This window comes from Streptomyces sp. NPDC033177, assembly GCF_055577715.1.
Genome location: NZ_JBVIPS010000003.1, coordinates 229,920 through 284,324, shown reverse-complemented (window position 1 = coordinate 284,324; position 54,405 = coordinate 229,920). Strand labels below are relative to the sequence as shown.

The window sequence follows — 54,405 nt, the reverse complement described above, 5'->3', positions numbered from 1 at the left end:
CCGCGGCAGCACGGGCCACCGTGTACGGCTACCCCCGCCAGGGCCCCGACCGGGAACTGAAAAAGTCCGTCGAGGGCTATTGGAAGGGCCGCGTCAGCGCCGACGCCCTGCGGGAGACCGCGGCGCACCTGCGCCGGTCCACCTGGCGGCACCTGACCGAAGCCGGCATCCACGAAGTGCCGACCGGCGACTTCTCGTACTACGACCATGTCCTGGACACCAGCGTCATGGTCGGCGCCATCCCCCTGCGGCACCGCGAGGCCGTCGACACCGACCCCCTCGACGGCTACTTCGCGATGGCCCGCGGCACCCAGGACGTGGCGCCGCTGGAGATGACCAAGTGGTTTGACACCAACTACCACTACTTGGTGCCGGAGTTGGGCCCCGACACCGTCTTCGCCGCCGACTCCGCCAAGCAGGTGGCCGAGCTCAAGGAGGCCGTCGCGCTCGGCCTCGCCGCACGCCCGGTCCTTGTCGGCCCGGTGACCTATCTGCTGCTCGCCAAGCCCGCGCCCGGCGTGGCCGCCGACTTCGAGCCGCTCACACTCCTCGACCGGCTGCTGCCCGTCTACGCGGAAGTCCTCGCCGACCTGCGCGCCGCGGGCGCCGAATGGGTGCAGCTCGACGAGCCCGCCCTGGTCCAGGACCGCAGCCCGGCGGAGCTCAACGCCGCCGCTCGCGCTTACCGCGACCTGGGCGCCCTCACCGATCGTCCGCGGCTCCTCGTCGCCTCTTACTTCGGCAGGCTCGGCGAGGCGCTGCCCGTGCTGGCCAAGGCGCCGGTCGAGGGGCTCGCCCTGGACTTCACGGAAGCCGCCGCCGGCCAGTTGCAGGACCTCGCCGCCGTCGGCGGACTGCCCGGCAAGCGCCTTGTCGCGGGTGTCGTCAACGGCCGCAACATCTGGATCAACGACCTGGAGAAGTCCCTCTCCACCCTGGGCACGCTCCTCGGTCTCGCCGACCGGGTCGACGTCTCCGCGTCCTGCTCCCTGCTGCACGTCCCGCTGGACGCCGGTGCCGAACGGGACATCGACCCGCAGGTGGCCCGCTGGCTGGCCTTCGCCCATCAGAAGGCCACCGAGATCGCCACGCTGGCGCGCGCCCTGGCCCAGGGGACGGACACCGTCACGGCCGAACTGGCCGCCAACCGCGCCGGCCTGGCGTCCCGCTCGGGTTCGACCCTCACCCACGACCCGGCGGTACGCTCCCGTGCCGCCGCCGTCACGGAAGCCGACGCCCGCCGCGTCCACGCCTATCCGGAGCGCGCGGCGGCCCAGCGATCCCGACTCGGCCTGCCACAACTGCCCACGACGACCATTGGTTCGTTCCCGCAGACCACCGAACTGCGCACCGCACGCGCCGACTTGCGCGCGGGCCGCATCGACACGGACGGCTACGAGGAACGCATCCGCTCCGAGATCCGCGACGTCCTCGCCTTCCAGGAGAAGGCGGGCATCGACGTCCTGGTGCACGGCGAGCCCGAACGCAACGACATGGTGCAGTACTTCGCCGAACAGCTCACCGGCTATCTCGCCACACAGCACGGCTGGGTCCAGTCGTACGGCACCCGCTACGTACGCCCGCCGGTCCTCGCGGGCGACATCTCACGGCCCGAGCCGATGACGGTGCGCTGGACGTCGTACGCCAACTCCCTCACGGACCGTCCCGTGAAGGGGATGCTCACGGGCCCTGTCACCATGCTGGCCTGGTCCTTCGTCCGCGACGACCAGCCCCTTGGCGACACCGCGCGCCAGGTCGCCCTGGCCCTGCGCGACGAGGTCGACGACCTGGAGGCCGCGGGCACTTCGGTCATCCAGGTGGACGAGCCCGCGCTGCGCGAGACGCTGCCGCTGCGCGCCGCCGAGCACGCCGCGTACCTGGAGTGGGCCACGGAATCCTTCCGCCTCACCACCAGCGGCGTGCGACCGGACACGCAGATCCATACGCACATGTGCTACGCCGAGTTCGGTGACATCGTCCAGGCCATCGACGACCTCGACGCCGACGTCATCAGCCTGGAGGCGGCCCGCTCACACATGCAGGTGGCACGCGAACTGGCCGAGCACGGCTACCCGCGTGAGGCGGGGCCCGGCGTCTACGACATCCACTCCCCCCGCGTGCCGAGCACCGAGGAGGCGGCAGCCCTGCTGCGCAAGGGACTTGAGGCCATCCCCGCCGACCGCCTGTGGGTGAACCCGGACTGCGGCCTCAAGACCCGAGGCTGGCCCGAGACCAAGGCATCCCTGGAGAACCTGGTCGCGGCGGCACGCGAGGTGAGGACGGAGCTGCCCTCGGGCTCCTGACCCGAACCAGCCGAACGAACCGAACGAACCGGACGCTTACCGGCGCATACGGGGGGTCAGGCCTTGCCCCCCGTATGCGCCACCCGCGAAAGCAGCACATGCAACATCTCCCGCTCCTCCGAGCCGAGCGGGGCCAGAAGCTCATCGGTGACCCCCCGCGCCACCTCATCGGAGTCCCGCAGGAAGTCGTGGCCCGCGGGGGCCAGAGCCACGATGCGGCGGCGGCGATCGTCGGGAGCCGGGCGGCGTTCGACGAAGCCGAGGCGTTCCAGGTCGTCGACGAGACCGACGATCGCGCTGGGGTCGTACCCCAGCTCCTGGCTCAGCTCGCGCTGCGCCGCGCCCTCCACGGTGGCCAGGTAGCGCAGCAGCGCGTAGTGGCGCAGGCGTAGGCCGGATCTCTGGAGCGCCGCGTTGAAGAGCTGACCCGAGCGCAGGCCGAGGCGGTAGAGCAGATAGCCCGCATCCGCATGGAGGCCCCGCATCCAGGGCGCACCCTCGTCGACGGACCCTTCCTCCACGGGATCGGCGGTGGTCTTCCGGCTGGTCATGAGGGCGCTCCTCCTGGTCGGTGGTTCGCGGACGGACGGCGGCCGTCGTTGCCAATGTCCAGCGTGCCGAATTATTGATGTTGGAAACAATCATTTACGACAACAATCGTTTGTCTTAGCTTCCTTTCTGCGAGCCGATGCCGACCGGAGTCGTGTTCCCCCGACCTGCCAAACCATCTCTTGCCACCGCCTGTTGGAGGGGTTTTCCATGCTGGGCTCATACGCCGTGGATCTGCGCGGCAAGGTCGCTGTCGTCACGGGACCCAGGGCGCGGCCTCGGCCTCACGTATGCCACTGCCGACCGCGCCGTCAGGGCCATCACCGAAGCGGGCGGGCGCGCCGTCGCGGAGGTGGCCGCGGTCGGCGGCAGCGAGGCGTTGGGCCGGGTGGGTCGCTGGGTGTGGTCCGTTGTGCCGAACCGGGGGCGTGGGGGAATTTTCTGAGTGTGCGTCGGCAAGGGCTAGGTTCCGAGGTTTTTCCGCCTCCACCCCGTCGAACCGGATCTTCCGAGGATGAGGAATCACTCATGGCTGACCGACACGCCGACCGACCCGGCCAACCCGCCCATCCCCTCCGCCTTGCCCGCCCGGCCCGACTCGCCGGCTTCGCGGCGAGTGTGCTCGGCGCCTTCGCCTTGACGGGGTTGCCGGTGGCCGCCGCTGTCGCGCCGCCGCCTCCGCCGGTACCCGCGCCGCAGTCCTCCACGGGGCCGGCGCTCCCGTCGGCCGCGCAGACCCTCGCTGCCGACAAACCGTCAAAGGCGTTGCTGCAGGGTCTCCAGCGTGATCTGGGGCTGTCGGGTGCGCAGGCGCGCATGCGGTTGGTGAACGAGGCGGAGGCCGGGACGCGGGCGGGTCGGCTTCAGACCGCGCTGGGCAAGGACTTCGCCGGAGCCTGGGTGCAGGGCGCGACCTCAGCCCGTCTGGTGGTGGCGACCACGGACGCCGCGGACGTGGCGGCCATCAAGGCGGAGGGGGCGCAGGCCAAGGTCGTCACGCATGCGCTGGGAGAGTTGGAGGCGCTCACGAAGAAGCTGAATGCCTCCGCCGTGGCGGGAGGGGGACTGGATACGCCGGTGCGCTACGTCGATGTGCGGGCCAACAAGGCGGCCGTCCAGGCGACGAGCGCCGCTGCCGCCGACAAGCTGATCGCGGCCGCCGGGGTCGACCGGCGACTCCTGGACGTCAAGGTGTCGGCCGAGCGTCCGCGCGCGCTGCACGACGTCCGCGGGGGCGACGCGTACTACATCGACGAGAAGGCTCGATGTTCGGTGGGGTTCTCGGTGACCAAGGGCGCCCAGCAGGGGTTCGCCAGCGCCGGGCACTGCGGCAAGCCGGGCGCCAAGACCACCGGCTTCAACAAGGTCGCCCAAGGTGCCTTCGAGGCGTCCGTCTTCCCGGCCAAGGACATGTCCTGGGTCGGCGTGAACGATCAGTGGACCGCCACGCCCCGGGTGAAGGGCGAAAAGGAGGCGGACGTGCAGGTCGCCGGGTCTGTGCAGGCCCTGGTCGGCGCGGCGGTCTGCCGGTCGGGCTCCACCACCGGCTGGCACTGCGGGACCGTCGAGCAGCACGGCACCAGCGTGAGCTACGCGGAGGGCGTCATCGAAGGGGTCACCCGCACCACGGTATGTGCGGAGCCGGGTGACTCCGGCGGCTCCTACATCTCCGGCACCCAGGCCCAGGGAGTGACCTCCGGCGGCAGCGGTGACTGCAAGAGCGGCGGAATCACTTTCCACCAGCCGTTGAACCCGCTGCTCGACGAGTTCGGGCTCACGTTGAAGACGGCCCCCGCCCAGCGCCAACCCAGTACGCAGGAAGCGTCGGGCAGTTGGGGCGCGGGCAAGATCTATGAGACCGGGACACGGGTGACCTTCAACGGCATCACCTACGTGTGCCTGCAGTCGCACCAGGCGCAGGGCGTGTGGCAGCCCGCCCGCACGCCGGCCCTGTGGCAGCGCGTCTGACGAACCGTCCGGTCGACATGACCCTGGCCCCAACTCTCGGGCTCAGGTCTGTGCCAGCAGCGCGTACGCCGTTGCCACGAACGTTTCGCGGGCGTGGTAGCGGCGGGTGCAGACGGCGGCCAGGGCCGTCGCGGTGTCGGGCCTGAAGCCCAGGAAGGCCTGTTGGCCCAGGGTGGCTCCGCAGTGGAAGTAGAGCGGGCCGTGCTGGGCAGGGTGCTGGAACCAGCCGATGGTGTGCGTGTGCCGGTGCCCCCAGCCGCGCCGGATGACCGGGCGGGCCGTTGCCCGCAGGGCCGCGGCCAGCGGGCTGCCCGTCGGCTCCAGGTGGGCTTCGAGGAAGGTCAGCAGGTCGTGCGGGGTGGCACGGACCGCGCCCGCCGCCTCGAAGCCGCCGATGGTCAGCGGGGGCGTGGGCGTGGTGCCGTCCTTGCGGTGACCGGTGGCATCGGTGTCCGGTCCTGCGGGGCGCAGGGCCGTGCCGCCCAGTTGCAGGGGGCGCAACACCTGTCCGGTGAGCAGATCGTCCCAGGGGGTGGCGGTGGCGGCGGCCAGGGCGTGACCGAGCACGGCGACACCGAAGTTGGAGTAGTGCCAGCGGGATCCCGGCCGCCGGGGTGGACGGCGGCGTACGAAGGCGTCGATGACGTGGTGGTCCTGGAAACCGGCGTAGGGGTTGGTGCGCCAGGTGGGCAGGGCCCGGGGGTAGAAGTCGGCGGGCAGGGCGGGCAGTCCGGAGGTGTGGGTGATGAGGTGGGCGAGGGTGACGGGGTCCGCGCCGGTACGCCGTTCCGGGGCGAGGAGGGAAAGGGCCGGCTCGCCCGCGGAGAGGATGCCGGATTGTGTCAGGTGGGCAAGCAGCAGGGCGGTGAACGTCTTGGAGGCCGAGCCGATCTCGTAACGCAGCTGGTCACGGGGTACGGGCGGTGGTGGCCCTGTGCCGCCGCAGCGCACCGTGCGCCGGCCGGCGCGGGACAGCGCGAGGACGACGTCGGGCGCCCGCACCGCCGTGATGGCGTCATCCAGCCGTCGGCGCACCGTCCCGTCGTCGTCCTCCGGGCGGGCCTCCGCCGGGGGGTGACCGGACGGGTCTTCGATGGTGTCGCGTGACTCGCCCGGCCAGGGCGTATGTGGGCGTGTCATGTGGGCGTGGCGTGGCTGAGTTGCGTCAGGGCCCGGGAGGTGGCCATGACGGAGGCGAAGGCTGCGACGAGCGTGGGGTGGTAGATGAGGTCGAAGAGCTCTTCGGGCTCGCCCTGGGGGATGGTGCGTACGGCGGGCATGGCGCCGTCGGGCTGCTGGGCGGCGGCGAAGCCCTCCCAGGCACGCTCGTCGAGAGTGGGGAGGGGCAGACAGGCGTCGACGACGAGGAGTTCGCCCAGCAGGTCCCAGCGCTCCAGGTCGAGCCAGTCGTCCAGCCAGGCGGGCAGCCAGGCGGCCAGGTAGTCGGCGATCGGGGGCGGGATGTTGTCCGGGCTCTTGCCCCAGTCGGTGAGGTGGAAGACGGTGTGGGTGATGTCGTAGGCCGTGTGTCCTTCCACGGTCCAGGGTTCGGGGGTACGCCCCAGCCACGTCCGGCCGATGACCTCGGCTTCCGGCGGTCGGGGCTCGAGCCCGCCGCGGCGTTGGAACGCGGAGAGCCCGAGGCGGCGCACGGGTGGCATCTCGTGGGCGGCGAAACTCTCCAGGCTCTGGTTGTGCCGGACCATGTCCTCGAGGACAGGGTGGCTGTAGCCCAACTCCTTGAAGGGGAGGTAGACCTCGAAGGGGATGGGGGAAAGCAGCTCGATGCGCTGGGCGCGCACCAGCATCTGGCCACCGTCCAGGGTGTCGCGCCAGGCGTGGTCGAGCAGTTGCCGTGCCAGCTGCGCCTGCCGGGATCCGGCGACCCCTTCGCGGAACAGCACCGCGCAGATGAGGGCCAGTTCGCCGACCGGTTTGAAGCGCTCCAGGAAGCCCACTTCCGGGTCGACGTCCGGTTCCAGGCGAAACCCGTCGCGGTGGGCGTGCAGCCATTCCAGGGCGCGGCTGCCGACGGTGTGCATGAGGCGGGTGCTGGTCATCTCGACACTCCTCGTTCCCGCTGTACGCCCTCGTGCAGTGCGCCGGCGGTCAGTACGGCGGCGAAGGCCGTCATCAGGGTCGAGTGGTAGCAACTGATGAAGTCGTCCGCGATCGCCCGGCCGCCCCGCCCGGAACCGATCTCCGGAACGGCGCCGGACACGGCCTGCGCTCGGGCGAGTCTCGTCCAGGAGTCCCGCAGCATCGTGCGGTCGGGCGGGCCAGGAAGGCTGCCCGCCACGGCAAGGAGCTCGCAGCTCAGGTCCCACCGCTCGTCCTCCAGGCAGGTGTCGAGCCACGGCGGAAGCCACTGGGACAAGTAGGCGGCGACCTGGGGAGGCACATGGTGCGGGTCCGCGCCCCAGTCGGTGAGGTGGAAGATCACATGAGTGAGTGTGTAACCGGCGTCCCCTTCGAACATCCAGGGTTCCGGCAGGCCGCCGAGCCAGGTGCGCTTCAGCGCGTGTTCCATGCCCTGGTGCGGCCGCATGCCGCTGTGGCGTTCGGAGTTGAGGATGCCGAGGCGCCTGTTGGGCTGCTGCTCGGTCACCTGCCAGGAACGGGTGCGGGCCACCGTCGCGGCTGCCTTTTCGAAGGCCTCGTGGCGAAGACCGGCCGAGGCGAACGCGGCGTAGATCTCCAACGGGTACGTCGCGAAGGGCTCCAGGCGCTGCAACTGGCACAGGAGGTCGCCCTGCCCGGTCTGCCGCCAGGCGAAGGTCAGCAGCTCATGTGCTTGCTCGTGCAGCGGCGTGGACACCTCGCTGTGCCTGCGAACGGTGACGCACACGTGCGCCAGTTCTCCCAGCGGTTTCCAGGTGAAGTTCACGTTGCCGCTCTCGGCCAGCGCGTCGTCCCCGAGCGCGAAGTCGTCACGGTGCTCGGACACCCAGGCCAGCGCCGACTCGGCGACCCCCCGGACATCGTGCGCCCTCACCCCGGCACTCCGGACCGCAGCAGCTGCGCCGCCTCCACCTGCAGCACCACGCGGGGATCCGCGGAGCCCATGTGTGCCACGAACTCCAGCCCGGCCTCAAGGCCGAGTGTCTGTGGCACTCCGTCGAGCAGGACCAGCCAGCGGCCCGCTCCGGCGGCTTGCAGCCAGTCACGGCGGCGGACCGCACGGACGAAGCCGCGGGCGACGTCCACGGGCCGTGTGCGGGCCACCCGGGCCACCGCGCAGTCGGCCCCGGGCATCGCGAGGGGTGCGAGCACGGCGAGTTGATGGGTCAGCACCTGCCACGGAGCGTCCTCCAGCCAGGCTGCCTGGGGTGATGACGCGAGTTCGCTCGCGTCGTCGAAGGAGGCGTCGAAGGACGTGTCAAGTCCCGCCAGTGCGCGTCGCATGGCCCAGTGGCTCCACAGTGACGTGGGCGAGGCATCGGCGGGGGGCGGATAGGCCTGCACGGCCTTGCCGAACAGGGCGAGATCGTCGGGTTCGAGCGGTGTGCGGCGCAGGACACCCGGCAGCACGGCGTCGGCACCCACCACACGCACGGCGGCGAGGGCGAGCCCGTCGGCGGCCGCTCCTTCGGGCCCGGTCACGCTGCCGGTCAACCGGAACCGGCCCCCGCTCCGAAGAGCGGAGACCAGTTCCGATGTGAGGCCCTGCACCGCGCCCGCCAGAGGCGTCGTAGTGCCTGAGTCCTCCATACCGTTGCCCGTCAAGCCTTCTTGGGCCGCGGTGTCGGAGGCGACAACAGCAGGGAGGTCGTCCCGCTCGTCAGGGCCAGTGCCGCACATTCGCGGCTGTCGCGGTAGGAGCCGTCGGCCTCGGCCGGGTCGAGAGCCGCCTCAACGTCCAGCGTCTCGGCTACGTCCTGATCTGTGAATTCGGTGGAAGCCATGCTTCTACCTCTTCCATCGTAGAACGCCGGGTAGCCCACGTAATGCCAGCGCGTTTCCTGCACGTACTGCCAGTCGTGGAAACTCGGCGCATGGATTTCCTTTACCTCACACGCATTTGGGGAAATGCGCGCACAGGCAAGGCCTTACATGCCGCACGCCTCTGAACTGTGCTCTTCGAGGCGCCTCTATAAGCCTAGACGAACAAGCACGGAGCAGCATCCGGAGACAATATTTGGCAAATCAACTATCGCGGCTCGCACGGGCATTGGGCGTGGCGAAGCCATCGGAAGCGGGCATTCGCCACTGGTCTGGAATATGCCAGACCATGGAGCCAGCCTCGGCATCGGCGATCCGAAACCATAAACCCCCTCACGATGCTCGACCTCATGAGCCGACGCCTCGCGCCTCGCCCGCGAAGCCGGTGGACGCCACTCTCGGAGGAAGTGACGGGGTTCGACGGCGCGCGCGGTGGCTCGAGCGGGCGGTGGCGCGGTCTGCGTCCGGAGCGGTCCGGCGTGCGACCCGCCCCGCTCCCCCTCGGTTTGGTACCTTTCACTGGACACGTAAATCGATCGGATGTTCGTTTTTTGGATCTCCGAGACGTCCGTTGTCGGCAGTAGACGCTCACGTTCTCCGACGTGCGGCGTGCCACACAATCGGACCGGGTGAAAACTCATGGCAGGAACCGACCACGAAAAGGCGCTGGACACGGCGCTCGCACAGATCGAGCGGAAATTTGGCAGGGGTGCGGTCATGCGCCTCGGCGAGCGGCCCAATGAGCCCATCGAGGTGATCCCCACCGGATCGACCGCGCTGGACGTGGCGCTGGGTGTGGGCGGCCTGCCCCGCGGCCGTGTGGTGGAGGTGTACGGGCCGGAGTCCTCCGGCAAGACGACGCTGACGTTGCACGCGGTGGCGAACGCGCAGAAGGCCGGCGGCTCGGTGGCGTTCATCGACGCCGAGCACGCACTGGACCCGGAGTACGCCAAGAAGCTCGGCGTCGACACCGACAATCTCATCCTGTCCCAGCCGGACAACGGCGAGCAGGCTCTGGAGATCGCCGACATCCTGATCCGCTCCGGCGCCATCGACTTGATCGTGATCGACTCCGTCGCGGCCCTGGTGCCACGCGCCGAGATCGAGGGCGAGATGGGCGACTCCCACATGGGTCTGCAGGCCCGCCTGATGAGCCAGGCCCTCCGGAAGATCACCAGCGCGCTCAGCCAGACGAGGACGACGGTCATCTTCATCAACCAGCTCCGCGAGAAGATCGGCGTGATGTTCGGCTCGCCGGAGACCACGACCGGTGGCCGCGCCCTGAAGTTCTACGCCTCCGTGCGCCTCGACATCCGGCGCATCGAGACCCTGAAGGACGGTGCCGACGCGGTCGGCAACCGCACCCGCGTCAAGGTTGTCAAGAACAAGGTCGCACCGCCCTTCAAGCAGGCCGAGTTCGACATCCTCTACGGCCAGGGCATCAGCCGCGAGGGCGGCCTGATCGACATGGGCGTCGATAACGGCTTCGTCCGCAAGGCCGGCGCCTGGTACACGTACGAGGGCGACCAACTCGGCCAGGGCAAGGAGAACGCCCGCAGCTTCCTCAAGGACAACCCCGGCCTCGCCGACCAGATCGAGACGAAGATCCTCGAAAAGCTCGGAATCGGGGTGCCGGAGAAGGTCGCAGTCGCCAAGGCCCCAGGCGCCGTCCCGGTCCCTGATGCCGCACGGACCTCGGCGGGAAACGCCGCCTGACGGGCAAAGGTGCGCGCGGCCCGGCCGGGGCCAGGCTTCCAACATGTTCAGCATCTCGGCGTGCTCCACGGCCCAGATCTGCTCGTGTTCCTGTTCCTTGCCGAGAACCTGCTCCTGCACGTCCGGGCGATACCAACCCTTACGCGAGGCCCAGAGGACACCGCCCTCGGCGAGGAATCGACTACCGCGTCAAGATCCGGCTGGGAGCGGCCGGATACGTCGGGGAAGCCGTGCACGGGGAGTTACGCATCCCGGTCAGCGCACCCGCCCCCGCGGTTTCAGCGGCACGGGCGGCAAGGCGGGCGCGGGGATGCGGTCGCCGTCGTAGCCCTTCACCTCGCCGAAGCGCGCGCTGTCCGTCCAGTCCGAACGGGCCTGTGCGATCTCCTCGTTGGACCGCCCGATGAAGTTCCACCACATGATGAGTTCCTCGTCGAACGGCTCGCCGCCGAGGAGCATCAGGTCCGCGTCCGACTCGGCGTGCAGCGGCAGTTCGGTGCGGCCGCAGCCCAGGTACAGCATCGAGCCGGGCAGCACGGGGACGCCGTCCACCCGGGTCTCACCGGACATGCACAGGACGGCGTACTCGAAGTCGGGGTTCAGCGGCAGGCGTACGTCCGCGTCGCGGGCCAGGGCGAGGTCGGCGCCGACGATCGGGGTGTAGGTCGTGCCGGGCGACGTGGTGCCGTCGATCGTGCCGAGGATGAGGGTCGCCGTCAGGCCGGGGGCCGTGACCAGGGGCAGCTCCGCGTGGTGCTCGAAGCGCGGGTCGGTGTTGCGGTGGGTGTCGGGCAGGGCCACCCACAGCTGGGCGCCGTGCAGGAAGCGGGCGTGCGACCTGGGGCTCTCCTCGGAGTGCGAGATCGCCCGGCCCGAGGTCATCAGGCCGAGCTCGCGGGGGCGGATCGTCTGGAGGCTGCCGGTGGAGTCGCGGTGCAGGACCTCGCCCTCGTGCAGCCAGCTGACCGTCTGCAGGCCCATGTGCGGGTGGGGGCCCACCTGCATGCCGGGCTCCTCGGCGATGTCGTCGGGTCCGTAGTGGTCCACGAAGCACCAGGCGCCGACCATGCGGCGGCCCAGGTTGGGCAGCAGGCGGCGGACCTCGGTGGACTCGCCGAGCTTGACCTGTCGGGGGCTGAGGAGTTCACGGACCGGTTCGGCGACGACGAACCCGCGACCGCCGCACAGGGACGGGACCGCCTCGCGATCAAGATTGCTCATGTCGCACAACCTAGACCCGTGGGGCACCGGGCGTCAGGCACGCACGTCGGTCATTCCGGCGGAACCCCCGTCAGCGCCGCCGTCCCGGCGGATTCGATTAGTGGAATTTTTAACTAACCCTGACCGTTGGAGCGCTCGAAGGAGGCAACAGTGGACACGATGTACTACGACCACGGAACCGCGGCGGAGCGCTGGGAGCGCGCGCGGCAGTTCTTCGACGCCAAGGAGTACGCCACCGCGGCGCGCATCCTCGGCACCCTGGCCGACGAGGTACCCGGGCAGGTAGCCCCGCGTCTGCTGCTGGCCCGCGCCTACTACCACTCGGCGCAACTGCTGCGCGCGGAGGCCGAGTTGCGTACGGTCATCGCTCTCGACCCCGTCGAGCAGTACGCCAGGCTGCTCCTCGGCCGCACGCTGGAGCGGCAGGGACGGGACGCGGACGCGGCCCCGCACCTGCGGATGGCGGCGGCCCTCTCCGGGGACTTCACCGAGGTCTGACCCCGGGAGCGAGCCGAGGCCCGGTCCCGGGAGCGAGAGGTCCGGTCCCGGGAGCGAGAGGTCCGGTCCCGGGCGTGACGCGAGCTCACGCCCAGAACGCATCCGCCACCGCGACGCCCACGAAGACCGCGCCGAGCGCCGCGACCACGCCGGCCACGACGTTGACGGCCGCGTAGAACTTGGCGTCGCCCTCGGTGAGCCGCAGCGTCTCGTACGAGAAGGTCGAATACGTCGTCAGGGCGCCGCACAGGCCCGTGCCGAGGAACAGCTGCGCGTGGGACGAGGCGGCGCCCGCGACCGTCGCGCCGGTGAGCACGCCGAGGATCAGGCTGCCCGCCACGTTGACGGTGAGCGTCCCCCAGGGGAAGACCGTGTCGTGCCTGGCCTGCACGGCTCGGTCGGTGAGGAACCGCAGCGGGGCGCCGATCATCGCCCCGGCCACCACACAGAGCCAGTTCACCGGATCACCCCGGTCCCGGTCATGCCCGCCTCCGTACGACCATCGGTACGACCAGACGGCGGGTCGCCCACGCCGCGCCCCACACCGCCGCGAGGGCCGCGAGCAGCGTCAGCCCGAGATAAGCCAGGCCCGTGCCGGCGTGGCCGCCCTCCACCAGGCGCTCGATGTCCACCGCGTAGGTCGAGAAGGTGGTGAAGCCGCCGAGCACGCCGGTGCCGAAGAAGGGCCGCAGCAGCCGGTGCGGGGCCCGCATCTCGGCGAGGATCGCCATGAAGGCGCCCATGACCGCGCATCCGATGACGTTCACCAGGAGCGTCGTCGTGGGGAAGGTGCCGGGGGCGGTCGGCCAGATCAGGGACGCGCCATAGCGTGCCGACGCGCCGATCGCGCCGCCGGCGGCCACGACCGCCACCACGGGCCACACGCCGTATGTCTGTCCCACTTGTACGGATGCCTCACCTGTGCGGAAGATCGTCCTCAGGCTAGCCGCCCTGCGGGGTGTCCCGCAGACCGAGGCGCAGGTGCTCGACGTGGAAGAGCGCCTGGTCGAGGAGTTCGGCCACGTGGTGGTCGTAGAGGGCGTAGATGACGGAACGGCCGTGCCGTTCGCCCGTGATGAGGCCGAGGTTGCGCAGCAGGCGCAGCTGATGCGAGCAGGCCGACTGCTCCATGCCGACCGCTTCGGCCAGATCGCCGGCGGCGCAGGGGCCCTCCTGCAGACGGGCGAGGATCAGCAGCCGCGAGGGCGTCGCCAGGGCCTGGAGCGTGGCGGCGACGTCGGCGGCCCCCACGGTGTCCAGGCGTTCGCGCGTGGTGGCGTTGCTCTTGTCGTCGACTCCGTGGCCCATGGCGCCATCCTATCGATGACACATGTACGCATGAAGAGCTGTTCATTCATTCCTGTACGGTGTGGGCGTTGCCGTTCTCCAGCCCGTGAAGGGTTACCTCGCCATGCCCACTGCCCTGATCCCCCGCCCCGACCAGGGAGCCCCCGCCGGTGCAGCGGCGCCTCCACGCCGCCGCACCCGCGTCCTCGCGCTGGCCGAGGCCCGCTGGGCGGCCGCGGCCATGGCCGCGTTCCTGATCGCGCTGCCGCTCCAACTGGCCGGGGCGCCCTCCTGGCTGTGGGGCACGCTGTACGCCGTCGCGTACGTCGCCGGGGGCTGGGGCCCCGCGCTCGCCGGCCTGCGGGCGCTGCGCGAGAAGACCCTGGACGTGGATCTGCTGATGATCGTCGCGGCCCTCGGTGCCGCCTCGATCGGACAGGTGATGGACGGTGCGCTGCTCATCGTCATCTTCGCCACGTCGGGTGCCCTGGAGGCTCTTGCCACCGCTCGTACCGCCGATTCGGTGCGCAGCCTGCTCGACCTCGCGCCGGCCACGGCCACGCGGGTGGGTGACGGAGGCGGCGAAGAGACCGTCGACACGGCCGAGTTGAAGGTCGGTGACGTCATCCTCGTACGGCCCGGTGAGCGGGTCGGTGCGGACGGCGACGTGCTCGAAGGCGAGAGCGACGTCGATCAGGCGACGATCACCGGGGAGCCGCTGCCGATCGCCAAGGGTGCCGGGGACGAGGTGTTCGCGGGCACCCTGAACGGGGCCGGGGCGCTGCGGGTGCGGGTCGGTCGTGACGCGTCGGACTCGGTGATCGCGCGGATCGTGGCGATGGTCGAGGAGGCTTCGGAGACCAAGGCGCCGACGCAGCTGTTCATCGAGAAGGTCGAGCAGCGGTACTCGCTCGGCATGGTCGTGGCCACGCTCGCCGTGTTCGCCGTGCCGCTGGCGTTCGGCGACGACCTGACCGGGGCGCTGCTGCGGGCCATGACGTTCATGATCGTGGCCTCGCCGTGCGCGGTGGTCCTCGCCACGATGCCGCCGCTGCTCTCGGCGATCGCGAACGCGGGGCGGCACGGCGTCCTGGTGAAGTCGGCCGTCGTGATGGAGCGTCTGGGGCAGGTCGACGCGGTGGCCCTCGACAAGACGGGCACCCTGACCGAGGGAACGCCCCGGGTGACCGCCGTCCACGCGCTTCCCGGCAGCGGCCTGACCGACGACACCCTCCTCGCGCTCGCGGCGGCGGCCGAGCACCGCAGCGAACACCCCCTGGCTCGCGCCGTGGTGAGTGCCGCGCGCGCTCGCGGCCTGGACGTTCCGCCGGTAGCGGACTTCGCGTCGGCGCCGGGGGTCGGGGTCAGCGCCACGGTCGGGGGTGCGGACGTCCAGGTGGGCGCTCCGGCACGGCTGCTCGAAGCCGGGCCGAGCGGCGGGGCCGCGGACGCGGTGGTCGGCGAAGTCCAAGCCCTCGCACAGCAGTTGGGTGAGGACGGCCAGACAGCCGTCCTCGTGCTCCGCGACGGCATCCCCGTGGGTGTGCTCGGCATCGCCGACCGCCTGCGCCCGGACGCCGCGACCACCGTCGCCACCCTGCGGTCCCTCACCGGCACGCCCCCCATGCTGCTCACCGGAGACAACGCGCAGGCCGCGGCCCGCGTCGCGGCCGAGGTCGGCATCGAGGACGTACGGGCCGGGCTGCTCCCGCAGGACAAGGTCGCGGCGGTACGCGAGGCGGCGAGTGCTGGACGCAAGATCCTCGTCATCGGCGACGGCGTCAACGACGCGCCCGCTCTCGCCGCGGCCCATACCGGCATCGCGATGGGCCGGGCCGGTTCCGACCTCGCCCTGGAGACCGCCGACGCGGTCATCGTGCGCGACGAACTCGCCACCGTGCCGAGGGTGATCGCCCTGTCCCGGCGCGCCCGCGGCCTTGTGGTGCAGAACCTGGTGATCGCCGGCACGTTCATCGCCGTACTGGTCACGTGGGACCTGGTCGGCAACCTGCCGCTCCCCCTCGGCGTACTGGGCCACGAGGGCTCCACCGTGATCGTGGGCCTCAACGGGCTGCGACTGCTGCGGGAGGCGGCGTGGCGGGACGCGGGGGAATGAGGCCCCCAGAGGCGTACCTCCGCGCTCAGACGCTCTCAGCGCGCGAGTCGGTCCAGCCATTCGGTGAGGAGGATCGCCTCCGCGGAAGTGAGCGCCTGCGGCTGTTCCGCTGCCAGCGTCGCGCTCAACCTGGATGCGATGGCGGGCAGTTGGACCTCTCCCTGCCCAGCATCCCGCGGCACTTCGGAGCGGCTTTCGATGACTTCCGGGGTGAAAATGGCGGCGTGGACCGCGTCCCGTACGCGCCGCGACAAGTCGGGGTCGGCGAACGTCGCCGTACGGGAGACGAGCATGAGCGCCACGCCCACGTTGGCCGACATCACCATCTGGGCGGCCAGTTCGGGAGCCAGCCGCAACTGGCCCTGTGCAGCGGCCCGTTCCAGGTCCCGTGTGAGGATCTGATGGGACTCCAGGGCCGCGGCGGGCGGGGTCCGCATCGCGGGCGAGTTCATGAGCCGGTACAGGTTCGGGTTTCGCAGCGCGAAGTCCACGTGGCCGTCCCAGCCGTCGCGCAGGTCGTCGACCGGGTCCGCGGTGGCCTCTCGCTGTCGCTTGGTCGCCAAGTACGCGTTGAAGCCGTGGTCGACGACGGCCGCGAGCAGCCCCTGCTTGTCCCCGAAGTGCCGGTACAGCGCCGGGGCGCCCACCTGCGCGGCCTCACACACGGCCCGCGTGGAGACGTCTCCGTCGTCCGACTCCGCGACGAGGCGTGCCGCCACCTCCAGGATGCGTTCTCGCGTGCTCACCCGGGGGGCGCCGGACGATGGAGCGGTCATACGATGCCGCCGTTGGCACGCAGGACCTGGCCGTTGACCCAGCGGGCAGGGCCCGCGAGGAAGGAGACGACCTCGCTGATGTCCTGGGGGGTGCCGAGCCGCTCCAGGGGCGGCTGGGCGGCCATCCTGGCGATGGTCTCCTCGTCCTTGCCGTCCAGGAACAGGGCGGTGGCCGTCGGCCCGGGGGCGACCGCGTTCACCGTGATGTCGCGGCCGCGCAGTTCCCTGGCCAGGATCAGCGTCATGGCCTCGACGGCGCCCTTGGTGGCCGCGTAGGCGCTGTAGCCGGGGATGGCGAGACCCACGACGGAGCTGGAGAAGTTGATGATCGCGCCACCGGCGCGCAGTCGGCGCGCGGCCTGCTGGTCGACGACGAACGTGCCGCGGATGTTGGTGCGGTGCATGCGGTCGAGGGCGTCCAGATCGGTCTCGGCCAGCGGGGCGAGGGTCATGACGCCCGCCGCGTGGACAACCACGTCGATGCCGCCGAAGGTTTCCTCGGCGGCATCGAAGAGGGCGGACACCGCGTTCTCGTCGGCCACATCGGCGCGGTGCGCGATCGCCGCTCCGCCGGCGTCGGTGATCGCGGCCACCGCCGCGTCGGCCTCGGTCTCGTTGCCCGCGTAGTTGACGACGACGGCGAACCCGTCCGCGGCCAGACGCTCGGCGCTCTCCCGGCCGATGCCGCGCGAACCGCCGGTTACCAGGGCCACCCGGCGGGACGCACTCGACTGCTGCTCACTCATGGCGTTGCTCCCTGTTCCGAGGTCCGAGGGACGGGTGGCGGCAATCCAACACTCGATGAGAGCAACGCTAACACGTAAACGTTAGCATCGCTACCAACGCTGGTGGCGATGCTACGCCGAAAGCGCGTACCACCTGCGGAGCTAGCCGCGATACGTCTCCAGCAGACGCAGCCACACCTCACTGACCGTGGGATACGCCGGAACCGCGTGCCACAGGCGGTCGATCGGCACCTCCCCCGCGATCGCCACCGTGGCCGAGTGGATGAGTTCACCGACGCCGGGGCCCACGAACGTCACGCCGAGCAGGACCTCCCGGTCGAGGTCGACGATCATGCGGGCCCGGCCTTCGTAGCCGTCCGCGTAGAGGCCGGCCCCCGCCACGCCCGCCATGTCGTAGTCCACGGCGCGCACGCGATGACCCGCCGATTCCGCCTCCGCGAGGGTGAGGCCCGCCGAAGCCGCCTCAGGGTCGGTGAAGACCACCTGGGGTACGGCGGCGTGGTCGGCGGTGGCCGAGTGCGCGCCCCAGGCGTCGCTCTCCAGGAGAGGCACGCCCTGGACGCGGGCGGTGATCGCGGCCCCGGCGATGCGGGCCTGGTACTTGCCCTGGTGGGTGAGGAGCGCGCGGTGGTTGGCGTCGCCCACCGCGTAGAGCCAGTCGCTGCCCTGCACCCGCAGGCTCTCGTCGACCGGCAGCCAGGAGCCGGGGTCCATGCCGATCGTCTCCAGGCCGAGGTCGTCGGTGCGCGGGGCGCGGCCCGTGGCGAAGAGGATCTCGTCGGCTTCGAGGGTGCCGCCGTCGCTCAGGGTCGCGGTGACCGTGCCCTTCTCCCGCCGCACGGCGGTCACGGAGACGCCCGTACGGACTTCGGCGCCCGCCTCGGTCAGTGCCTTGGTGACCAGTTCCCCGGCGAACGGCTCCATGCGCGGGAGCAGGCCGTCGTCCCCGCGGACGAGCATCGTGACCTGCGAGCCGAGCGCCTGCCAGGCCGTGGCCATCTCCACGGCGACCACACCGCCGCCGACCACCGCGAGGCGGCCGGGCACGTGATCCGCGCTGGTGGCCTCGCGGCTCGTCCACGGCTTCACGTCGGCCAGACCCGGCAGGTCGGGCAGCGCGGCCCGGGTGCCGGTGCACACCGCCACCGCGTGGCGGGCCGTGAGGACCTGTTCGGTGGTGTCGGAGCCCGTGACGGTCACCTGGCGGGTGCCCGCGATGCGGCCGTGGCCGCGGTAGAGGTCGATGCCGATCGACTCCAGCCAGCCGACCTGGCCGTCGTCCTTCCAGTGGGAGGTGTAGTAGTCCCGGTGCGCCAGGACCGCCGACGCGTCCAGGGGCCCCTGCACCGACTGGCGCAGTCCTGGCACCCTGCGGGCGTCCGCGCGGGCGATCACCGGGCGCAGCAGCGCCTTGCTCGGCATGCAGGCCCAGTACGAGCACTCACCCCCGACGAGTTCGCTCTCCACGATCGCCACGCTCAGGCCGCCCGCACGGGCCCGGTCCGCGACGTTCTCCCCCACCGGACCAGCGCCAAGGACCACTACGTCGTACGTCTTCGAATCCGTCATGGAAGCCAGTGTGGTCGTAGGTGTGCGCCGTGGCCACATGGGTACGCGCGCGTCAGCGGGCACGGGTGAGCGCGTGGAATACGTCTGCCGCCCGAGCCGTTGTGCACTACGGCTTCGACTGACAGCAGGAAGAGGGAAACACCATGAGCACGACTGTGGAGCTCACCAAGGAGAACTTCGACCAGACGGTCACGGACAACGAGTTCGTCCTGATCGACTTCTGGGCGGACTGGTGCGGTCCGTGCAAGTCGTTCGCGCCCGTCTACGACAAGGCCGCCGAAGCCAACCCCGACATGGTCTTCGGCAAGGTGGACACGGAGTCGCAGCCCGAGCTCGCCCAGGCCTTCGGCATCCAGTCGATCCCGACGCTGATGATCGTCCGCGACCAGGTGGCCGTGTTCGCGCAGCCCGGCGCCCTGCCGGAGGCCGCGCTCCAGGACGTCATCGGACAGGCCAGGCAGCTGGACATGGACGAGGTCCGCAAGTCCGTCGCCGAGGAGCAGGCCAAGGCCGAGGCGCAGGAGCAGTAAGCGAGAGCAGCAAGACCCGCAAGCAGACGGGTCAGCTCGACTCGCGGTGCACTGCCGTCGCACCGAGCACGTCGTGCACCTCGGGCTCCGTGCCCGGGTCGCGCACGACCCGGTCGACGAGTTCCGCGAGCTTCTGACCCGACGGCAGCTCGATGCGGACCGTGCTGAGGCGCGGCCGCAGGAGCCTGCCGAGCATCAAGTCGTCGGCGCCGATCATCGCCGTCTCCTCGGGGACGGCGATGCCTTCGTCCTGCAGCGCCCGCATCAGCAGCATCGCGAACTCGTCGTTGTACGTGAACACTCCGTCGACGCCAAGGGTGCGCCAGCGCGCCGCGAGCCGCGCCGCCGACTCCTCGTCGTAGGCGAGAGGCAGCTCGGTCATCGTGGCGTCCGTGCCGTGCTGCGCCAGGGTGCGGCGGATGCCGTCGGCGCGCGGACGCGCGAAGGCTTCCAGACCCCTCTCCTCGGGGATCACGACGCCGATGTGCCGGCTGCCGCGCTCCAGAAGATGGGTGGCGGCGCACTGTCCCACCAGACGCTGGTCCATGAGCAGGGCGTGGGCGCCATCCGCCCGCTGCGGGCCGATCGTGAAGACGGCCTTGGCGCCCGACCGCTTCAGGACGTTCACACCGCGCGCGCCGAGCCCCGACGCGGCGGGGGCGAGGACCGCCACCGGGCGCAGCTCCGCCCAGGCACGGGCCGCCTCCTCGCCGGTCAGGCCGAGGCTGCCGTACTGCACGACCGTGTAGTCGAAGCGGCTGAGCGCCCACTGCAGCTCGTTGAAGAACTCGCTGAAGAGGGGGCCCGCCGGGATCTGCGGGGTGGGCATCAGGACCACCCGGGTGTGCCCGGCGCGCAGGCTACGGGCCGCGGCGTGCGGGACGTAGCCCAGTTCCTTCGCGGCCTCGTGGACACGGCGGCGGGTGGGCTCGCTGATACGGACGGCGCTCGTGTTGTTCAGGACGTACGAGACGGTCGCGCGCGAGACCCCCGCCAGGCGCGCCACATCGGCGCTCGTCGGCACGGAGTACTGCGCGGATTGTTGTGCGGACTGCCCCGGGGACTGCTGCGCGGACTGCTGTGCGGTCTTGTTCGGTATCTGCACCATGACGGGCTCATCCTCCCAGACGGCGCGTGAGCGCTCCCAGGCGGGCGCCGACGCGCCCCCGGCCTGCGTCGGCGCGCCCCCGGCCGCCTACGCGGCGTGAACTTCCCTGCCCACGTACCGCGTTCCCGACCGGCCGGTTAGCGTGCCTGCACCTGCCCGTCGATCAAAGGTGCCCCCACATGACTGTCGACCGTGCCGATGGACTCGCGCGCACCGCCCGCGCGCTGGCCGACGGAGAGGTGTCCGCACGTGAGCTGACGGAACGGACGCTGGCGCGGATCGAGGCCTCGCAGCCCACGCTCAACGCGTTCAAGCTGGTGCGGGCCGAGGCCGCGCTCGCCGAAGCGGAAGCCGCCGACCGGGAGTTGGCGTCCGGCGGGACGGGGCGTCCGCTGCTCGGCGTGCCGCTCGCCGTCAAGGACGACACCGACATCGCGGGCGAGCCGACCGCGTTCGGCTGCCGGGGCGACTTCCCCCCGAAGAAGGAGGACGCCGAATCGGTGCGTCGGCTGCGAGCGGCCGGGGCGGTGATCGTCGGCAAGACCAACACGTGCGAGCTCGGGCAGTGGCCCTTCACGGAGGGGCCCGGCTTCGGCGACACCCGCAACCCCTGGCACACCGACCACACCCCCGGTGGTTCGTCGGGCGGCTCGGCGGCCGCGGTCGCCGCGGGCCTGGTGCCCGCCGCGCTCGGCTCGGACGGCGCGGGCTCGGTTCGTATCCCCGCCGCCTGGACCCATCTCGTCGGGATCAAGCCGCAGCGCGGCCGCATATCGACGTGGCCCTGGCCCGAGGCCTTCAACGGCATCACCGTCAACGGCCCCCTCGCCAGGACCGTCGCCGACGCGGCCCTGCTGCTCGACGCGGCGAGCGGCAACCACAGCGGTGACCTGCACAAGCCGACCGCCATCAGTGCCACGGACGCGGCGACCCGCGAGCCGGGGCGGTTGCGGATCGCCCTCTCCCTGCGCATGCCGTTCACCGCGACCCCCAAGCGGCTGCACCCCGTGGTGCGGCGCAAGATCATGGTCCTCGCCGACCGCCTTGCCGCCCTCGGGCACGACGTCGTGGAGGACGACCCGCGCTACGGCCAGATCGGCCTGGGGTTCGTCCCCCGCGGCACGGCGGGCATCGCTGACTGGGCCCGCGAGGTGCCGGACCCGAGCCTGCTCGACCCGCGGACCAAGGAGGCGGCCCGCCTCGGGCGCCTGCTCGGCGGCGCCCCGCTGCGCCTGGCCCGCCGCGCCGAGGGCGCCCTGCACCGCAGGGTCGGCGCGATCTTCTCGGCGTACGACGTCGTCCTCACGCCCACCACCGCCACTCCCCCGCCGCGCATGGGCACCATGGCCGCCCTCAGCGGCTGGCGCACCGATCAGGCCATGATCGCCGCCTGTCCCTACGCGTGGACGTGGAACGTCCTTGGCTGGCCCGGCGTCAACGTGCCCGCGGGCAGGGTGGGCGACGGCCTTCCGGTCGGCGCGCAACTGCTCGGGCCCGCGGACAGCGAGCCGCTCCTGATCTCGCTCGCCGCACAACTGGAGGCCGATCAGCGGTGGTACGAGCAGTGGCCCGGGATCTACGGTGGCCCGCGTGACAGCCAACACCGATGACCCGCAGATGTCCGCGCACCCGGGCCGCACGGGCCGCACCGCGACCACCGAGGCCGAGCCCCGCGAGGTCGGCCAGGTACAGACGACGTACGCCCCCGCCCATGACGGCGATCCCGACCCCGGCGAGATCGTCTGGACGTGGGTGCCCTACGAGGAGAACGACGGGCGCGGCAAGGACCGTCCCGTCCTGGTCGTCGCCCGCGAGGCGCGCGGCACGCTGCTCGCCGTGCAGCTCTCCAGCAAGCAGCACGCCAACGACAAAGAGTGGGTGCCGATCGGCAGCGGGCCGTGGGACCGCGAGGGGCGCGAATCGTGGGTGGACATCGACCGGGTGCTGCGGGTGCACGACGCGGGTATGCGGCGTGAGGCGTGCGCGCTCGACCGGATGCGGTTCAACCTGGTCGTGCGGCGGCTCCAGGAGCGCTACGGCTGGCGCTGAACGCTTCGTTGGAACGCATTCTCGAAGGCGGCCCGCGTCACCGCGCCGCGCGTACGGTCGAGCACCCCGAACACGACGTGCCCGAAGTACCCGTGGAACCGGCCGCCTTCGTCGAGCAGCACCCGGAACGCGTCCGCCACCTGGGCGGGGTCGTTCTGGAAGACCCCGCAGCCCCACGCGCCGAGCACGAGCCGCCGATAGCCGCAGGCGACGGCGGTCTCCAGGACCCGCTCCGCGCGCCGGGCCAGGGCGGCCGGCAGGTCCTTCGCGCGCTCGGGGGCCTGGCGCAGCACGACGCCCGCGTTGGGCGCCGCCGAGGTCAGGAAGCCGACTTCGTAAGCGTGGTCCAGCAGCCGTCCCTTGTCGTCGCGGAAGACCGGAACACCCGGGGAGTGGATCACGCGGTCGGTGTAGAAGGGGTCGCGGTGGGCCCGGTGGTAATCGTAGAAATCCCGGACCGAGCGCACGCACGTGTAGAGCGCCGAGGCCCGGCAGAGCGCCTCTTCCTGCGCCTGCGCACCGTTCAGATAGCCGCCGCCGGGATTGCGCGCGGAGGAGAAGTTCAGGACGGCCACAGGGCCCCCGTCCGCGGCGGTCAGGCGCCGCGCGGCCTCCAAGCTGCTCTCTCCGGTGACCTCGATTACCGTGGAGATCAGCTCGGGTGGCGTCTCGGGAGTCATGGAAGTCTCGTCAGTCACATCCAGGGCCGCCGGACCGAACATCCGCGTGCCGGAGCGCGCGGCGTCCACGGCATCCGCGATCACCACCTCGCGGCCACCCGGAGCGACGTATCGCCCTGCCGCCACGATCTCCTCGGTCTGCTGCGCGATTCCACGCAGTCGCGCACTCATGCTCGCTCCCCCGACCCGGACGCTTTCGCGTCCCCCGTCTCACACATGAACGCATCGTGAGCTTTCGCCGACGTCCGCCGCAACAGAATTCCCTGGCACCGGCTTGGCTCCAGGGGCACTCTTGTGCGAACGGCCGCCAGGGTCTTGGGTGGTACGAGCGCTGCCGACCCCGACCGGCCCGGACCACCCCGAGCGAGTCGGCCGGGAGGTCCACAACCGCTGGACCAGGCAGGACTTGAACAGGAGGACCTCAGCATGCCCGAGGGTGACTGTACGACGTACCGCGCGAAGTACGGCACCGCGGTATCCGAGTCCGAGGCGGAGGCGCTGGTCGCCGGCATCTGCTTCAAGACCGGACCACCGCGCATCACCGGTGTCGAACTTGAATGGCTGATCCACGAGCCGCACCGGCTCAATCTGCCCGTGTCCCCCGCCCGCCTCGAAGCGGCCTATGCCGCACTGCGGGCCCTGCCCCTGCACTCCCTGATCACCGTCGAACCAGGCGGCCAGCTGGAGCTCAGCTCGCTCCCCGCCGCCTCGCTCATGGAGTGCGTGACCGCCGTGTCGGCGGATCTCTCCCTCGTACGCGATCGACTCGCCGCCCTGGATCTGACGCTCACCGGGCTCGGTGCCGATCCCTTGCGCCCGCCTTCCCGCATCCTGCACCGGCCGCGCTACGACGCGATGGAGTGCTACCTCGACCGCACGGGCCCCGCGGGCCGACGCATGATGTGCTCCACGGCGTCCGTGCAGATCTGCCTGGACGCGGGGCACGAGGAGCCCGGCCCGCTCGGCTACGGACGCCGCTGGCGGCTCGCGCACCTGCTGGGACCCGTACTGGTCGCCGCCTTCGCCAACTCACCGTTTCAGAACGGGCGTTACACCGGCTGGCGTTCCACGCGGCAGGCCGTGTGGGCGTCCGTCGCGCCGGGCACGTCGGGCGCGCCGCCGCTGGACGCGGAGCCGCGGACGGCCTGGACACGGCACGCCCTGGACGCGCCGGTGATGTTCGTCAGATCGCAGGACGGCGACGACGCACCCTGGGACGTCCCGGAGGGGCTGACGTTTCGCACCTGGGCCCGCTCAGGGGCGCCGCGCCCGCCCACGCGCGACGACCTCGACTACCACCTGACCACGCTCTTCCCGCCCGTACGCCCGCGCGGTCACCTGGAGCTGCGGATGGTCGACGCCCAGCCGGGACAGTACGGCTGGGTCGTGCCGCTCGCCGTGACGAGCGCGCTGTTCGACGACCCGCAGGCCGCCGAGACCGCCTACCGCACCGTGAAGCCGCTGGCCGAGCGCGCGTGCCCGCCGGGCGCGCCCGCGGCGCCGCGCAGCCCGCTTTGGCTGGACGCGGCGCGGGACGGACTGACCGATCCGGAGCTGCGCGAGGCCGCGGGCGCGTGTTTCGCGGCGGCCTCCGACGCGCTGCCCCGCCTCGGTGCGAGCGCCGAGGTGTGCGAAGCCGTCGCCGCGTACGCCGAGCGGTATGTCGCGCGGGGCCGCTGCCCCGCGGACGACCTGATCGACGGCAAGCCGCGGGGCAGCCACCACCACGAACACGAGCACGAGAAGGGCATCCTCCGATGACCGGAACCGTCAGCGACCCCGATGCGCTTCGCCGACGCGCCCAGGCGGCGCTGCTGGCCGCCAGGGACCGCACCTCGCTCCTCACCTCGTGCGTCGAGGAGCCCGAACTGACCGCACAGCACTCGCCGTTGATGTCGCCCCTGGTCTGGGACCTCGCACACATCGGCAACCAGGAGGAGATGTGGCTGCTGCGGGCGGTGGCGGGCCGTGACGCCATGCGGCCCGAGATCGACGGCCTGTACGACGCCTTCGAGCACCCACGTTCCGAGCGGCCGAGCCTGCCGCTGCTCGCGCCCGCCGAGGCCCGCCGCTACGCGGCCGACGTGCGCGGGCGTGCGCTCGACGTCCTGGAGAGCACGCCCTTCCGCGGTTCGCCGCTGACGGACGCGGGCTTCGCCTTCGGCATGATCGCGCAGCATGAACAGCAGCACGACGAAACGATGCTGATCACCCATCAGCTGCGCTCGGGCCCGACAGCACTCACGGCACCCGACCCCGCGCCCGCGCCGCCGTTCAGCGGGCCCGCCGAAGTCCTCGTGCCGGGCGGTCCGTTCACCATGGGCACCTCCACCGAGCCGTGGGCGCTGGACAACGAACGCCCGGCGCACCACCGCCTGGTCCCCGCGTTCTTCATCGACACGACGCCGGTGACCAACGCCGATTTCCAGCGCTTCATCGCCGACGGCGGCTATGAGGAGCAGCGGTGGTGGGCTCCGGCGGGCTGGGACATGGTCCGTGTCAACGGGCTTTCGGCGCCGCTGTTCTGGCGCCGCGAGGGCGGCCAGTGGCTGCGCCGCCACTTCGGGACCGTGGAGGCCGTGCCGCCCGACGAGCCGGTGCTGCACGTCAGTTGGTACGAGGCGGACGCGTACGCGCGGTGGGCGGGCCGGCGTCTGCCCAGCGAGGAGGAGTGGGAGAAGGCCGCCCGGCACGACCCGGCGACCGACCGCTCGACGCGCTACCCGTGGGGCGACGCCGACCCCACACCCGAGCACGCGAACCTGGGTCAGCGCCACCTCCGCCCCGCCCCGGCCGGCAGCTATCCCGCCGGTGAATCCCCACTCGGCGTACGCCAGTTGATCGGCGACGTGTGGGAGTGGACCTCCAGCGACTTCCTGCCCTACCCGGGGTTCGCCCCCTTCCCCTACCGCGAGTACTCGGACGTCTTCTTCGGCGGCGACTACAAGGTGCTTCGCGGTGGGGCGTTCTCCGTGGACGAGGTGGCCTGCCGGGGCACGTTCCGCAACTGGGACCACCCGATCCGGCGGCAGATCTTCTCCGGGTTCCGCACCGCGCGCGACGCGAGCCCGACGGAGGCCCGCTGATGTGCCGTCACCTGGCCTTCCTCGGACCGGAGGAGCCGCTGGGCAAGCTCCTCGTGGACCCCCTGCACAGCCTGCTGCGCCAGTCGTGGGCGCCGCGCCACCAGCGCCACGGCACGGTCAACGCCGATGGCTTCGGGGTGGGCTGGTACGCCGACGGCGACCCGGTGCCCGCCCGCTACCGCCGCTCCGGGCCCATCTGGGGCGACCAGTCCTTCGCCGACCTCGCCCGGGTCGTCCGGTCGGGGGCCGTGCTCGCCGCGGTGCGCGACGCCACCGAGGCAGGCGCGGACGGTGAGGCAGCGGCGGCGCCCTTCGCCGCCGGGACCTGGCTGTTCAGCCACAACGGCGCGGTCACGGGCTGGCCCCACTCGCTGGCCCAGGTGTCCCGCCTCCTGCCGCCCGCGGACCTGCTCTCCATGGAGGCACGCTGCGACTCCGCGCTGGTGTGGGCCATGGTCCTGCGCCGACTGCGCAGCGGGGACGACGAGGGCCAGGCCCTCGCGGACACCGTGACCGAGGTCGCGGAGGCGGCCCCCGGCTCACGCCTCAACCTGCTGCTCACCAACGGCGAGACAATCGCCGCGACCGCCTGGGGCGACAGCCTCTGGTACCTCGCCGAACCGGGCCGCCGCACCGTCGTGGCCTCCGAGCCCTACGACGACGACCCGCACTGGCGCCAGGTCCCCGACCGCACCCTGCTCGCCGCGAGCCGCAACGATGTCCTGCTGACCCCGCTCAAGGAGCCCACCGCGTGAGCCCATTCCAGCTGACCCGCACCCTGCCCGTGGACGCCACGGACGCCGCTCTGCGCGCCGACGTCCTGCAAGGCCTCACCCGTACCCCCAAGACGCTGCCGCCCAAGTGGTTCTACGACGCGCGGGGCAGCGCCCTCTTCGACGAGATCACCACGCTGCCCGAGTACTACCCCACGCGTGCCGAGCGCGAGATCCTGCAGACCCGTGCCGCGGAGATCGCCGCGGCGACGGGCGCGCGCACGCTCATCGAGCTGGGCTCGGGCTCCTCGGAGAAGACCCGTCATCTGATCGACGCGCTCGCGGACCTGCACACGTACGTACCCGTGGACGTGAGCGAGAGCGCCCTCACCGGCGCCGCGAACACCCTGATCGCCTCGCGCCCCTCCCTGAACGTGCACGCCCTGATCGCCGACTTCACCGGCGGTCTCGCCCTGCCGGGCACGCCGGGGCCGCGGCTGGTCGCCTTCCTCGGCGGCACCATCGGCAACCTGCTGCCCACGGAGCGCTCGGCGTTCCTGTCGTCGGTGCGCACCCTGCTCTCCCCCGGTGACGCGCTGCTGCTGGGCACGGACCTGGTGAAGGACGAGTCGGTGCTCGTCTCGGCGTACGACGACGGGTCGGGCGTCACCGCCTCCTTCAACAAGAACGTCCTGACCGTGATCAACCGCGAGCTCGGCGCGGACTTCGACCCCGACGCGTTCTCGCACGTGGCCGTCTGGGACCGCGAGCACGAGTGGATCGAGATGCGTCTGCGCTCCCTGGCCGCCCAGACGGTGAAGATCCCGGCACTCGATCTCGCGGTCGACTTCGACCGCCACGAGGAGATGCGCACCGAGATCTCGGCCAAGTTCCGCGAGGAGAGCGTACGGTCCGAGCTGTCCGCCGCCGACCTGAAGCTCACGCACTGGTGGACGGACGAGAGGGCACGCTTCGCGCTGTCGCTCAGCGTGGCGCGCTGAAGCCATGCGGCGGGCCGGCGTCCCTCACGGCCCGTTGACGTCCAGCTCCCGGGTGATCCGGCGCGAGGCGGCCTTCGCCTCCGTCGCCGGGTCACCCCCGGCGAGGGCCTTGGACATGTACGCCTTGATGGGGTTGTCCGCCTCCACCGCGGCCCACTTCGGTGAGGCCGGTGTCGCCCGGCCGCGCGCGGCGCCGGCGGCCATCGCGGCGACCCCCTCCTCGCCCGAGACGGCGGAGGCGAGTGTCGTCTTGTTCGGCACGTAGTTCATCGTCCGGGCCAGGTCGGTCTGCCACTTCTTGCCCGCGAGCGCCTTGATCACGGCGACCGCGCCCGCACGGTCCTCGGTCTTCCCGCGCACCACGAGGTCGGATCCGCCGGTGAAGACGGCACCCGGCTTCGCCGCCGTCTTGCCGGGGATCGGGAAGTAGCCGAGCTTCCCCTTCAGTTCGGGGTTCGCCTCCTCGATGGCGCGCGCCGTCCCGGGCACGGCGACGATCTGCGCCACGTCCCCCTTGGCGAACACCCCGGCCTGCGGCGGATGCTCCTCGTCCGCGTCGCGCGGGCCTTCGCCCAACGCCTGCAGCTGCCGGTAGAAGTCCATGCCGCGTAGCGCCGCGGGCATGTGCAGGCTGCCCTCCCACACGCCGCGTGACCCTTTGGCCTCCGTGGCGAGTTCGCCGCCCTCGTCCCAGATGAACCCGGCCAGGGTGTACCAGTCCTGGCCGGCCAGGTAGATCCCCTGGTCGCCCCCGGAGTTGAGGCGCTCCGTGTCGGCGATCCACTGCGCGCGCGTCTTGGGCGGCTGTTCGATCCCGGCCCGCGCGAAGAGATCCTTGTTGTAGACGACGACGCGGTTCGCGGCGTACCAGGGGATGCCGTACTGGCTGCCGTTGTAGCGCCCTGGCTCGGCGAGACCCGGCAGCCAGTCCTTCATGCCGAGGTCGCGCGCGGACTCCAGGGTGAGGTCGTAGAGCCCGCCCTCGTCGACGTACTGGGCGACCTGGGTGTTGCCGACCTCGATGACGTCGGGCCCCTCCTCGGCCTTGAGCGCGGCCTTGACCTTGCCGCCGATGCCGGTCCACTCCTGGAGGCGTATCTCCAGGTCGAGGTCGCCGTTGCGCTTCTCGAAGTCCGTGGTGAACCGCTTGATGAACTCGGCCGACGCACTGCCCCGCATGAGCCACACGGTGACGGTCCGCCTGTCTTCTCCGCCGCCCGGCAGGACGCCGCAGCCGGGGAGCAGCGTGGTGGCGGCGAGGACGAGGGTCAGGGACATGGCGACGCGGCGGTGCGGTTTCACGTGGGTCACTTTCTGCCTGCGGACAGGGAGGGGCGGCCCGACGCGGGGGGTGAGCTGATGGCTCGAACGGGTATGGCTGGAGTTTGGTATGTACCAATGGGTCGGCCAAGGGGCGACGGCACCGAAATCCGAGATTCCGGCGCGGTTCCCAACGGATCACCACAGACACCGTCTCGCGCACGGCCGCGCGGTGGGGCACGGTGGAGTGACGTCACCGCACAGCTGTGACGTCACCACACGGCGGAGAGGAACTGCCTCATGTCCGACCACACCTACCGGGTCACCGAGATCGTCGGCACCTCGCACGAGGGCGTCGACCAGGCCATTCGCAACGGCATCGCGCGCGCCTCGCAGACGCTGCGCTCGCTGGACTGGTTCGAGGTCACCCAGGTGCGCGGCCACATCGAGAACGGCGAGATCGAGCACTACCAGGTGGGCCTGAAGGTCGGGTTCCGCCTTGAGGACGGCGACAGCGCCTGACTTTCACCGAGGGCGGGCGCCTGAGCGGTCACGTCCGCCCTTGGCGCTCCTGAGCGTCCTTCAATGCGGCTGACGTGCTCGCCCAGCGTGCCCGTACGACCTTGAAGCCCGCCCGTTCGGCCTCGTCGCACACCAGCTCGTCGTCGTCCACCAGCATCCGGACCTCGCGAGCCCTGGAGATCCTCCGCAGAATCTCCAGCTTGGTCCGGCGGGCGGGCCTCCGGTCGTCGTTGCGGCGCATCCAGACGCGCCCCTCCGGGAGCCCCTGGGCCGCCAGCCACGCCACGGTGTCCTCGCGGCACCGCTCGGGCCTGCCCGTGAGGTAGACGACCTCGCACTCGCGCGCGCTCTCCAGGGCGAGGGCCACCCCCTCGGCCAGCGGCGGGTCGTCGGGAGCCGCCGCGAAGAAGGCGGCCCAGTCCCGCGGCGTGCGCTCCAGGAAGCGCTGGCGGTGTGCGGTGTCCGCGAGGGTGTTGTCCAGGTCGAATACGGCCAGCGGCCTGCTGTCGTCGCTCACGCGCCCAGCCTAGGCAGTCCCGCAACGGCCTCACCCCGGGCCCGGGGTCGGGGTCGGGAATCCTGGCGCCGCTGAGGCGTTGAACCTGTCGTGACCTCAGTGATCGGATCAACCCGCTTCTCCGTCCTCGACCGCTCCCGCACCCGCGAGGGGCACGAAGGACCCGAGGCCCTGCGCGACACCGTGCGCCTGGCGCAGGAGCTCGAAGGGCTCGGATATCACCGTCTCTGGGTGTCGGAACACCACGCGGTGCCGGGCGTCGCGGGCTCCGCGCCGACCGTCCTCGCCGCCGCGGTCGCCGCCGCGACGCGCACCATCCGGGTCGGCACGGGCGGCGTGATGCTGCCGAACCATCAACCCCTGGTCGTCGCCGAGCAGTTCGGGGTCCTCGAAGCCCTCTTCCCCGGGCGCGTCGACATGGGGCTCGGCCGCTCGGTGGGGTTCACCGACGGGGTGCGCAAGGCGCTCGGCCGGGACAAGCACGACGCCGAGGACTTCGCCGCGCAGCTCACCGAGCTCCTTGGCTGGTTCCGCGGCACGTCGGACACCGGAGCGCACGCACGCCCCAGCGAGGGCATGACCGTCCCGCCGTTCGTCCTGGCCATCGGCGAGGGGGCCACCGTCGCGGCCCGAGCCGGGCTTCCGATGGTCATCGGCGACATCCGAAGCCGCGAGAAGATGCTCCGCGGCATCGATCACTACCGCGCCGCCTTCCGCCCGTCGGAGTGGTCGAGCGAACCGTACGTGGTCATCTCGGGCACGGTCGCCGTCGCCGCGACCCCCGAGGAGGCCCGCCGCCTGCTGATACCGGAAGCGTGGTCGATGGCGTACTCACGCACCCACGGCACCTTCCCGCCCCTGCCCCCGGCCGAGCGCGTCGAGTCGCCGCGGATGACGATGACCGAGAAGGAGCGCGGCTTCTACGAGTCCGGTCTCGTCGGCCACATCGCCGGCACTGAGGAGCAGGTGGCCGACGAACTCGAAATGCTGATCAAGGAGAGCGGGGCACAGGAAGTGCTGGTCACGACCAGTACGTACGACCGTGCGGCCCTCCTCGACTCCTTCCGGCGCCTGGCCCGGGTCGCGGGTCTGGCCGGGACCTAGAATCGTGGGGTTTGCCCCCTAGCCGCCCCCGGAGTCCCCATGCACAGCGCCCATGATCCGTTCGTACGTGTCCGGGGTGCCCGCGAGCACAACCTCCGCGACGTCGACGTGGACATCCCGCGTGACGTCCTCGCGGTCTTCACGGGGGTCTCCGGCTCGGGCAAGTCGTCGCTCGCCTTCGGGACGGTCTACGCGGAGGCCCAGCGCCGCTACTTCGAGTCCGTTGCCCCGTACGCGAGGCGGCTGATCCACCAGGTGGGGGCGCCGAAGGTCGGGGAGATCACCGGGCTTCCGCCGGCGGTCTCGCTCCAGCAGCGCCGGTCCGCGCCCACGTCCCGCTCCTCGGTGGGCACGGTCACGAACCTCTCGAACTCGCTGCGCATGCTGTTCTCGCGCGCCGGCACCTATCCCGAGGGCGCCGAGCGGCTCGATTCGGACGCCTTCTCGCCGAACACGGCCGCCGGGGCCTGCCCTCAGTGCCACGGCATGGGCAGGGTGCACGGCACGACCGAGGAACTCCTGGTCCCCGATCCGTCCCTCTCCATCCGCGAGGGCGCCATCGCGGCCTGGCCCGGCGCCTGGCAGGGCAAGAACCTCCGCGACGTCCTCGACGCCCTGGGGCACGACGTCGACCGCCCCTGGCGCGAGCTGCCGCAGGCGGACCGGGACTGGATCCTGTTCACGGACGAGCAGCCCGTGGTCACGGTGCATCCCGTGCGGGACGCGGACCGCATCCAACGCCCGTACCAGGGCACGTACATGAGTGCCCGGCGCTATGTGATGAAGACGTTCGCGGACTCCAAGAGCCAGACACTGCGCACCAAGGCCGAGCGGTTCCTTGCGAGTTCCGACTGCCCCGCGTGCGGCGGCAGCAGGCTGCGCCCGGAGGCGATGGCAGTCACCTTCGCCGGGCGCACGATCGCCGATCTCGCCGCGCTGCCCCTGTCGGAGCTCGCCAAGTCCCTTCAGGGCGCGGCGGGTTCGGAGGCGGCCCGGGTCCTGGCCGCGGACCTCCTCGCCCGCATCGACACGATCACGGAGCTGGGCCTCGGCTATCTGAGCCCGGACCGCGCCACGCCCACCCTCTCCGCCGGCGAACTGCAACGGCTGCGCCTGGCGACCCAGCTCCGCTCGGGGCTCTTCGGCGTCGTATACGTCCTGGACGAGCCGTCGGCCGGTCTGCACCCGGCGGACACGGAGTCCCTGCTCACCGTCCTCGACCGGCTCAAGGCCGCGGGGAACTCGGTCTTCGTCGTGGAGCACCACCTCGATGTCATGCGCCACGCGGACTGGCTCGTCGACGTGGGTCCCGACGCGGGCGAGCACGGCGGGCAGGTGCTGCACAGCGGCCCGGTGGCGGATCTGGAGGGCGTCACGGAGTCCGCGACGGCCCGTTTCCTCTTCGATCGCGAGCCCGCGCCGCCGCGCGAGGTGCGTGACCCGCGCGGCTGGCTGAAGGTCGGCCCCGTCAGCCGGCACAACCTGCGCGACGTGACGGCCGAGTTCCCGCTCGGCGTGTTCACCGCGGTCACCGGCGTCTCCGGCTCGGGCAAGTCCACGCTCATCGGCGAGGTCACCGAGGACCTCGACGGCGTGGGACGCCTGGTGTGCGTCGACCAGAAGCCGATCGGCCGCACGCCCCGCTCCAACCTGGCCACCTACACGGGTCTTTTCGACGTCGTGCGCAAGGTCTTCGCGGCCACGGACGCGGCACGGACACGGGGTTACGGAGTCGGCCGGTTCTCCTTCAACGTGGCGGGCGGGCGGTGCGAGACCTGCCAGGGCGAGGGGTTCGTGAGCGTGGAGCTGCTCTTCCTGCCCAGCACGTACGCGCCCTGCCCGGACTGCGGGGGTGCCCGCTACAACCCCGAGACCCTCGAAGTGACGTACCAGGGACGGAACATCGCGGAGGTGCTCGACCTGACGGTGGAGGCGGCCGCGGAGTTCTTCGCGGACACCCCGGCCGTGGCTCGCAGCCTGCGCACGCTCCTCGACGTGGGGCTCGGCTACCTGCGCCTCGGGCAGCCCGCGACGGAGCTGTCGGGCGGCGAGGCCCAGCGGATCAAGCTGGCGAGCGAATTGCAGCGGGTCAGGCGCGGCCACACGCTCTACCTCCTGGACGAGCCGACGGCCGGACTCCACCCGGCCGACGTCGAGGTCCTGATGCGCCAGTTGCACGGCCTGGTCGGCGCGGGCCACTCGGTGGTGGTCGTCGAGCACGACATGGCGGTGGTGGCGGGCGCGGACTGGGTGATCGACCTGGGCCCCGGAGGCGGCGACCAGGGCGGACATGTGGTCGCCGCGGGCCCGCCCGGGGTGGTGGCGAAGGCCCCGGGGAGCCGGACAGCGCCGTATCTGTCGCGGGCGACGGCCGAGGGCCGCTGAGGTTGGTACACACCAACTCCTTGACGGCGCACCGGAGTCTGCCTTAAATCAAGTACTGAACAAAGCGGCGGGGTTGATCACTCGCCGCGTTCAGTTCTCGACATCGAGTTGTCATGCGCATGCCTTGACAGCCTGCTCGTACGCCTCAGCACTCAGCACCCCCCCCCCACTCTCTCGCCACCCCCACGTGAAGCGATGTGATGACAGTGCATACCTCTTGGCGCCGCCGTGCGGCGCTCACCACAGCCGCCCTGGCCTGCTGCGCCACGGCCCTGACCGGTCTCCCCTCCGGAGCGTCCGCGGCCCCCTCCGCCGACTCCGCCACCGGCTCCGCCGCGGCCGCCACCTTCACCGACGACTTCAACGGGCCCGCGGGCTCGGCGGTCGACGGCGGCAAGTGGCAGATCGAGACGGGCGACAACGTCAACAACCACGAGCGGCAGTTCTACACCTCGGGCAACAAGAACGCGGCCCTCGACGGCCAGGGCAATCTGGTCATCACCGCCCGCAAGGAGAACCCCGAGAACTACCAGTGCTGGTACGGCCGTTGCGAATACACCTCGGCCCGGCTCAACACCTCCGGCAAGTTCACACAGACGTACGGACATGTCGAGGCCCGGATGAAGGTGCCGAAGGGGCAGGGCATGTGGCCCGCGTTCTGGATGCTCGGCGCTGACATCGGCAGCGTCGGATGGCCCCAGAGCGGCGAGATCGACATCATGGAGAACGTCGGTTTCGAGCCCGGCACCGTCCACGGCACCCTGCACGGCCCCGGCTACTCAGGGTCGGGCGCCATCGGCGCCGGCTACACCCTGCCCGGCGGCGAGGCGTTCGGGGACAAGTTCCACACCTTCGCGGTGGACTGGTCGCCGAACAAGGTCACGTGGTCCGTGGACGGCAACGTCTACCAGACCCGCACCCCCGCCGACCTCGGCGGCAAGCAGTGGGTCTTCGACAAGCCCTTCTTCCTGATCCTCAACCTCGCGGTCGGCGGCTACTGGCCCGGCGACCCCGACGGCAGCACGACCTTCCCGCAGCAACTGGTCGTCGACTATGTCCGCGTGACGACCAACTAGGCGTCACGGACAAGGGAGTTGAGACGGCTTGGCTACGGGACGATCGCGTCCACGTAGCCGCCGTCCACCCGCAGTGCGCCGCCCGTCGTGGCCGAGGCCAGTGGGGAGCTGAGGTAGACCACCATGTGTGCGATCTCCTCCGGCTCGATGAGCCGCTGGATCAGGGACTGCGGGCGGTGCTTGACCATGAACTCCCGCTGGGCCTCGTCCCAGGGCAGGGCGGGGTCGACCAACTCGTACACGAAGTCCTCCACACCGCCGGTGTGCGTGGGGCCCGCGATCACGGAGTTGACGGTCACGCCCGATCCGGCGGCCTCCTTCGCGAACCCCCGGGAGACCGCGAGGAGCGCCGTCTTCGACGTGCCGTAGTGGATCATCTCGGCGGGGGTGACGAGCGCGGAGTCGCTGGCGATGTTCTGGATCCGCCCCCAGGCCCGGTCCTTCATCCCCGGCAGATAGTGGCGGATCATGCGGACGGCGGTCAGTACGTTGACCTCGAAGTAGCGGCGCCATGCGTCGTCGCTGATCTCGAGGGCGGGCTCCGCACCGAAGATGCCCAGGTTGTTGATGAGGATGTCTGCCTGGGGAACGGCCGCGAAGACCTGCGCGGCGCCATCATCGGTGGAGATGTCGCCGGGCGCCGGGAAGAACTCGGCGGCGCCGTGCTCCCCCTTCATCCGGTCGATGGCCTTGCCGACGGAAGCGGCGGAGCGGCCGTTGACGGCCACCCGGGCGCCCGCCTTGGCCAGGCCGACCGCGATGGCCGCCCCGATCCCCTGGGTCGATCCGGTGACGAGAGCAGTCTTGCCGGAGAGATCGACGAGCATGCTGTGTTACCTCCTGCTGCGTGCGGTGTGACTGGCGGCCCCGAGCGTGGCCTCCGTCCTGTCCCCGATGTCCAGTAGATCATTCAGGCGGTTTCGGTGGCTTTGCGTGGAGCTTTCTGTAGGCGGTGGGGGTTACTCCCACCTCCCTTCGGAAGAGCGTCCGGAAATTGGCGGCCGACCCGAATCCCGTCGTCCCGGCGATCCTCTCCACGGACCAGTCCGAGGCCTCCAGAAGCCGGCGCGCGTCGAGAACCCGCTGGAGGGTGACCCACTGCATGGGTGGCAGACCCGTCTCGCGCACGAAACGACGGACGAGGGTCCGCCGCGACAGCAGGCTGTGGTCGGCGAGCCGCTGCACGGTGATCGCGGCCCCCAGGTTGTCGAGCACCCACTCCCGCGTCGCCCGGAGGCTGTCGCGCGGTGGGGTGGGTACGTCCCTGTACTGCGGTTCGTTGGCGCCGCGGGTGGAGGAGAAGACGAGGTCCTTCGCCACGCCGTCCGAGGCGGTCGCGCCGAAATCCCGCTCGACGACATGGAGGCACGCGTCGATTCCCGCGCCTCCGCCCGCGCACGTGAGGATGGCCCCGTCCTCGGTGAACACCCGGTTCTCGACGACGTCCACGCGGGGATACGCCAGACGGAGTTCCTCGGTATGGCGCCAGTGCGTCGTGGCCGACTTGCCGTCCAGGATTCCGCAGGCCGCGAGCGCGAACACCCCTGTGCAGATGGCCACGACACGGGCACCCCGTTCGACGGCGATGCGCAGCGCCTTCAGGTAATCCTCCGGGACCGGGACGTGCGGTTGCTCATAGCCGGGCACGACGACGATGTCGGCGGATTCGACGTCGGCGAGCGACGCCCCGCCGCTCATGTCTCCCCTCACCTCTCCGCTCACGTCCCCGCGCACGAGGACCCGATAGCCCGGATGCCGCCCGAAGACGTGCTCGGGGATGCTGACGTCGAGCGCGAACACGCGCGGCATCACCAGGATCGCGACCACCGTCCGGCCATCTGCGCCTTCCGCGCCTTCTGCGGATCCCAACTGCTCCCCCTCGTACCCACGCGGACCTGATGCCGGACCAGCTGCCGGCACTGGCACGATCCTTGCCGTAAGTGGCACAGCCGAGCCTGGTCCGCCCCTGAACCGCCTCATACCGTCGACCTCATGAGTAGCGCACAGCAGGTCGAGAGTTTCGGCGTCCCGTGGGAAAAGACCTACGGGTACGCACAGGCGGTCAGACGCGGCGACACCATCTACCTGTCCGGCCAGGTGTCCCACAGCGGTACGGAAGTGATCGCTCCCGCTCCCGTCGATGATGCCGGACGCGTCACCGACTTCTCCCGCACGGGCGAGCAATTGCGCCAGTGCTACGCCAACGCGGCGGAACTGCTCGGGCGCTTCGGCGCATCGCTCGACGACGTCGTCGAGGAAGTCATCTACGCCCTGAACGTCGAGGCGACGGACGCCGCGGCGGGGCCGGTGCGCAAGGAGGCCTACGGGCGGCCGGACCCCCAGGTCGCAAGCACCATGGTCGGCACTCCACGCCTGGCTTTCCCGGAGCTCCTGGTCGAGGTCAAGTTCACCGCCCGCCTCTGACGGGCGGCCGCTGCCTCAGGGGCGCGGGTCTGCTTTTGGTCAGGCGGTGGGCACCGGCGCGTCCTCGGAGATCAGCTGCTCCGCGCGCAGGTCCGTCCAGAACGCTGTGGGGATCTTCTCGCCGAGCGCGGCGATGTCCTCGGCGATGCGGCTGGGCCTGGTGGCTCCGGGGATCGCCGCCACCGTTGCCGGGTGGGCCAGGGAGAACTGCAGGGCGGCGGACTTGATGCCGACGCCGTGCCGCTCGGCGAGCGCCTTGATGCGCTCCACCTTGGCGACGATCTGCGCGGGCGCCTTCTGGTACTCGAAGTGCTGACCGCCGGCGAGGATCCCCGAGCTGTAGGGGCCGCCCACGACGATGTCGACGTTCTGGGCGGCGGCTGCCGGGAGCAGGCGCTGAAGGGCGCGATCGTGGTCCAGGAGGGTGTAGCGGCCCGCGAGGAGGAAGGCGTCGGGCTTCGGCTCGTCCAGGTCCAGGGTGAGTTCGAGCGGCTCCACGCGGTTGACGCCAAGGCCCCAGGCCTTGATGACACCCTCGTCGCGCAGCCGGTCCAGGGTGCGGAAAGCTCCCGTACGGGCCTGCTCGTAGGCGGCCAGCCACGCGTCGCCGTAGAAGTCCTGCGCGACGTCGTGCACCCACACGATGTCGAGCCGGTCTGTCTTGAGCCGCTTCAGGCTGTCCTCGATGGAGCGGAGGGTGGCATCGGCCGTGTAGTCGTTGACCATCTTGTTCGGGCGGCCGTGCTCGAAGAGGCCGCCCTTCTCGCCGAGGTCGCGGGCGGCGGGGTCCTCGACCTCGTCCAGGATGACGCGGCCGACCTTCGTGCTCAGTACGTAGTCGTCGCGGGGGTGGCCCGCGAGGACGTCGCCGAGCCGGATCTCGGAGAGTCCCGCGCCGTAGAAGGGGGCGGTGTCGAAGTAGCGGATGCCCTGGTCCCAGGCGGCCTCGACGGTGGCCGCGGCCTCCGCGTCGGGGATGGCGCGGAACATGTTGCCGAGCGGGGCGGTGCCGAAGCCGAGCGCTCCGGGGAGGAGGTGCTTGATGCTCATGGGGGTGTTTCCTCGCGGTGGTGGATTTGCGATGGTTCCCGTGGGGTCGGGTGAGGGTTCGGGGGATCCGTCGGCCTTGCGAGTTCGAGGTTAGGATCGATGCTTGAGACTGTCCAAGACTCGCTTGGACACAGTTGAGTCCTCCGAGGTCTTACATGCTTGACCTGCGACAACTGCGCTATTTCGTGGCCGTGGCCGAGACGGAACACGTCGGCCGCGCGGCGGAGGCGCTGCACATCTCCCAGTCGCCCCTCAGCCGCCAGATCGCCCAGCTGGAGAAGCAGCTCGGCCTCGTCCTGTTCGAGCGCAGCCAGCAGCGCATCCGCCTCACCGCGGACGGCCGGGTCTTCCTGAGCGAGGCCCGCGCCCTGCTCCGGCACGCGGACCGCCTGGAGAACCTCGGCCGCAGGCTCGGCCGCGGCGAGGAGGGCGGCCTGTGCATCGGATACGTGGGCGACGCCATGCACACCGGCGTCCTGCCGGGCGCGCTGCGCACCCTCCAGGAGGAACGCCCCGGCATCCACGTCGCCCTCTACAGCCTCTCCGCGGCGGAACAGTTCGAGGGCCTGCGCCAGCGCAGCCTCGACATCGCCCTCGTCCAGGAGCCGCCGGAGAAGGACGACCCGGATCTCCTGGCCGCGCCCCTCCTCGAAGATCCGCTGCTGCTCGCGCTGCCCGCGGCCCATCCGCTCGCCGCGCAGGGCGAGTTGACGCCGGGTGACCTGGACGGGCAGGCGTGGATCGCGGTCGAGAACTCCCGGGACCCGGCCTGGCGTGACGCCTTCCTCGCCTCATGTGTGGCGTCCGGCTTCACCCCGGACATCCGTCTGGACGCCGCGGAGCCGCTCACCGCGCTCGGCCTGGTCGCCTCGGGCCTCGGTCTCGCGCTCATCCAGAGGAGCATGGTGCGCGGCACGACGGACGGCGTCGCCGTACGCGAACTGCCCTGGCACAAGGCGTCCGTTCAGCTGTGGGCGGCCTGGCACGCCATCGATCTGCGGCCGGTGGTGGCGTCCTTCCGTGAGACGGTCCTGGCCGGCCGCACCCTTGCCTGAAGGGGGCGGACCTCATTCCCAATAGGACCTGCGCAGCGAGGACTTGGCCAGCTTGCCGGTGGGTGTGCGGGGCAGCGAGTCCGTGAAGTCCACGGAACGCGGCGCCTTGTAGTGAGCGAGGCGCTCGCGCACGAACGCGATCAGCTCACGCTCCAGTTCGGGCCCGGCACTCACTCCGTCGGCCGGGCACACCACCGCCTTGACGGCTTCCCCCATCTCCGCGTCCGGCACCCCGATCACCGCGACGTCCGCGACCGCCGGGTGCAGCACGAGGCAGTCCTCGGCCTCCTGCGGATAGACGTTCACACCACCCGAGATGATCATGAATGCCTTGCGGTCGGTGAGGAAGAGATAGCCCTCCTCGTCCACGTGCCCGATGTCTCCCGTGGTGGTCCAGTTCGGATGCGTGGGGTGCTGGGCACCGCGGGTGCGGTCCTCGTCGCCGTGGTAGCGGAAGGGCAGTTCCTCGCGCTCGAAGTAGACGATGCCGGTCTCGCCGCTCGGCAGGAGTCCGCCCTCCTCGTCGCAGATCCGCAGCTCGCCGAGGAAGCCGTCCTTGCCCACCGAGCCGGGCTTGCGCAGCCATTCGTCGGGCGAGATGAACGTGATGCCGTTGCCCTCCGTCGACGAGTAGTACTCGTACAGGATGGGCCCCCACCACTCCAGCATCCGCTGCTTCACCTCGACGGCGCAGGGCGCTGCGGCATGGATGGCGGTCTTCATCGACGACAGGTCGTAACGCTCGCGCACCTCGGCGGGCAGCTTCAGCATCCGTACGAACATGGTCGGCACCCACTGGCTGTGCGTGACCCGGTGCCTTTCGACGGCCGCGAGGGCGCCTTCCGCGTCGAAGGCGTCCATCAGGACGACCGTGCCGCCGAGCGACGTGACGACTCCGCAGAAACGCAGCGGCGCCGCGTGGTAGATCGGGGCGGGCGAGAGGTAGACGGTGTCCTCGCCGAAGCCGTACATGGCCTTGAAGATCAGCACGTAGGTGCTCGGCTCGTCGCGCACGTCCCCCTCGGGCAGCGCGGGCTTGATGCCCTTGGGGCGGCCCGTCGTGCCGGAGGAGTAGAGCATGTCGGTGCCGCGCGGCTGATGGGCGGGCGGCTGCGCGGACGCCGACTCCAGGGCCTTCTCGTACGTCCCGTCGTCGAGGCCGAGCAGGATCGGCGGCCCGCCGGCCAACTCCGCCACGGCGGCGCCCAGTTCGGTGAGCGAGCCGGAGATGATCAGCGCCTTCGCCCCGCAGTCGCGGACTATGTACGCGGCTTCGTCCGTCGTGAGGTGGTGGTTGACGGCGGTGAGATAAAGGCCCGAGCGCAGCGCCGCCCAGTAGACCTCGAGGGCGCGCGGATCGTTGTCGCACAGGAGGGCGAAGTGGTCGCCCCGACGCAGTCCTGCGGCCCGCAGATGATCCGCGAGCCGCAGGGAGCGTTCTTCGAGCTGTCCGTAGGTAAGGGTCCGTGTGCCGTCAGCGGTGACGACGGCCGGCCTGGCGGGGTCGTACGCTCCCGGGTGCATGCGGCGACGGTACAGGAGCGCCTTGACGGTGCGTCAGACCCCGTACAGGACGTGGTGGTTCGGTCAGCGGCTGACCTTTCGGGTGGCCCGCAGCCACTCCTTGTTCATCGCGGAGATGGAAGGCAACGGAATGCCCTTCGGGCAGGCGGTGGCGCACTCGCCGGTCAACGTACAACCACCGAAGCCCTCCTCGTCCATCTGCGCGACCATGTCAAGGACACGCGTCTCGCGCTCCGGCGCACCCTGCGGCAAGACACCCAGGTGATTGACCTTGGCCGAGGTGAACAGCATCGCCGAGCCGTTGGGGCAGGCGGCGACGCACGCGCCGCAGCCGATGCACTCGGCGTGCTCGAACGCGAAGTCCGCGTCGGGCTTCGGCACGGGTGCCGCGTGGGCCTCGGGTGCGGCGCCGGTCGGGGCGCTGATGTACCCGCCGGACTGGATGATCCGGTCGAAGGACGAGCGGTCCACGACCAGGTCCTTGACGACCGGGAAGGCGGCGGCCCGCCACGGCTCGACGTCGATCGTGTCGCCGTCCTTGAAGGACCTCATGTGCAGCTGGCAGGTGGTGGTGCGCTCGGGCCCGTGCGCGTCGCCGTTGATGACGAGCGAGCACGCGCCGCAGATGCCTTCACGGCAGTCGTGGTCGAAGGCGACGGGGTCGTCGCCCTTGACGATGAGCTCTTCGTTGAGGGTGTCCAGCATCTCCAGGAAGGACATGTCGGACGAGATGCCGTCGACCTCGTAGGTGGACATGGCGCCGTCGGCGTCGGCGTTCTGCTGGCGCCAGACGCGCAGGGTGAGCTTCATGCGTAGCTCCGCTGAGTGGGGTGGACGTACTCGAAGACGAGGTCTTCCTTGTGAAGGACGGGGGCATCGCCGGTGGCGGTGAACTCCCAGGCGGCCGCGTACGAGAACTTCTCGTCCACGCGCGCCGCTTCACCGTCCGGCGTCTGTGACTCCTCGCGGAAGTGACCGCCGCAGGACTCGGCGCGGTGCAGGGCGTCGAGGCACATCAGCTCGGCGAGCTCCAGGTAGTCGACGATACGGTTCGCCTTCTCCAGGGACTGGTTGAACTCCTCGCCGGTGCCGGGGACCTTGATCCGGCGCCAGAATTCCTCGCGAATCTGCGGGATGCGCTCCAGGGCCTTGCGCAGACCCGTCTCCGTACGGGCCATGCCGCAGAACTCCCACATGAGCTCGCCGAGTTCACGGTGGAAGGAGTCGGGGGTACGGTCTCCGTCCACGGCGAGGAGCCGGGTGACGCGGTCGGTGGTCTCCTCCAACACCTCCCGCACGACGGGGTGTTCGTCGGAGATCTCGTCGTGGTGCGGATGGCGCGCGAGATAGTCGTTGATCGTGGACGGCAGCACGAAGTAGCCGTCGGCCAGGCCCTGCATCAGTGCGGAGGCGCCGAGGCGGTTCGCGCCGTGGTCGGAGAAGTTGGCCTCACCGACGGCGAACAGGCCCGGGACGGTGGTCTGCAGGTCGTAGTCGACCCAGAGTCCGCCCATCGTGTAGTGCACGGCGGGGTAGATCCGCATCGGCGTCTTGTACGGGTCCTCGTCGGTGATCCGCGCGTACATGTCGAAGAGGTTGCCGTATTTGGCCTCGACCGCCTTCTTGCCCATGCGCTTGATCGCGTCGGCGAAGTCCAGGTAGACGCCCTGGCCGCCGGGGCCCACTCCCCTGCCCTCGTCGCACACGTTTTTCGCGGCGCGCGAGGCGATGTCGCGGGGCACGAGGTTGCCGAAGGAGGGGTAGATGCGCTCCAGGTAGTAGTCGCGCTCATCCTCGGGGATTTTGTTGGCCGGGCGGTCGTCGCCCTGCGCCTTGGGGACCCAGATACGGCCGTCGTTGCGCAGCGACTCGCTCATCAGCGTGAGCTTCGACTGGTGGTCGCCGGTGCGCGGGATGCACGTCGGGTGGATCTGCGTGAAGCAGGGGTTGGCGAAGTAGGCGCCGCGCCGGTGGGCGCGCCAGATCGCCGTGGCGTTGGAGTTCATGGCGTTCGTCGACAGGTAGAAGACGTTGCCGTAGCCGCCCGAGGCCAGGACCACCGCGTCGGCGAAGTACGTCTCGATCTTGCCGGTGATCAGGTCGCGGGCGACGATGCCGCGGGCCCGGCCGTCGACCACGATGACGTCGAGCATCTCGGTGCGCGGGTGCATCTCGACGTTGCCCGCCGCGATCTGCCGGCTGAGCGCCTGGTAGGCGCCGAGGAGGAGCTGCTGACCTGTCTGGCCACGTGCGTAGAACGTCCGTGAGACCTGTACGCCGCCGAAGGAGCGGGTGTCGAGGAGACCGCCGTACTCGCGCGCGAAGGGCACGCCCTGCGCGACGCACTGGTCGATGATCTCCACCGAGATCTGCGCGAGGCGGTGGACGTTGGACTCGCGGGCGCGGAAGTCGCCGCCCTTGACGGTGTCGTAGAAGAGGCGGTGGACGGAGTCACCGTCGTTGCGGTAGTTCTTCGCGGCGTTGATGCCGCCCTGCGCGGCGATCGAGTGGGCGCGGCGCGGCGAGTCCTGGTAGCAGAACTGGACGACGTGGTAGCCCTGTTCGGCGAGCGTGGCGCCGGCGGAACCGCCCGCGAGGCCGGTGCCGACGACGATCACGGTGTGCTTGCGGCGGTTGGCGGGGTTGACCAGCTTGGCCTCGAAGCGGCGGGTGTCCCAGCGCTCGGCGACGGGACCGGCCGGGGCCTTGGTATCGGCCACCGGCTCCCCGGTCACGTAATCGGCGTACTCGCGGGAGGAGCGCTGACGTGCGTCGTACTCACGGGAGGAATTCATCGGCTAGCTCACCACTCCGGTCATGACGGCCACGGGGACGACGACGAAGCCCGCCGTCAGGACGAACGCGACGCCATTGGCGATGATCTTCAGGGTGCGGTCGCGGGTCGCCTTGCCCGCGCCGAGGGTCTGCGCGGCGCTCCACAGGCCGTGGCGGACGTGGAAGCCGAGGGCGGTGACGGCGACGATGTAGATGACGTTGCCGTACCACGTGGAGAACGTGTCGATGATGTTCTGGTACGGGTGCAGGTGCTCGTAGCCGCCCGGGTGCACGGTGCCGGTCGTCAGGTCCAGGATGTGCCAGACGATGAACAGGGCGAGGATGATCCCGCCCCAGCGCATCGTGCGCGTGGCGAAGCTCTTGCCCGCCTTCTTGTTGACGTACTTGGCGGGGCGCGCCCTGATGTCGCGGCGGCTGAGCTGGTACGCGGAGACGGCGTGCGCGACCACGGCGACGACGAGCACCACGCGGATCAGCCAGAGCGTCCACTCGTAGTGCATGAAGGGCTCGCCGACCGTGCGCAGCCAGTGGGCGTAGTGGTTGAGCTCCGCGGGCCCGAAGAAGATCTTCAGGTTTCCGATCATGTGGGCGACCAGGTAGAGCAGCATGATCAGGCCGCTCACCGCCATCACTGTCTTCTTGCCGACGGACGAGTCCCAGATCGTGCGCGTCATCGACGACCGTTTTCGGTCCGTCCGCGTTGCCAGAGCCATGGGACCGACGCTAAGGCCGAAGGTCCCGATCGGTCCAAGAGATGGATCAGCTCATCTCGATAGCGAGTGGCTATCATCGGCCGTACGCTGGCGTATATGCAGTTCCAACAGCTCCTCTACTTCGTCGCGGTGGCCGAGACCAGGCACTTCACGCGGGCCGCCGAGCAGGTCCACGTCTCACAGCCCTCGCTCTCCCAGCAGGTCCGCGCCCTGGAGAAGGAGCTGGGCGCCGAACTGTTCAGCAGGGCCCGCGGCAACATCGCGCTGACCGATGCGGGCGAGGCGCTCCTTCCGCTGGCCCGCCGGATCCTCGCGGACGCCGACACCGCGCGGATCGAGGTCCAGGAGCTGGCCCAGCTGCGCCGCGGCCGGATCCGCCTGGGGGCCACGCCCAGCGTCTGCACCGGTCTGCTCCCCGAGGTCCTTCGCGCCTTCCACGACCGGCACCCCGGCATCCAGCTCCTGCTTGAGGAGAGCGGCTCCCACGACCTCGTACGCGAACTGGCGCGCGGCGCCCTGGACCTGGCCATCGTCGTGCTCCCCCTCCCCACGCCCTCCCCGGCCCTGACCACCGTGGAGCTGCTCCGCGAGGACCTGGTCGTGGTGTCGTCGCCGGACGTCCGGGGGTTCGGCGGCAAGTCTGTGCGGGTGGCGGATCTGCAGCGGGAGCGCCTCGTGATGTTCCGGCACGGCTACGACCTGCGGGAGCTGACGGTCGCCGCCTGCCGGGCCGAGGGGTTCGAGCCGGAGTTCGCGGTCGAGGGCGGCGAGATGGACGCTGTGCTCGGCTTCGTGCGTGCCGGGCTCGGGGTCGCGGTCGTGCCCCGCATGGTGGCCGAACGCGCCGGGCGCGGCCTGCGGATGACGCCGCTGGCCCGCCCTTCCCTGCACCGCACGATCGCACTGGCCCACCGCAGCGATGTGGCTCCGCCACGGGCGGCGCGGGAGCTGCAGCGGATGCTTTTGGAGCGGTAGGCGCTTCGGTGACGTGTTGAACCCGCGGGCCCGGTGGGGGCTGGTCGCGCCCACGCGGCGGAGCCGCATATGTCACAGCCCCGCGCCCCTTACGGGGCCGTCAAATCCCCCGTCGCTGGATTCCGGATCGTCAGGCAGTACGTGCCGCCCGCCGGGTCCCGCATCACGATCCAGTGCGGGCCCCGCCACACGGCCTCGGCGCCGAGCCGCTCGTGCCGGACGCGGTCCGCGTCGAGGTCGGAGCAGGAGAAGTCCTGATGGGCTGTGGCGGGCCCGTCCTCGCCCAGACGCTGGAGCAGGATGCGGATCGGCAGCCGTGGGTCCGGCTCGACGAGGTGGAACTCCGGGCGCGAACCCGGGCGGTCGGACCACCCCGTGAAGGCCGGCCAGAACGCCTTCTCCGCCTCGAACACCGCAGGCGGCACGTCAAGGGACACCTGGTCGAGGCGGCTCGTGGTCCCGTCCGGTGCGCCGAGCGGCGCGGGGCGGACCTTCTCGCCCTCCCACCGCACCACGCAGAACAACTGGCCGCCGGGAGAGCGCAGGACCTCCAGGCCCTCCTCCGCGTGGACCGGAGTGGCACCCAGCGCGCGGGCCTCGCTCGCCTTGGCCGGTACGTCCTCCACCGCGAAGTCGAGGTGCGCGCCGCCGGGTCCTTCGACCGCCTGCGCCTTCAGGAAGGCGTCGGCCCCCTCAGGAAGGAGCGTCACGAACTGGTCGTCCTCGCCCCGGAACGCGGAGAGCCGCGTCCCGGTGACCGCCGCCCAGAAGTCATGGGCCTTCGCGAACCGGTCCTTGGGCCGGTCCACGAAGGCGTACACCCACTGGATCACTCCGTCGGACATCCTCGTACTCCTCAGCTCACCGCGTCGGCCAACGCCAGTTCGTGCAGCTGGTCCGGCGGGCCGGGCCTGGCGTAGTACCAGCCCTGCGCCGTGTCGCAGCCCAACTCTCGCAGCTGATCCGCCTGGGCGCCCGTCTCCACGCCCTCGACCGTGACCGCGAGGTCCAGGCTGTGGGCGAGCGCCACGATGCCCTCGACGATCTTCAGGTCCACGGGGTCGGCCGGGAAGTGCTGCATGCCCTGGGTGAAGGAGCGGTCCAGCTTGAGGACGCTCACCGGCAGGCGCCGCAGATTGGCGAGGTTCGAATAGCCCGTGCCGAAATCGTCGAGCGCTATGTCCACGCCCATCTCGGCGAGCCGCCGCAGCGGCTTGAGCAGGTCGTCGTCGGCGCCGATCAGCGCGGACTCGGTCACCTCCAGGCACAGGGCGCCCGGTTCGAGGCCGGCGCGCTCCAGGATCTCCACGGTGTCCGAGACCAGACCGGGGTGCTTCAGCTGCATGGGCGAGAGGTTCACGTTCACGCGCAGCGGCCCGGCGTCCTTGTGCCGTGCCTTCCAGGTGCGGGCCTGGCGGACGGATTCCTCGAGGACCCAGCGGCCGAGCGGCACGATCAGACCCGTGTGCTCGGCGAGCGGGATGAACCGGTCCGGGCCGATGATGCCGTGCTGCGGGTGCAGCCACCGCACCAGCGCCTCCGCCCCGCGCACGCTGCCGTCACCCAGGTGCACCAGGGGCTGGTACTCGATGAAGAACTCGCCACGCTCCAGGGCGGCGGGCAGCGCGGTGGTCAGGCCGTGCCGGGTGATGGCGCGGGCGTCGGCCTCGGGGTCGGCGAGCTCGAAGCGGTTGCCTCCCGCGGACTTCGCGCGGTACATCGTGATGTCGGCGCTGCGCAGCACCTCCGCCGCGCCACGCTCACCGGCCGGGCCCTCGACGATGCCGATGCTGCCGCGCACGGTCAGCTCGCGGCCCTCGACGCGGATCGGGGTGGAGAGCGCGTGCATGATGCGCCCGGCGAGCTCGTCCACCTCGGCCTCGGTGTCGCGTCCCGTGGTCAGCGCCACGAACTCGTCGCCACCGAGCCGAGCGACCATCTCGCCGGGGGCCGTGGCGCACGACTGGAGCCGGTCGGCGACCTCGACGAGGAGCCGGTCGCCCGCCGCGTGCCCGAGGCTGTCGTTGACGGTCTTGAAGCCGTCGAGGTCGAGATAGCAGAGCCCGAAGCGTGCGCCGTCGCCCGCGGCGAGGGCCTTCTCCAGGCGCTCGAAGAACAGGGTGCGGTTGGGCAGACCGGTGAGCGCGTCGTGCGTGGCCTCGTAGCGGAGGCGCAGATTGAGCAGCCGGCGTTCGGTGGTGTCCTCCATCAACGCCAGTTGGTACTGCGGCACTCCGTCCGCGTCACGCAGCAGCGAGACGGTCAGATTGGTCCACAGGGCGGTGCCGTCGGGGCGGTAGAAGGCCTTCTCCACGCGGTAGTGCTCGCGCTCCCCGCGCACCAGCTCCTCGTAGAGCTTCCACACGTGGGGCGAGTCCTCCGGGTGCGTCCACTCCGCGACGTTGCGTCCGCGCAGCTGGCTCTCCAGTCCGCCGAACATGCGGATCAGCGCGTCGTTCGCCTCCAGGACCGTGCCCGTGAGGTCGGCGATGCCGATGCCGATCGCCGCGCCGTGGAAGACGGCGCGGAAGCGTGCCTCGCTCGCGTGCAGGGCCTCGGCGACCGCACTGCGGGCGTTCAGGGCCGCTCGGGATATCGCCTCCTGCTCGGCGAGGGTCCGCTCACGCAGGGCTGCCGCGAAACCCGCGGCCACGGCGTGCTGCAGGCGCGCGGACCGGGCCCGCAGCTCCTCCTGCGGGCCGTCGTCGCCGCAGTACAGGACGAGGTAGGCGTCCACGCAGTCGAGGGTGCGGCTCAGCGCCTCGGGATCGGTGCAGTGCGTGCCGACGAGCGCCGCGCCGATCGCCTGACCCTCGGCCGCGTCGAAGATCCGCTCATGCAGTGCGGCACGCAACCGCCGCGCCAGCGGCACCAGTTGCAGCTCGAACTCGGGGCGGGTCAGCGACGTCGCCGTCACGGGGAAGATGGCGCGGCTCCAGATGGTGGCGAACCTGCGCACTCTGTCCTCGAGGCCGTCCGGGTCCCCGCTCATGCCCTGCGCCCCACGCCGGCGAACCCGGAGAAGGCATAGGGATCCTCCTCCTCGGGCGCGGTGTCGGGCCGCCAGCGCGGCATCGGCACGAGGCCGGGTTCCACCATGTCGTATCCCTCGAAGAACCGCGCGATCTCTTCGCGCGAGCGCATGATCAGTGGATTGCGGATGTCCTTGTAGACGCCGACGGCCTGACCGGCCTGCTCGGCGGGGATCGGCATCCCTTCGTACGAGGCGTGCGTGAGGGCGATCACACTGCCGGGCGCGAGTGCGTCCCGCAGTTCGGCGACCGCTGTACAGGGATCGTACGCGTCCTCCACGAAATGCAGGACGGCGACGAGAAGAAGGGCGACGGGACGGTCCAGGTCGAGCAGCCCCTCGACCTCCGAACTGCCCAGAATGTCCTGCGGTTTACGCAGATCCGCGTTGACGACGGCCGCCTTCTCATCACCTTCGAGCACGGCACGGCTGTGCGCCACGGCGACCGCGTCGTGGTCGACGTACACCACGCGGGATTCGGGGTCGGCCCGCCGCGCGACCTCGTGCACATTCCCGAAGGTGGGGATGCCCGAACCGATGTCGAGGAACTGGGTGATGCCCTCGTCCACGGCGAATCGCACCGCTCGGCGCATGAAGGCACGATTCGCCTGCATGATCTTGGGCAGCCCCGGCATGAACTCCATCGCCCGGCGGGCCGCGTCCCGGTCGACCTCGAAGTTGTGCGAACCGCCCAGGTAGTAGTCGTAGATGCGGGACACGCTGGGCATCGTGATGTCGATGCCCTGCGGGGCCCAGGCGGGACGCTCCATCAGGACTCCAAGACGTAGGCGAGACGAGCCGGTGTTCGAAGGTGAGGCTACTGATCGTCCGCCAAGGGAGCGAGTCAAAACGGAAATTGGGCGTCCGTTCTCGGTCACTGCCTGTGGCAAGTGCCGAATTTCAACCCAAAGAACCGGTCCGTTCCTCCCCGGGAGGGGGAAAGGAACGGACCGGTAGACCGTACGCGAGGTACTTCTGACTGACCCCCCTTCTTGGCTGACTTCTTCTTCGGACCTGCCCGACGACGCCGACTGCTTCTGTACCTCTATTTCCTGTACGTCTTTTTCCTGTACGCCTGCTTCCTGTACGCCTACTTCGGGGCGCCGACAGGTTTTCCGTCAGGGCCGGCGGCGTACCAAGTGCCGCCCACGCCCTGGCCATTGGTGTCGCCGGGCTTCTTGTCACCGGCGAAGGTGTACATCGGCCAGCAGTCGATCGTCTGCTGGCGCTGTCCGTCGGGGCGGTCGAAGACGACGAAGCCCTTCTTCAGGATCCCCTTGGTGTCGTTCTTGTCCACGGGCGGCACGACCGGCCACTTCTCCAGGCAGGCGCCGGTGCACGCGGACTTCATCGGCCAGGCGGAGTCCTTGGTGAAGCGGTAGACGGTCATGCCGTTCTTGTCGACGACGATCTCCCCGAGCTTGGGGTCCTTGCGGGTGGAGAGCCCCGCCGGGTCGACGGGCGCGGTCTCGGCAGGGGGTTCGGCCTCGTCGGCCGCGGGCGCGGCCTTCTTGCCGTCGGGGGCGGCGGCGTACCAAGTTCCGCCCACACCCTGGCCCTTGGCGTCGCCGGCCTTGGCGTCCTTGGCGTACCGGTACATCGGCCAGCCGTCGATGGTCAGTTGCTTGCTGCCGTCGGTGCGGGTCACCTCGCCCAGCAGGGACTTGTCGACTCCGGCCGGGGCTTGTGCACCTTCGGGGGACGCGACGGGCCAGGTCGACGCGCAGGCGCCGTCACAGTTCGACTTGGGGGGCTGGGCCGTGTCCTTGTCGAAGCGGTAGAGCGTGAAACCCTCGCTGTCGGTGACGACCTTGCCGAGCTTCTTGCTGTCCCAGACAGCGAGCTGACCGGCGGCTTTCGCCTTCCCCGCGCCTTCCTTCGCGTCGCCCGTGTCGGCGCCGTACCCGTCCCCGGCCCCGTAACCGTCCTTGGCCGGGGCCTGGTTGCCGACGTTCTGCCCGTTCGGCGCCTGGTCCCCCTTCTCCTGACCACACGCCGTCGTCAGCGCCAGCATGGCCGCAGCTGTCGCCACGAGTGAGGCGCTTCGCCAGGTCTTCATCGGTAACTCCCGCTGTCTGCTTGGGTGTCGCGCCGCGGAGTGCGTCACGCATGGCCCTAGGTACGGGTGGGGACGGCGGATGTGTTCAACCGGCGTTCAAGATTCTTTCGCCGCCAGGCTCACGCCCGCCTGTTCGTCAAGCCCGCGCCCGGCGTCTCCTCCCTTCGGGTCACAGGAGGGCGGCATCGGCGTGGCAGGGCGACTCGCTGCCGATGATCCCTGACGTGCATGGATCCATTTGGGCCTCGTGCGGCCTGGTCACACGCTCGCTGGCGCTCCTGTTGCTGGCCTGGCTGCTCGGCGCGCCGGCGGCTGCCGCGGCGCCTGCCATCGTGCCCGCCATCGCGCCCGCCGACAGCTGCGCCTACGCCTCGATCGGTGACGCATCCGGCGGTGACGCCGTGGCGGTCGCGGGCGACGGAGTGGTCTGCCGGGCGGGCCCCACGCGCCGTCCGAAGCCGCCGCCTCCGCCCCCGCCTCCACCGCCGCCACCCCCCGCTCCGGCCCCGCCGCCGCGCCCGGAGCCGCCCGCGCCGGAGCCGCCGCCTCCCCCGCCACCAACGCCGCCACCGCCTGCTGCCAGGCCGGCCCCTCCGGAGCCCGCGCCGCCCCCACCCCCACCCCCGCGGCCGAGTCCGAGCCCGAGCCCGAAGCCGACCCCGTCCGCCCCGGCCAAGGTCACGCCGAAGCCGGTGAGTTACCCCTCGTACCGCGTCGCGGCACGCAGGGCGCCGCCCCGCAGCGGCCCGTCCCTTGTCTCGCTCACCCTGCTCGTCACCGCGCCCGCGGTGCTCGCCGTCGCCGCGCTGCGGCCGCGCTGACCCGTCGGAGGTCCCATGTCGGAATGGCTTGTTCTCACCCTCGCGATGGTGGCCGCGTGCGGCGTCGTCCTGGTCGTCACCTTCCTGCGGCACCGCAGGACGAGCCCGGATTACGACGCTTCTGAGACGCCGGACGTCATCGAGTACATGACGATGATGATCGGCGTCGTGTACGCCATCGTCCTTGGCCTGGCCATCGCCGGTGTCTGGGAGGCCCGCAGCGTCGCCGAGGACCATGTGCACACCGAGGCCCAGGCGTTGCACGAGGTGTCGGAGCGTGCGCGGGTCTATCCGGCCGACGTCCGTGAGCGCATCCGCACGGATGTACACGCTTATGTCAGCCATGTCGTGAACACCGAGTGGGACTCGATGACCGACCGCGGCGAACTCACCGATCGCGGCGGCCAACTCCTGGAACGTGTACGCCACGACGTCACCGACTACCAGCCCAAGTCCGACTTCGAGGCCCAGGCCTACCAGCCGCTGGTCGACCAGGTCGCGATCGCCGACGACGCGCGCAACTCCCGCGGTGACAGTGCCGGAGCCACCATGCCAGGGGTGGTCTGGTTCGGGCTCATCACGGGCGGTCTCGTCACCGTCGGCATGATCTTCGCCCTGCAGATCCGCCGCACTCCGCGCGAACTCATTCTCGCGGGGCTGTTCTCGGCCTTGATCGCCTTCCTGCTCTTCCTCATCTGGGACTTCGACGCCCCCTACAGCCGCGGCGTCGCGGCCACCCCGGATCCGTTCCGCGCCCTCTTCGACAACCTCGGGGGATGAGGGATGCGCGGCCCCGCCCTCAACTTCCGGGCGGGGCCGCCGCTCTGACGTCCACTCACTCCGCGATGACCGTCGCGACCTGGGTGAGGGAGTCGATTCGCCAGTCAGCGGCTTCGACGACTGCCTGGTCATCCGCCCACCAGTGGCCCCAGGGCCCACGCCGGATGTGCGCGACCCGCAACCCGGCGGCCTTCGCGGGGTAGATGTCGTTGGCGGGGTGGTCTCCGACGTACAGCGTCTGCTCCGGGGCGGCCTGGGCCACCTCGATCACCTTGGCGAAGAAGGCGGGGTCAGGCTTCGCCACGCCCCACTCCCCCGAGGTCGCGACGAGATCGGCGGGCAGATCAAGGCCCCGCAGCAACTCGCCCACGCGCTCGGTACGGTTCCCCGCGATGACGACACGCAGCCCCTGGTCGCGCAGCCCGCCGAGAGCGGGGCGCACATCGGGGTAGAGGTCGGTCTCGGCCAGGTGCTCACCGCGCCCCGCTGCCTCGCGGGCCTGATGGGCGGCGGCGACATCTATGTCCGGGCTGAGCAGCCGCAGTGCCTCGGTGTTGTCGCGGCCCCGCGTGACGACACCTCCCACGAGCGCGGAGACGGTGTGACGGGGCACGCCGAGCCAATCGGCCCAGGACGCCCAGTAGCGGTCATCTTTGGTGAGGGTCTCCCCCACGTCGAACACGACGGTCTCAATCATCGGGGCCAGCCTATGGCGCGACCATGTCCGACCGGCCGTCTGACCCGCGCCCCGAAAGGGGGTGGCCCGGCCTCCCGGGATGGGCTTCGCACGCAGGTCCGTAAACCATGCTGCGCGGCGGCCCCGTACAGCGCACTCTGGTGGCATGACCTGGCAGACACCCATCATCGTCCACCCGCCCGCTTCCGACGGCGGACGGCGGGTCTCCGTGCGCGGGCAGGCCGTCGGTGTCGCGCGCGACGACCACGACCTGGTGGAGTTCCTGCGCCGCGCGGGCCTCGGCGACGCGGACATGGCCCTGGACGACCCCCACCTCGTGGAGTGGAGGGGCGGCGGGGCGCATGTGTGGGAGCCGGGTTCCTGACTGGCCACCGTCCGGGACCGTGCGGATCGCCCTATCCCCCGAACCCCGTCAACACGCCCACGACACCCCGCCCGTTCCCCTGTCCGGCCCACACCATTGCCCCGTTCGCACGACGTGGATCGCGGGCGCCCGGGTCCCTGCCTAGCGTGTGCGGCATCGAGGTGCATATCAGGTGAAAGCGGAAGAAGGTCCGCGGCTGCTCCTCGGGGACCCGGAGGAATCATCATGCGCGCGATACGCGTCGCCTCAGCCGCTCTGCTCACTGCCACGACCCTGACCCTCGGCGCCGCCACCGCCTCGGCGGCCGTCGCCGACGAGGGTGACAACCCCAACAACATCACCTCGTTCGGCTTCCGCGTCACCCCGTCCACGATCGCCGCCGGCGGCCAGGTCCAGCTCAGCGTGGACGGCTGCGAGGGCGACGCGAAGGTCACCTCCGGCGTCTTCGATGACGCGCACATCCCCAAGGGGCAGAATTCCATCGCCGCGATGGTCTTCCCCGACGCCAAGCCCGGCGCGATGTACGAGGTGACCTTCGACTGCAAGGGCGAGACCGGCACCACGGACCTCACCATCGCCACGGGCCGCCCCACCCATCACCCCACCTCGCACCCCACAGGACCGGTCCACCGCGGGGTCAAGGCCGGAACCGGCGGCAGCTTCGGCGGGCTCGACCTGCATGAGATCGCCCTCGGCGGCGCCCTGATCATCGGCACCCTCGGCACCGCGTACCACTGGACGCGCCGCCGCACCGGGGACGGCAACAACTCCTGACCCGCCCGCCGCCCGACCGGCGCGGAAGGGGGACGCGCCGGTCAGGGAGACGGAACAGTTCACGCCCGGGGTACCGGCGCCCGACGTGCGAGTGACGGGCGCACCGGTGCCGGGCCCCTGGTCAGATGCCGCGCCCCGCGTTCTCCGAACGGCGGCGCATCCAGAACACTCCGCCGCCGACCAGGGCGACCGTCACGAGCGCCCCGCCGATCGCCATGTCGGTGCCGGTCGCCCCGGAGCTGTTACTGCCGCCGAGACCACCGCGGACGCCGCCGTGGATGACGGTGAACGCGTCGGGCTTGGTGAGCATCTTCTTGGCACCGCCGGAACCGCAGTGCACGGTGATGCTGTGGGCGCCGGGACTCGCGTGGTGGTAGACCCTGGGGTTCGCGCTGGCCGTGCCGCCGTTCATGCCGTGCAGGGGCGTGTCGGGAAAGGCGTTCGACGTGACCTTGCTGCCCGAGGCCGCGCACGCCGTGCCGTCGACCGTGACCGTCAGCTGACCCCCGCGGGGGATCACGCTCGGCATGGCGACGATGTTGGACGGATCGGCCCAGGCCGATGCCGTCGGGGCGGCGAGGCCGACGACGGCACCCGCGGTGACAGCGACCGCGAGGGCA

The 54,405-nt window shown here is 70.8% G+C and carries 53 protein-coding genes (2 of these 53 running past the window's edge); 23 read left to right on the top strand and 30 right to left on the bottom strand.

Features of this window, described 5'->3' with window-relative positions:
• A protein-coding gene (gene metE, locus ACZ5U5_RS12385; protein WP_469019881.1) for a 5-methyltetrahydropteroyltriglutamate--homocysteine S-methyltransferase crosses the window boundary here: on the top strand, positions 1 to 2,303 show its 3' portion. 19 nt of this gene lie to the left of the window's left edge; the window shows 2,303 of its 2,322 coding nt (coding positions 20-2,322); the start codon falls outside the window, past its left edge; the stop codon is at positions 2,301 to 2,303.
• Positions 2,304 to 2,359: 56 nt separating this feature from the next.
• Here the strand turns inward: metE and ACZ5U5_RS12380 are convergent, their stop codons facing one another.
• Entirely contained in the window at positions 2,360 to 2,854 is a 495-nt protein-coding gene (locus tag ACZ5U5_RS12380) for a MarR family winged helix-turn-helix transcriptional regulator (protein ID WP_469019878.1), read from the bottom strand.
• 526 nt (positions 2,855 to 3,380) lie between these two features.
• Here ACZ5U5_RS12380 and ACZ5U5_RS12375 point away from each other — a divergent pair.
• Positions 3,381 to 4,820, top strand: a complete 1,440-nt coding sequence (locus ACZ5U5_RS12375; protein ID WP_469019876.1) for a carbohydrate-binding protein — start codon at positions 3,381 to 3,383, stop codon at positions 4,818 to 4,820.
• Between the two features lie 42 nt (positions 4,821 to 4,862).
• Here the strand turns inward: ACZ5U5_RS12375 and ACZ5U5_RS12370 are convergent, their stop codons facing one another.
• From ACZ5U5_RS12370 to ACZ5U5_RS12350, 5 genes are read right to left on the bottom strand one after another with little or no spacing between them, the layout of a single operon-like run.
• On the bottom strand, positions 4,863 to 5,960 hold the full coding sequence (locus ACZ5U5_RS12370; protein WP_469019875.1) for a serine hydrolase domain-containing protein: 1,098 nt from the start codon (positions 5,958 to 5,960) through the stop codon (positions 4,863 to 4,865).
• The gene (locus ACZ5U5_RS12365; RefSeq protein WP_469019872.1) at positions 5,957 to 6,880 is read right to left on the bottom strand and encodes a DUF6895 family protein; all 924 of its coding nucleotides are present in this window, start codon (positions 6,878 to 6,880) and stop codon (positions 5,957 to 5,959) included. The genes ACZ5U5_RS12370 and ACZ5U5_RS12365 overlap by 4 nt, the downstream gene beginning before the upstream one ends.
• The gene (locus tag ACZ5U5_RS12360; RefSeq protein WP_469019870.1) at positions 6,877 to 7,815 is read right to left on the bottom strand and encodes a DUF6895 family protein; all 939 of its coding nucleotides are present in this window, start codon (positions 7,813 to 7,815) and stop codon (positions 6,877 to 6,879) included. The genes ACZ5U5_RS12365 and ACZ5U5_RS12360 overlap by 4 nt, the downstream gene beginning before the upstream one ends.
• Positions 7,812 to 8,531, bottom strand: a complete 720-nt coding sequence (locus ACZ5U5_RS12355; protein WP_469020832.1) for a hypothetical protein — start codon at positions 8,529 to 8,531, stop codon at positions 7,812 to 7,814. The genes ACZ5U5_RS12360 and ACZ5U5_RS12355 overlap by 4 nt, the downstream gene beginning before the upstream one ends.
• A gap of 11 nt (positions 8,532 to 8,542) precedes the next feature.
• Positions 8,543 to 8,725 carry a hypothetical protein gene (locus ACZ5U5_RS12350; RefSeq protein ID WP_469019868.1) on the bottom strand — a complete coding sequence of 61 codons (183 nt, stop codon included), beginning with the start codon at positions 8,723 to 8,725 and terminating at the stop codon, positions 8,543 to 8,545.
• A gap of 676 nt (positions 8,726 to 9,401) precedes the next feature.
• Between ACZ5U5_RS12350 and recA the strand changes: the two genes are divergently transcribed.
• Positions 9,402 to 10,478, top strand: a complete 1,077-nt coding sequence (recA, locus tag ACZ5U5_RS12345; RefSeq protein ID WP_469019866.1) for a recombinase RecA — start codon at positions 9,402 to 9,404, stop codon at positions 10,476 to 10,478.
• Positions 10,479 to 10,733: 255 nt separating this feature from the next.
• Here recA and ACZ5U5_RS12340 read toward each other — a convergent pair whose 3' ends face one another.
• Positions 10,734 to 11,699: a pirin family protein gene (locus ACZ5U5_RS12340; RefSeq protein WP_469019864.1), complete on the bottom strand. Its 966-nt coding sequence runs from the start codon at positions 11,697 to 11,699 to the stop codon at positions 10,734 to 10,736.
• Positions 11,700 to 11,849: 150 nt separating this feature from the next.
• Here ACZ5U5_RS12340 and ACZ5U5_RS12335 point away from each other — a divergent pair, with 150 nt between their 5' ends.
• Positions 11,850 to 12,197 carry a tetratricopeptide repeat protein gene (locus tag ACZ5U5_RS12335; RefSeq protein WP_469019862.1) on the top strand — a complete coding sequence of 116 codons (348 nt, stop codon included), beginning with the start codon at positions 11,850 to 11,852 and terminating at the stop codon, positions 12,195 to 12,197.
• A gap of 85 nt (positions 12,198 to 12,282) precedes the next feature.
• Here the strand turns inward: ACZ5U5_RS12335 and crcB (ACZ5U5_RS12330) are convergent, their stop codons facing one another.
• The 3 genes from crcB (ACZ5U5_RS12330) to ACZ5U5_RS12320 are packed head-to-tail and all read right to left on the bottom strand — an operon-like array spanning position 12,283 to position 13,505.
• A complete protein-coding gene (crcB, locus tag ACZ5U5_RS12330; protein ID WP_469019860.1) occupies positions 12,283 to 12,657 on the bottom strand; it encodes a fluoride efflux transporter CrcB in 375 nt (124 codons plus the stop codon).
• Between the two features lie 19 nt (positions 12,658 to 12,676).
• Positions 12,677 to 13,099 carry a fluoride efflux transporter CrcB gene (crcB, locus tag ACZ5U5_RS12325; RefSeq protein ID WP_469019857.1) on the bottom strand — a complete coding sequence of 141 codons (423 nt, stop codon included), beginning with the start codon at positions 13,097 to 13,099 and terminating at the stop codon, positions 12,677 to 12,679.
• 40 nt (positions 13,100 to 13,139) lie between these two features.
• Positions 13,140 to 13,505 (bottom strand): ArsR/SmtB family transcription factor, encoded by a 366-nt coding sequence (locus tag ACZ5U5_RS12320; protein WP_469019856.1) that lies wholly within the window; start codon positions 13,503 to 13,505, stop codon positions 13,140 to 13,142.
• Positions 13,506 to 13,608: 103 nt separating this feature from the next.
• On the opposite strand from ACZ5U5_RS12320, the gene ACZ5U5_RS12315 reads away from it, so the two are divergent.
• Positions 13,609 to 15,600, top strand: coding sequence for a heavy metal translocating P-type ATPase (locus ACZ5U5_RS12315; protein ID WP_469019853.1), 1,992 nt, complete (start codon positions 13,609 to 13,611; stop codon positions 15,598 to 15,600).
• A gap of 35 nt (positions 15,601 to 15,635) precedes the next feature.
• On the opposite strand, the gene ACZ5U5_RS12310 is transcribed toward ACZ5U5_RS12315, so the two are convergent.
• The 3 genes from ACZ5U5_RS12310 to ACZ5U5_RS12300 form a co-directional block, all read right to left on the bottom strand.
• On the bottom strand, positions 15,636 to 16,346 hold the full coding sequence (locus tag ACZ5U5_RS12310) for a TetR/AcrR family transcriptional regulator (protein WP_469019851.1): 711 nt from the start codon (positions 16,344 to 16,346) through the stop codon (positions 15,636 to 15,638).
• Positions 16,347 to 16,372: 26 nt separating this feature from the next.
• On the bottom strand, positions 16,373 to 17,122 hold the full coding sequence (locus tag ACZ5U5_RS12305; protein ID WP_469019849.1) for an SDR family oxidoreductase: 750 nt from the start codon (positions 17,120 to 17,122) through the stop codon (positions 16,373 to 16,375).
• 141 nt (positions 17,123 to 17,263) lie between these two features.
• The gene (locus ACZ5U5_RS12300) at positions 17,264 to 18,691 is read right to left on the bottom strand and encodes a dihydrolipoyl dehydrogenase family protein (protein ID WP_469019846.1); all 1,428 of its coding nucleotides are present in this window, start codon (positions 18,689 to 18,691) and stop codon (positions 17,264 to 17,266) included.
• Between the two features lie 143 nt (positions 18,692 to 18,834).
• Here ACZ5U5_RS12300 and trxA point away from each other — a divergent pair, with 143 nt between their 5' ends.
• A complete protein-coding gene (trxA, locus tag ACZ5U5_RS12295; protein ID WP_363207217.1) occupies positions 18,835 to 19,221 on the top strand; it encodes a thioredoxin in 387 nt (128 codons plus the stop codon).
• Between the two features lie 31 nt (positions 19,222 to 19,252).
• On the opposite strand, the gene ACZ5U5_RS12290 is transcribed toward trxA, so the two are convergent.
• Entirely contained in the window at positions 19,253 to 20,329 is a 1,077-nt protein-coding gene (locus ACZ5U5_RS12290; protein ID WP_469019843.1) for a LacI family DNA-binding transcriptional regulator, read from the bottom strand.
• Between the two features lie 179 nt (positions 20,330 to 20,508).
• On the opposite strand from ACZ5U5_RS12290, the gene ACZ5U5_RS12285 reads away from it, so the two are divergent.
• Together ACZ5U5_RS12285 and ACZ5U5_RS12280 are read left to right on the top strand one after the other, a co-directional pair.
• On the top strand, positions 20,509 to 21,939 hold the full coding sequence (locus ACZ5U5_RS12285; RefSeq protein ID WP_469019841.1) for an amidase: 1,431 nt from the start codon (positions 20,509 to 20,511) through the stop codon (positions 21,937 to 21,939).
• Between the two features lie 7 nt (positions 21,940 to 21,946).
• Entirely contained in the window at positions 21,947 to 22,378 is a 432-nt protein-coding gene (locus ACZ5U5_RS12280) for a type II toxin-antitoxin system PemK/MazF family toxin (RefSeq protein WP_469020829.1), read from the top strand.
• On the opposite strand, the gene ACZ5U5_RS12275 is transcribed toward ACZ5U5_RS12280, so the two are convergent.
• Complete coding sequence (locus ACZ5U5_RS12275) at positions 22,363 to 23,229, bottom strand: TIGR02452 family protein (RefSeq protein ID WP_469019838.1); 867 nt, start codon at positions 23,227 to 23,229, stop codon at positions 22,363 to 22,365. The two genes, ACZ5U5_RS12280 and ACZ5U5_RS12275, sit on opposite strands and share 16 nt — an antisense overlap.
• 255 nt (positions 23,230 to 23,484) lie before the next feature.
• Here ACZ5U5_RS12275 and egtA point away from each other — a divergent pair, with 255 nt between their 5' ends.
• From egtA to egtD, 4 genes are read left to right on the top strand one after another with little or no spacing between them, the layout of a single operon-like run.
• Complete coding sequence (egtA, locus tag ACZ5U5_RS12270; RefSeq protein WP_469019836.1) at positions 23,485 to 24,819, top strand: ergothioneine biosynthesis glutamate--cysteine ligase EgtA; 1,335 nt, start codon at positions 23,485 to 23,487, stop codon at positions 24,817 to 24,819.
• A complete protein-coding gene (gene egtB, locus ACZ5U5_RS12265; RefSeq protein WP_469019834.1) occupies positions 24,816 to 26,144 on the top strand; it encodes an ergothioneine biosynthesis protein EgtB in 1,329 nt (442 codons plus the stop codon). The genes egtA and egtB overlap by 4 nt, the downstream gene beginning before the upstream one ends.
• Positions 26,144 to 26,899 carry an ergothioneine biosynthesis protein EgtC gene (egtC, locus tag ACZ5U5_RS12260; protein ID WP_469019832.1) on the top strand — a complete coding sequence of 252 codons (756 nt, stop codon included), beginning with the start codon at positions 26,144 to 26,146 and terminating at the stop codon, positions 26,897 to 26,899. The genes egtB and egtC overlap by 1 nt, the downstream gene beginning before the upstream one ends.
• A complete protein-coding gene (gene egtD, locus ACZ5U5_RS12255) occupies positions 26,896 to 27,858 on the top strand; it encodes an L-histidine N(alpha)-methyltransferase (RefSeq protein ID WP_469019829.1) in 963 nt (320 codons plus the stop codon). The genes egtC and egtD overlap by 4 nt, the downstream gene beginning before the upstream one ends.
• A 24-nt stretch (positions 27,859 to 27,882) precedes the next feature.
• Here the strand turns inward: egtD and ACZ5U5_RS12250 are convergent, their stop codons facing one another.
• Complete coding sequence (locus tag ACZ5U5_RS12250; RefSeq protein ID WP_469020826.1) at positions 27,883 to 29,136, bottom strand: extracellular solute-binding protein; 1,254 nt, start codon at positions 29,134 to 29,136, stop codon at positions 27,883 to 27,885.
• A gap of 282 nt (positions 29,137 to 29,418) precedes the next feature.
• Here ACZ5U5_RS12250 and ACZ5U5_RS12245 point away from each other — a divergent pair, with 282 nt between their 5' ends.
• A complete protein-coding gene (locus tag ACZ5U5_RS12245; protein WP_160509111.1) occupies positions 29,419 to 29,640 on the top strand; it encodes a dodecin in 222 nt (73 codons plus the stop codon).
• A gap of 28 nt (positions 29,641 to 29,668) precedes the next feature.
• Here ACZ5U5_RS12245 and ACZ5U5_RS12240 read toward each other — a convergent pair whose 3' ends face one another.
• A complete protein-coding gene (locus tag ACZ5U5_RS12240; RefSeq protein WP_469019827.1) occupies positions 29,669 to 30,157 on the bottom strand; it encodes a phosphatase domain-containing protein in 489 nt (162 codons plus the stop codon).
• Between the two features lie 90 nt (positions 30,158 to 30,247).
• On the opposite strand from ACZ5U5_RS12240, the gene ACZ5U5_RS12235 reads away from it, so the two are divergent.
• The 3 genes from ACZ5U5_RS12235 (at position 30,248) to ACZ5U5_RS12225 (ending at position 34,722) form a co-directional block, all read left to right on the top strand.
• Positions 30,248 to 31,261: an LLM class flavin-dependent oxidoreductase gene (locus tag ACZ5U5_RS12235; RefSeq protein WP_469019825.1), complete on the top strand. Its 1,014-nt coding sequence runs from the start codon at positions 30,248 to 30,250 to the stop codon at positions 31,259 to 31,261.
• A gap of 39 nt (positions 31,262 to 31,300) precedes the next feature.
• Positions 31,301 to 33,646 (top strand): ATP-binding cassette domain-containing protein, encoded by a 2,346-nt coding sequence (locus tag ACZ5U5_RS12230; RefSeq protein WP_469019822.1) that lies wholly within the window; start codon positions 31,301 to 31,303, stop codon positions 33,644 to 33,646.
• A 200-nt stretch (positions 33,647 to 33,846) separates the two neighbouring features.
• Positions 33,847 to 34,722, top strand: a complete 876-nt coding sequence (locus tag ACZ5U5_RS12225) for a glycoside hydrolase family 16 protein (RefSeq protein WP_469019820.1) — start codon at positions 33,847 to 33,849, stop codon at positions 34,720 to 34,722.
• 32 nt (positions 34,723 to 34,754) lie between these two features.
• On the opposite strand, the gene ACZ5U5_RS12220 is transcribed toward ACZ5U5_RS12225, so the two are convergent.
• A complete protein-coding gene (locus ACZ5U5_RS12220; protein WP_469019818.1) occupies positions 34,755 to 35,549 on the bottom strand; it encodes an SDR family NAD(P)-dependent oxidoreductase in 795 nt (264 codons plus the stop codon).
• 79 nt (positions 35,550 to 35,628) lie between these two features.
• Positions 35,629 to 36,591, bottom strand: a complete 963-nt coding sequence (locus ACZ5U5_RS12215; RefSeq protein WP_469019815.1) for a GlxA family transcriptional regulator — start codon at positions 36,589 to 36,591, stop codon at positions 35,629 to 35,631.
• Positions 36,592 to 36,714: 123 nt separating this feature from the next.
• Between ACZ5U5_RS12215 and ACZ5U5_RS12210 the strand changes: the two genes are divergently transcribed.
• On the top strand, positions 36,715 to 37,146 hold the full coding sequence (locus tag ACZ5U5_RS12210) for a Rid family hydrolase (RefSeq protein WP_469019812.1): 432 nt from the start codon (positions 36,715 to 36,717) through the stop codon (positions 37,144 to 37,146).
• A 39-nt stretch (positions 37,147 to 37,185) separates the two neighbouring features.
• On the opposite strand, the gene ACZ5U5_RS12205 is transcribed toward ACZ5U5_RS12210, so the two are convergent.
• Positions 37,186 to 38,196 carry an aldo/keto reductase gene (locus tag ACZ5U5_RS12205; protein ID WP_469019811.1) on the bottom strand — a complete coding sequence of 337 codons (1,011 nt, stop codon included), beginning with the start codon at positions 38,194 to 38,196 and terminating at the stop codon, positions 37,186 to 37,188.
• Positions 38,197 to 38,351: 155 nt separating this feature from the next.
• Between ACZ5U5_RS12205 and ACZ5U5_RS12200 the strand changes: the two genes are divergently transcribed.
• Positions 38,352 to 39,251, top strand: a complete 900-nt coding sequence (locus ACZ5U5_RS12200; protein ID WP_469019808.1) for a LysR substrate-binding domain-containing protein — start codon at positions 38,352 to 38,354, stop codon at positions 39,249 to 39,251.
• Positions 39,252 to 39,263: 12 nt separating this feature from the next.
• Here ACZ5U5_RS12200 and ACZ5U5_RS12195 read toward each other — a convergent pair whose 3' ends face one another.
• The 4 genes from ACZ5U5_RS12195 to ACZ5U5_RS12180 form a co-directional block, all read right to left on the bottom strand.
• The gene (locus ACZ5U5_RS12195) at positions 39,264 to 40,775 is read right to left on the bottom strand and encodes an acyl-CoA synthetase (RefSeq protein WP_469019806.1); all 1,512 of its coding nucleotides are present in this window, start codon (positions 40,773 to 40,775) and stop codon (positions 39,264 to 39,266) included.
• Positions 40,776 to 40,838: 63 nt separating this feature from the next.
• Positions 40,839 to 41,585, bottom strand: a complete 747-nt coding sequence (locus tag ACZ5U5_RS12190) for a succinate dehydrogenase/fumarate reductase iron-sulfur subunit (RefSeq protein ID WP_363207235.1) — start codon at positions 41,583 to 41,585, stop codon at positions 40,839 to 40,841.
• The gene (locus tag ACZ5U5_RS12185) at positions 41,582 to 43,570 is read right to left on the bottom strand and encodes a fumarate reductase/succinate dehydrogenase flavoprotein subunit (RefSeq protein ID WP_469019805.1); all 1,989 of its coding nucleotides are present in this window, start codon (positions 43,568 to 43,570) and stop codon (positions 41,582 to 41,584) included. The genes ACZ5U5_RS12190 and ACZ5U5_RS12185 overlap by 4 nt, the downstream gene beginning before the upstream one ends.
• Positions 43,571 to 43,573: 3 nt before the next feature.
• Complete coding sequence (locus ACZ5U5_RS12180) at positions 43,574 to 44,245, bottom strand: succinate dehydrogenase (RefSeq protein ID WP_469020824.1); 672 nt, start codon at positions 44,243 to 44,245, stop codon at positions 43,574 to 43,576.
• Between the two features lie 135 nt (positions 44,246 to 44,380).
• Between ACZ5U5_RS12180 and ACZ5U5_RS12175 the strand changes: the two genes are divergently transcribed.
• Entirely contained in the window at positions 44,381 to 45,259 is an 879-nt protein-coding gene (locus ACZ5U5_RS12175; protein WP_469019802.1) for a LysR family transcriptional regulator, read from the top strand.
• Between the two features lie 89 nt (positions 45,260 to 45,348).
• Here ACZ5U5_RS12175 and ACZ5U5_RS12170 read toward each other — a convergent pair whose 3' ends face one another.
• The 4 genes from ACZ5U5_RS12170 to ACZ5U5_RS12155 all read right to left on the bottom strand — a co-directional run bounded on the left by ACZ5U5_RS12170 (position 45,349) and on the right by ACZ5U5_RS12155 (position 50,349).
• Positions 45,349 to 46,104 carry a VOC family protein gene (locus tag ACZ5U5_RS12170; RefSeq protein WP_469019800.1) on the bottom strand — a complete coding sequence of 252 codons (756 nt, stop codon included), beginning with the start codon at positions 46,102 to 46,104 and terminating at the stop codon, positions 45,349 to 45,351.
• Between the two features lie 11 nt (positions 46,105 to 46,115).
• On the bottom strand, positions 46,116 to 48,251 hold the full coding sequence (locus tag ACZ5U5_RS12165) for a putative bifunctional diguanylate cyclase/phosphodiesterase (RefSeq protein ID WP_469019798.1): 2,136 nt from the start codon (positions 48,249 to 48,251) through the stop codon (positions 46,116 to 46,118).
• Complete coding sequence (locus ACZ5U5_RS12160) at positions 48,248 to 49,060, bottom strand: SAM-dependent methyltransferase (protein ID WP_469019796.1); 813 nt, start codon at positions 49,058 to 49,060, stop codon at positions 48,248 to 48,250. The genes ACZ5U5_RS12165 and ACZ5U5_RS12160 overlap by 4 nt, the downstream gene beginning before the upstream one ends.
• A 320-nt stretch (positions 49,061 to 49,380) precedes the next feature.
• On the bottom strand, positions 49,381 to 50,349 hold the full coding sequence (locus ACZ5U5_RS12155) for an SCO0930 family lipoprotein (RefSeq protein WP_469019793.1): 969 nt from the start codon (positions 50,347 to 50,349) through the stop codon (positions 49,381 to 49,383).
• Between the two features lie 224 nt (positions 50,350 to 50,573).
• Between ACZ5U5_RS12155 and ACZ5U5_RS12150 the strand changes: the two genes are divergently transcribed.
• Positions 50,574 to 51,170: a hypothetical protein gene (locus tag ACZ5U5_RS12150; RefSeq protein ID WP_469019792.1), complete on the top strand. Its 597-nt coding sequence runs from the start codon at positions 50,574 to 50,576 to the stop codon at positions 51,168 to 51,170.
• Between the two features lie 15 nt (positions 51,171 to 51,185).
• A complete protein-coding gene (locus ACZ5U5_RS12145) occupies positions 51,186 to 51,950 on the top strand; it encodes a bestrophin-like domain (RefSeq protein WP_469019789.1) in 765 nt (254 codons plus the stop codon).
• Between the two features lie 55 nt (positions 51,951 to 52,005).
• On the opposite strand, the gene ACZ5U5_RS12140 is transcribed toward ACZ5U5_RS12145, so the two are convergent.
• Positions 52,006 to 52,647, bottom strand: a complete 642-nt coding sequence (locus ACZ5U5_RS12140; protein ID WP_469019786.1) for an HAD family hydrolase — start codon at positions 52,645 to 52,647, stop codon at positions 52,006 to 52,008.
• Positions 52,648 to 52,792: 145 nt separating this feature from the next.
• On the opposite strand from ACZ5U5_RS12140, the gene ACZ5U5_RS12135 reads away from it, so the two are divergent.
• Entirely contained in the window at positions 52,793 to 53,011 is a 219-nt protein-coding gene (locus ACZ5U5_RS12135; protein ID WP_469019783.1) for a hypothetical protein, read from the top strand.
• A 225-nt stretch (positions 53,012 to 53,236) separates the two neighbouring features.
• Positions 53,237 to 53,785 (top strand): hypothetical protein, encoded by a 549-nt coding sequence (locus ACZ5U5_RS12130; RefSeq protein WP_469019781.1) that lies wholly within the window; start codon positions 53,237 to 53,239, stop codon positions 53,783 to 53,785.
• Positions 53,786 to 53,906: 121 nt separating this feature from the next.
• Here ACZ5U5_RS12130 and ACZ5U5_RS12125 read toward each other — a convergent pair whose 3' ends face one another.
• Positions 53,907 to 54,405: the 3' portion of a hypothetical protein gene (locus tag ACZ5U5_RS12125; protein WP_469019780.1), read on the bottom strand. 14 nt of this gene lie beyond the right edge of the window; the window shows 499 of its 513 coding nt (coding positions 15-513); its start codon lies off the right edge, out of view; its stop codon occupies positions 53,907 to 53,909.

What these genes read in the sequence shown, in the direction of transcription:
- ACZ5U5_RS12225 (WP_469019820.1), top strand. Translation starts at nt 33,847, where the DNA reads ATGACAGTGCATACCTCTTGGCGCCGCCGTGCGGCGCTCACCACAGCC.
- ACZ5U5_RS12165 (WP_469019798.1), bottom strand. Translation starts at nt 48,251, where the DNA reads ATGAGCGGGGACCCGGACGGCCTCGAGGACAGAGTGCGCAGGTTCGCC.
- ACZ5U5_RS12230 (WP_469019822.1), top strand. Translation starts at nt 31,301, where the DNA reads ATGCACAGCGCCCATGATCCGTTCGTACGTGTCCGGGGTGCCCGCGAG.
- ACZ5U5_RS12370 (WP_469019875.1), bottom strand. Translation starts at nt 5,960, where the DNA reads ATGACACGCCCACATACGCCCTGGCCGGGCGAGTCACGCGACACCATC.
- ACZ5U5_RS12350 (WP_469019868.1), bottom strand. Translation starts at nt 8,725, where the DNA reads ATGGCTTCCACCGAATTCACAGATCAGGACGTAGCCGAGACGCTGGAC.
- ACZ5U5_RS12305 (WP_469019849.1), bottom strand. Translation starts at nt 17,122, where the DNA reads ATGAGTGAGCAGCAGTCGAGTGCGTCCCGCCGGGTGGCCCTGGTAACC.
- ACZ5U5_RS12210 (WP_469019812.1), top strand. Translation starts at nt 36,715, where the DNA reads ATGAGTAGCGCACAGCAGGTCGAGAGTTTCGGCGTCCCGTGGGAAAAG.
- ACZ5U5_RS12220 (WP_469019818.1), bottom strand. Translation starts at nt 35,549, where the DNA reads ATGCTCGTCGATCTCTCCGGCAAGACTGCTCTCGTCACCGGATCGACC.
- ACZ5U5_RS12140 (WP_469019786.1), bottom strand. Translation starts at nt 52,647, where the DNA reads ATGATTGAGACCGTCGTGTTCGACGTGGGGGAGACCCTCACCAAAGAT.
- recA (WP_469019866.1), top strand. Translation starts at nt 9,402, where the DNA reads ATGGCAGGAACCGACCACGAAAAGGCGCTGGACACGGCGCTCGCACAG.
- ACZ5U5_RS12340 (WP_469019864.1), bottom strand. Translation starts at nt 11,699, where the DNA reads ATGAGCAATCTTGATCGCGAGGCGGTCCCGTCCCTGTGCGGCGGTCGC.
- ACZ5U5_RS12170 (WP_469019800.1), bottom strand. Translation starts at nt 46,104, where the DNA reads ATGTCCGACGGAGTGATCCAGTGGGTGTACGCCTTCGTGGACCGGCCC.
- ACZ5U5_RS12195 (WP_469019806.1), bottom strand. Translation starts at nt 40,775, where the DNA reads ATGCACCCGGGAGCGTACGACCCCGCCAGGCCGGCCGTCGTCACCGCT.
- egtB (WP_469019834.1), top strand. Translation starts at nt 24,816, where the DNA reads ATGACCGGAACCGTCAGCGACCCCGATGCGCTTCGCCGACGCGCCCAG.
- trxA (WP_363207217.1), top strand. Translation starts at nt 18,835, where the DNA reads ATGAGCACGACTGTGGAGCTCACCAAGGAGAACTTCGACCAGACGGTC.
- ACZ5U5_RS12175 (WP_469019802.1), top strand. Translation starts at nt 44,381, where the DNA reads ATGCAGTTCCAACAGCTCCTCTACTTCGTCGCGGTGGCCGAGACCAGG.
- ACZ5U5_RS12285 (WP_469019841.1), top strand. Translation starts at nt 20,509, where the DNA reads ATGACTGTCGACCGTGCCGATGGACTCGCGCGCACCGCCCGCGCGCTG.
- ACZ5U5_RS12280 (WP_469020829.1), top strand. Translation starts at nt 21,947, where the DNA reads ATGTCCGCGCACCCGGGCCGCACGGGCCGCACCGCGACCACCGAGGCC.
- ACZ5U5_RS12250 (WP_469020826.1), bottom strand. Translation starts at nt 29,136, where the DNA reads ATGTCCCTGACCCTCGTCCTCGCCGCCACCACGCTGCTCCCCGGCTGC.
- ACZ5U5_RS12375 (WP_469019876.1), top strand. Translation starts at nt 3,381, where the DNA reads ATGGCTGACCGACACGCCGACCGACCCGGCCAACCCGCCCATCCCCTC.
- ACZ5U5_RS12190 (WP_363207235.1), bottom strand. Translation starts at nt 41,585, where the DNA reads ATGAAGCTCACCCTGCGCGTCTGGCGCCAGCAGAACGCCGACGCCGAC.
- ACZ5U5_RS12130 (WP_469019781.1), top strand. Translation starts at nt 53,237, where the DNA reads ATGCGCGCGATACGCGTCGCCTCAGCCGCTCTGCTCACTGCCACGACC.
- ACZ5U5_RS12145 (WP_469019789.1), top strand. Translation starts at nt 51,186, where the DNA reads ATGTCGGAATGGCTTGTTCTCACCCTCGCGATGGTGGCCGCGTGCGGC.
- ACZ5U5_RS12275 (WP_469019838.1), bottom strand. Translation starts at nt 23,229, where the DNA reads ATGAGTGCGCGACTGCGTGGAATCGCGCAGCAGACCGAGGAGATCGTG.
- ACZ5U5_RS12290 (WP_469019843.1), bottom strand. Translation starts at nt 20,329, where the DNA reads ATGGTGCAGATACCGAACAAGACCGCACAGCAGTCCGCGCAGCAGTCC.
- ACZ5U5_RS12205 (WP_469019811.1), bottom strand. Translation starts at nt 38,196, where the DNA reads ATGAGCATCAAGCACCTCCTCCCCGGAGCGCTCGGCTTCGGCACCGCC.
- egtC (WP_469019832.1), top strand. Translation starts at nt 26,144, where the DNA reads ATGTGCCGTCACCTGGCCTTCCTCGGACCGGAGGAGCCGCTGGGCAAG.
- ACZ5U5_RS12200 (WP_469019808.1), top strand. Translation starts at nt 38,352, where the DNA reads ATGCTTGACCTGCGACAACTGCGCTATTTCGTGGCCGTGGCCGAGACG.
- ACZ5U5_RS12365 (WP_469019872.1), bottom strand. Translation starts at nt 6,880, where the DNA reads ATGACCAGCACCCGCCTCATGCACACCGTCGGCAGCCGCGCCCTGGAA.
- ACZ5U5_RS12185 (WP_469019805.1), bottom strand. Translation starts at nt 43,570, where the DNA reads ATGAATTCCTCCCGTGAGTACGACGCACGTCAGCGCTCCTCCCGCGAG.
- ACZ5U5_RS12160 (WP_469019796.1), bottom strand. Translation starts at nt 49,060, where the DNA reads ATGGAGCGTCCCGCCTGGGCCCCGCAGGGCATCGACATCACGATGCCC.
- ACZ5U5_RS12155 (WP_469019793.1), bottom strand. Translation starts at nt 50,349, where the DNA reads ATGAAGACCTGGCGAAGCGCCTCACTCGTGGCGACAGCTGCGGCCATG.
- ACZ5U5_RS12180 (WP_469020824.1), bottom strand. Translation starts at nt 44,245, where the DNA reads ATGACGCGCACGATCTGGGACTCGTCCGTCGGCAAGAAGACAGTGATG.
- ACZ5U5_RS12380 (WP_469019878.1), bottom strand. Translation starts at nt 2,854, where the DNA reads ATGACCAGCCGGAAGACCACCGCCGATCCCGTGGAGGAAGGGTCCGTC.
- ACZ5U5_RS12320 (WP_469019856.1), bottom strand. Translation starts at nt 13,505, where the DNA reads ATGGGCCACGGAGTCGACGACAAGAGCAACGCCACCACGCGCGAACGC.
- ACZ5U5_RS12135 (WP_469019783.1), top strand. Translation starts at nt 52,793, where the DNA reads ATGACCTGGCAGACACCCATCATCGTCCACCCGCCCGCTTCCGACGGC.
- ACZ5U5_RS12355 (WP_469020832.1), bottom strand. Translation starts at nt 8,531, where the DNA reads ATGGAGGACTCAGGCACTACGACGCCTCTGGCGGGCGCGGTGCAGGGC.
- ACZ5U5_RS12300 (WP_469019846.1), bottom strand. Translation starts at nt 18,691, where the DNA reads ATGACGGATTCGAAGACGTACGACGTAGTGGTCCTTGGCGCTGGTCCG.
- ACZ5U5_RS12315 (WP_469019853.1), top strand. Translation starts at nt 13,609, where the DNA reads ATGCCCACTGCCCTGATCCCCCGCCCCGACCAGGGAGCCCCCGCCGGT.
- egtA (WP_469019836.1), top strand. Translation starts at nt 23,485, where the DNA reads ATGCCCGAGGGTGACTGTACGACGTACCGCGCGAAGTACGGCACCGCG.
- ACZ5U5_RS12245 (WP_160509111.1), top strand. Translation starts at nt 29,419, where the DNA reads ATGTCCGACCACACCTACCGGGTCACCGAGATCGTCGGCACCTCGCAC.